We start from the raw sequence: 48,480 nt of genomic DNA on the forward strand, positions 1-48,480 counted from the left end.
CCCCTGCTTTTTTTTGTGGTGCGCCGCGGCTCCCCCCCCCCCCCCCCCCCGAAACACAAAAAATGAGCTCAAACAAATGCTTCGATCAGGGCTAAGAAAAGGCAAAATCAACATTCTCATAAACTTATCTCCTGAATTGTACTGGCGATGCTTCCTTCTTAATTTTGAATTATAAATATTTCGATAAATTAAAGCAAATGGAATAATATTTAATTCTTAATCCTTGATTTAAAATTTTATTCTCAGCAAAATAATTATATTTTTGTCATATCATGGAAATGAAATCCCCATTTTTAGACACTTTATTTCTGCTTCGGAAAGAAGAATGCATTACTATTTTTGAAGAAGTAAAAAAGATTTCTCCCAAAGAGGAGCAGGAAGCGGCAGCATATTTTGAAACCGAATTTGAAAAAGAAAGACTTGAGTTTTTATCTGATCAGATTCCTTTTGACAGAGATTCCGCAGTTTGGGCGGCAAAGGTTTTGTACTACAGCGTACAGCTTTATCTTGTTCGTGAAAATACAGAAAAAGATCTTGCTCGGTTGATTCCTCCATTTAAAGGAAAACTTACGCTTTCATCAAAATTGTCTGCGGATTTGTCACTGAGATTTTTGCCGCATATTGTCATAGCTCTGAAAAATTTGGATGCTGATGATCCGCTGATTCCACTTCTCGAAAATATTTTACAACAGTTTCATTATTCTGGGATTGAGGCAGATTTAGATTTAGAAAAACTTAATTGGGAACAAGAGCTTCAAGATAAAGCATACAGGAAACTCTATCTCGAAAGAATTGTAGAAAATAAAGTCTACAGACTGGCTGAAATTCCTTATATCAACGCTTTGCTGACTGCAGAATTCGGATGGTATAAAGATGTCTTTTGGAGAGAGTTAAAAATAATAGAAAACTAATTTCTGTATTTCTTAGCTGAGTAGAACGTCCTTGCGAACGAAATAAAAAAAATCTTGCGCTCTTTGCGTTAAAAATTAATTAAAAACAATGACTCAAAATATTGAAAAACTAAACAAAGTTCTTAACTACGTAAAAGAGACTTTCGTTGGTAAAAACGATGTCGTAGATCTACTTGGAATCTGCTTGCTGGCAAGGGAAAATGCATTTTTATACGGACCTCCTGGAACAGCAAAATCCGCTTTGGTAAGAACTTTAGCAAAAACCTTAAAAGATGGCAAAAACTTCGAATATCTTTTAACACGTTTCACAGAACCGAACGAAATTTTCGGACCTTTCGATATCAGGAAGCTGAAAGAGGGAGAACTTTTCACCAATACAGACGGGATGATGCCGGAAGCTTCGCTGGTTTTTCTTGATGAAATTTTCAATGCAAACTCGGCGATTCTGAATTCCCTTTTGATGGCTTTGAACGAAAAGATTTTCAAAAGAGGAAAAGAAACGAAACATTTACCTGCATTAATGTTTGTGGGCGCAAGCAATGTTCTTCCCGAAGATGAAGCATTGAATGCATTATTCGATCGTTTTCTGGTGAGAATCAATGTAGATTATGTGCATCCTGACCTTCTTCAACAGGTTCTTTTGGCAGGAAGAAAACTTGAAAACAATATAGATTCAGACATTCCTGAAATTTTGGCTCATGAGATAAAAGAACTTCAGGGATTATGCAAAACTGTAGATTTAAAGCCAATTTATGAAGCATATCTTAATGCCATTATCAGCCTTCGCAATACGGGGATTACCATTTCGGATCGTAGAGCAGTGAAAATACAGAATTTAATCGCCGCAAGTGCATTAATTTGTGGAAGAAACGAGGCGACTCTTTCAGATTTATGGGTGTTGAAACATATTTGGGATACCGAAGAACAGATTGAAATTCTGGAAGGAATCATCAACAGAGTTATTGAAAAGGACGACAATCCGAAATCTCATCCGCAGGCATTGCAGAACAAAACTCCGAATCCTGAAGAAGTGATGAAAGATGTAAAAATATTATCTGATCAATGGGAAAACGGAAGTTTAAGCTTCGAAGAGCAAAATGTGATTAAAGACAAATTGAGATATCTTCAAACCCGCTGCGATTGGATTGCTAACGGAGAACAAAAACAGTATATTCAAAAAGAAATTGAAAGCTTATGGCAGAAGATTCTTCAGAGCGCCTAAAAGAATTTTGGGCTGAAATTTTCCGTAAAGATGAATATTCTTTAGGGGCAATCCGCGATTGGAAAAATATTCAGATAGCAGGAGACGATGATGTGATCTGGCTGAAAGGCTTTACCGCTGAACAAGCTGTTTCTTCGGAATTGAGGCAGCTTCCCAATTTTATATTGTATGAATTAAAGAACGGACTTTTATTCAGAAAAAATGCGTTGGTTCCAACTAAAAGAGTGAGAACAGGCTTACTTTGGTCACCGATCGATAAGGCATTAAAGCTGACTTTTCCTGTTTCAAATAATAATTTTTTCGGAATTGATGAAAAGATTGAAGTTCATCTCAAAAAAGGAGAAAATGAATATCCTGCAGCTTCACTTTTATGTTCAATTGATGATGTTAAAGATAAAATTATTGAACTTCCAAAATTTAAGCTCGAAAAACTGCAATGGATGCTTATCGATGACACAGTGTTATTTTTAGGAACGCCGTTACTAGGTTTTCCGGGGAAGACTTTTTGGATGAAAGACAACCATCTTTTACCAAGCGGATTTGATTTTGAATTTAAAAATCTGAGCTCACTTTTACATAAAAAATACAATAAAGATTCCGATAAACTTATGGTCTGGAGCGAAAATGGAAGCTATTTGGCTATCAATAAAAATGATTTCCGAAAACTCTCCGTAAGCTCGTTTCGTTTGACTCAAAAAGCCAGAGAATGGATGTAAAAGATTATTTCCAATCATACGAAGATTATTTCTGGGAGTGGATCACAGATAAAGATGCCCGTGACCCGTCGGGATATCTTGAGAATAATCTGATTTCTGTTCCTCATGGAGGAGGTGCGATTGCTTACAGACCGTACATTATTGAAGTTTTAAAAGAACTGCAGCCGCAGGGTTTTCCGCATTTTGGGGCTTTTCTTCTGACAATGTATGCAACCCAGGACGGCTATCTGAATCTGGATGGAATTTTTTATTTTTTGAGAAAATATAGAACTGAGGAAAGGAGTACCTTTAATCTTGATATTCAAAACGCCTGTCAATTGCTGGAAAATCTCAGCAAAATAGGAAGTTCGATGAAGAAAGGGCAAAACAGGATCAATCTTTTTCAGACTATTTTTAAAGATTCTGGTTACTCGGTTTCTGCTAAAGACTCAGAATACATTTTGACCTCTTATTACAGAGGACCTCAAAAGATTGCTGATGCTGCGCACAAGTTTCCGCTGACAAAAGATGTTTACCATAAAGATATTGAGACGTTATCATTTATTCATAAAAAATTTCCGACGACAGAATCAATTATTAAAGCCATGCGTGGTTTAGTTGACGAACCGGAAATTAAAGAAGAAATAGGAGAACAACAAACCACAACTGAATCTGAAAAAGACTTTATTCAGGAACTTATTGAAGAACCAAAAACTTTTCAGATCGGAAGTTTAATTAAAAGAATCTGGAGCGGTCTGAAAATCCCGATGCGGCATCTTTCTCCCGGCGAACAGCCGATTGGAGGCGTTTCAGATATAACCAACAAAGGAGATCTTCACAGAATGCTGTTGTCAGAATTTGCCAATGAAGATGAGGTTTTTATGAATCGTGTGGCGAATAATGAAGCATTATATATTCAACGTGAAATTCCACCTGAAGAAAATGTTTTTGAAAGAATTATTTTAATCGATACTTCCCTGAAAAACTGGGGAACTCCGAAAGTTTTGTCTTTCGCTTCAGCTCTTGCCGTTATCAAACATCCGAAAGCACATTCGGAGTGTAAGGTGTATGCTTTGGGGCAATCCAGCATTGCTATGACACTAGACTGTGTGGAAGAGGTTATTGAAAACCTGAATTTGGTAAGCGGAACATTAGATGTTTCGGAAGCATTAGATTTATTCTTCAAAAAAGAACGTACAGAAAAAGATCTGGAAGTTTTCTTTATTACTAATCATGAAAATTTAGCGAATGAAAATCTGCAAAAAGTTATTCATGAAAACAGAAACCGACTGAAGTTTTTGGTAACCACGTCTGCAGATGGCGAACTGAATTTTTATAAACACCATTTAGGAGCAAGAAAGCACATTCAAAAGATTATACTTCCGCTGAAGGAACTGTGGGCAGATCCGCCGTACCGAAAAAGTAAAAGATCAGTGAGCCAAAATATTAAAGGTGAAAAAACAGATGTTCCTCTGAATTATCCATTGCTTTTCCCTCTTCCTCAGCAACAGATTGCAAAGTTTATGTATGAAGGAGAATTTTTTATTTTAAGCAGTAAAAAGCAATTGCTGAGAACATACCTTTCAGATAATTATTACAATAGAGATTATTATGAAATTTATAAAATTCTCCGTGGCTGCAAGGTTTTGTTTGAAAATATATCTGTGAAAGACAGAGGAATATTTGCTTTGGCTAAAAATAAACAGCAACAGTTTATTTTATGCCAATATCAGCAGGATAAAAAATTCATTTCAAAACTGAATATTGAAACTAAAGAATATTCCGAGCTTAATGTTTCCGGTTTTAATGTTCCGTTAAATATGGAATTGGTCTATTTTGACAGATATTTTTATTTGCATCAAAATAATTTACCGACTATTTTTATGATTAATCTTGAAGGTGATGTATCTGTAGATTTGGTGAAAAATGATCCTGAAATTCATAAAAATATAGAAAAAGTAAAGATTGAAGTCGATAAATTAAAGCAGAACAATTATAAATTTACCAGCAACTTTACCACGATTGGAATTAATGAAAATAATAATTTGGTGATTTCTAAATATGAATTAAAGTTTTGGGGAAGTTCAATGGCGCAGTATAAAAACCAATCTCCCATTGTGATGGTTGCCAATCAGAATAAAAATAAGTTCACTTTTTCAGATGGAAGCGAAATTATTGCAGACTCTCGCGGAATGCTTACTTTCAGAAGTATTAATGCCAATGTTCCCGAATTTTATATGCCGACTTCAACGCATACCGGGATGGCTTTGGCTTCTGAGACGGAGTTTGGAGGCTATGAATATTACCTGCCAGATCATACTCTGCTGAAAGTAAAAACGATTGCAGAAATGTATGAAGCTTACTTACAACCTTTTATAGATCAAGTATTGGAATATGGAGTTGAAGATTAAACCTTTTCCGAAAAACAGTTATCCCAAAAGAGGCCTTCTCATCAGAAGTGCTTCGCCTTTGGTATGGTTTCGTGAAATAGAATCATTGGGAATTGATCTTAACGTTGTACAGACTTTTGCTATTCCTTCTCTTGAACCTAATATTTTGTATGGCTGCTTTCTTGTTTTTGGAGGTCAAGCTCCGGAAGAAATTGGGAAGAATTCTTATTTTCAATGTTTTGATAATCAATTGTTCATTCCTGAAAATACAGATTTTTATCCCAAGATAAATTCAGAAGACTGGAAAAATATTGATGCTCAATACATCATCATGCATCCTGATTTTGGATTGGTTAAATTAAATAAAACAATAGATTGGGTCACATTATTACAAGAATCGCCAATAACAGAAGCAAAATTAAAAAAGCCATCGAATAGTGTTTTCATTCCACAAAAAATCAGAAGTTTTAAAGTGGATATGAATGATGATGAGTTGCTGGAGCAGCTTCTCAATCCCACAACAGATGAAGATTGGATGAAAAATCTGCCATTCGATTTGGAAAAGCTAAAAGCTGGAGATCAGGCTGAGATTCTGAAATATATAGAATACATTACAAAATATCCTGAGCGGGCGGTTTATTTAGGGATTCCATTAGATATTCATTCTACATTGCGAGATTGGGGAATGTTTGGCAGTGCCGGAGGTGAAAAAGGTGATGGAGCGCAAAATGAAAGATCACCCTTGAAAATGACAGGGTCACAAAAGATGTTTGCCATTTTCTTAGCACTTATTGTGATCATTATTTTCGCTTTTGAATTTGGTAAAGAGCAGGCATCAAAACAGGTTTCTACAGATTTGTATAACGAGAGCACTGTTGAAACGGCTCCAGAGACAGAAAATAACGAAGGGCTGATTTTTCAATCAGGTTTTACCTCTATCGATATGAAGGTTGATTCTGTATTTGGAAATGAAAGACGTTGGCTGGTTAATGATTATAAACAAACCTTCAATACTAGAGAAGGAAAAGCAGCAATGATTTGGAAAATTGAAGAATATAGAGCCAAAGAAAAGAAATTCAGAGATTCATTAAAAAAAATGTACCTGAAAAAAATTGAATATGCAGTAGATCTTAAAACAAGAAATTACCATAAAAAAATTCTGGATTCTATTCAGAAAGATCCATCAAACAAAATGTCTAAAATATCTAAAGAACTTCTAGCTGATGATATTCTGGAAATGAGAAAAACAATGATCAGTGATTCTCTTGCAAGGATTTATGGTACAAACCATGAAACAGATCCTCAAATTGTAGTCAATGATAATGTGCAAAACGATGCTTTAAAAGCAGCAGAGGATGCTCATGTTAAAAAAGAGATTTCCTTTTCCGAAATTGTATGGTTGTTGCTTGCCGTTGTAGGTCTTGTGGGCGTGTATTCTTATTTTATCAGGAAAAAGCCATTTGATATGGGAGGAAATTATGTTTCGGAAAGCATTAAACTGATTCTGATTGCCATATTGGGAAGTACCTTGCTGTACATTTTCTATCCTTTGATTGCCGCTTTCGGATATAATTGGCTGGTTTGGATATTAATTATTGGGGTGGTGGTTCTTCTTTACCGTTTATTCAGTGAAGATATGGATATTTTAAAATCAGGAAAGAAATGAAAAAGCAAAAGTTTATAGAAAAGTTTCTGACGGCCTTTTTTGTTCTTGTAATTTTTAAGGTGATTGCGATTTTTGCACAATTATCTCAAACAGATCTCGCAACTGTTATAGTAAGTTTGTTCAAATTTATATTTTTTGCCGCTGCTGCCATTGTGCTTATCGTTCTTCTGCAAAATCAAGAGAAAGATCCTCAGCCTCCAGCTAAAAAAAATTATGGAGGTGATGGTTTGTCTATAGATACTTCATTGTTTGACAAACTGCGAAGTATATATGAAGATATAGCCAGAAAACACATTGATGATAACGAATACAAAAAAGCGGCTATCGTTTACATGAATCTTTTAAAAGATAATTATCGTGCTGCCGCAACATTAGAGGAAGGTGGTTTTTATAACGAAGCAGCTGTTGTTTTTTTGAAAAAAGTACTAAGTAAAGCGGATGCGGCAAATTGTTATGTAAAAGCAAAACAATATGATAAAGCGATTATTTTATACAAAGAGCTTCAGCAAAAAGAAAGAGTGGGTGATTTATACAAAGAGATTAATGATTCTGAAAATGCATTAATTTTTTATCAAATGGTAGTAGATGATTATCTGCAGAGTCATCAGATGGTAAAAGCCTCTTTGGTATATCGCAATAAAATGGATAAACCGAACGAAGCCCAGGAAGTACTTTTACAGGGCTGGAAGGAAAATAAAGAATCTTTCAATTGTCTTCAAAATTATTTCGCAAATATTCCTGAAATCGGTCAACTGGAAAAAGAAATTCAGTATTTATATGAAAATACATCTCCCGATAAAAAATTGGTATATCTGGAAGCCATGAAAATTGAGTTTAAAAAAGACCAGCGATTACAAAAATCTACAAGAAATATTGCCTACAATATTATCGCAGAAAATATCAACAGCCGTTCCGAAATCGTCAATGAATTAAAACATTTTAATCCTGATGATGAAGTGATTTTAAAAGATATTTCTAGGTATAAAACGGCTAGGAATAAAATGTTTAGGAATTAGAAGTAAAAAAAATACGCTTCTGTCATTGCGAACCGAAGGTGAAGCAATCTAAATTAAATAAACCCATTTTATGCTCAATATTGCTTCCTAGCTTTGCTTCTCGCAATGACAAAATTAACAACTATTAAGAAAAACATTTATCTTTGCACCAATAAAATTATGACAATACAAAGAGCACATATCAGTTTAAATCTATGCGATCGCCCTGTACTAAAGGGATCGTTTGGATATGAATGGATGATATTAGATGAGGCGAAATGTGCTTGCTTTGAAAATTATTTACTGTAAACTCGTAAAAATTTAATCAAAATACTGCAGAAACGCCTCGATGATCGGGGCGTTTTTTGTGTTTTTAGGGCAGAAATTATTTAGAATGAAAAAAAATAACCATAAATGTGAAAATTATTTAATCAACAATGAACAATTAATAAGAAAATAAAGCGTGATCAATAACCCGATGAGAGACAGTCATTTAGGTAATTAAGATATCTGTAAAGTATTACGGACAGAAATTCTCTACTCTAAATTTAAACTATAATTAATTGATTTTCAGATATTTAATTGAAAAATAAATTTGTGAGTTAAAAAATTTCATACTTACTTTGCAACCGAAAATTAAAAGCAACACGTTTTTAATCTTTCAATCAAACAATTTTAAACAACAAGAATATAATGAAACAATTACATAACATATCTAATCAGTATTCAAGAAGACACGGACAAGAGCCGATGGGACTTGCGTGTATTCTTGATAGTGAATTTGTGGATAAAAGGTGCTTATATAAATGGGTCAGCTAATGTAGCGACACGTCAAAATATATAAAGCGCCTCCCAAAAAGAGGCGCTTTTTTTATGGTTTCTTTAGCTTATTTGGTAAAGCGCCGGTCTGTGGAACCGGAGAACAGGGTTCGATCCCCGGAGATACCCAAAGTGAAAATCTCATAGCTCAATAGGTTGGAGCATCGGTCTGATACGCCGAAGGTTGAAGGTTCGAGTCCTTCTGGGATTACAATAAAATCTCATAGCTCAAATGGTTAGAGCACCGGTCTTTTAAACCGGGGGTTGAAAGTTCAAATCTTTCTGGGATTACAAAGATTTCGTAGCTCAATTGGATAGAGCATCGGTTTTCTAAACCGAGGGTTACAGGTTCGAACCTTGTCGAGGTCACAAAAGGAGAGTAGGCAAATATTGGTTTGTTGCGGCTTACTGCTAATGAGTTCTACGACAGTAGTGAAGGTTCAATTCCTTTGCTCTCCGCAAAAAAGGTCTATTGAGGTAATGGTAACCTGCCTGACTGTCGCTCAGGCACTGCGAGTTCGATTCTCGCATAGACCGCAAAGGTTCACGGAAAATCTCCGATCCGACTGTCTCTCGGAAAAGATTTTTGAAGTGAATCTGCAAAACTGGAAAGATAACGGTGGTTGTTTACCCGCCTTGGACGCGGGAGGTCGCAAGTTCGAATCTTGCTTTCCAGACAATTTGCTCCATTCGTCTAATGGTTTAGGACGGCTGCCTTTCGAGCAGTAAACAAGGGTTCTATTCCCTTATGGAGTACAAACGATTTCGTAGCTCAATAGGTTAGAGTATCGGTTTCATAAGCCGAAGGTTGAAGGTTCGAGTCCTTCCGAAATTACAAAAAATGATTCTGTAGCTCAATGGTAGAGCGCCGGTCTGTTAAACCGGATGTTGAAAGTTCGAGCCTTTCCAGAATCGCAAATAACTAAATGTTAATTGTTTCAAAAGAGAAGAGAAAAGGTTTGTCAAGCGCAGAAGATCTTTACGCCAAAAACACAATATAGACAGGCTTTTTCTTAACTCAAAAAATGAAAATTTAAAGGATAAAAGATGGATGAAGGATGATAATTAAACATAATATAAATTTTTAGGTAAAATAAAGTTTGTCAAAGCGCAGAAGTTCTTATATCAAACAAAAAATTAAGACAGGCTTTATTTTTTAATTAAAATTTAAATAAAAAAAGAATAATCAATATGGTGAAAATTACTCATTACCCATTATTGATTACTCATAAAATCTGATGGTTCGCCGAAGTGGAAGAGTCGGGGCGGTCTGCAAAACCGTTGTGAAAACTGAGTGGGTTTGAATCCCATAACCATCTCAAATAACTAAAATGAGATTAGTTCCGAAGAAAAAATAAAAGTTTGTCGAGCGTAGAAGTTCTTATATCAAACTAAAAAAATAATGACAAGCTTTGTTTTTCTTCACAAAATTTAGAGTTAAAAGTTAATTGGAAAAATTACTCATTACCAATTATTTATTACCCCTAAAAAAGGGAAGTACGCCGAAGTTGGAGAGTCGGGGCAGACTGTAAATCTGTTGCTTCATTGCTGAGTAGGTTCGAATCCTACTACTTCCACCAACACCGCTGATAATGTAATGGCAGCATGCAGGAAATATACTCTTGTTGTTTAGGTTCGATTCCTGATCAGTTGGTTATTGCTCTATTCGTCTAACGGTTCAGGACGCCTGCCTTTCGAGCAGAAAACAAGGGTTCGATTCCCTTATAGAGTACAAAATATAAATAATGAGTAATGTGCAATAAGTAATAGTTGAAGATTTTTAATATTACTAATTACCTATTACTCATTACTAATAAACTTGGAAGAGTGGTGTAGCAGGTCTGCACGTTAGTCTGAAAAACTAAAGGTACAGGTTCGATTCCTGTCTGTTCCACAAAACTGATTCATAGTGTAATTGGTCAGCACACAAGACTTTGACTCTTGTTGTTCAGGTTCGAGTCCTGATGAATCAACAAAAAAATAGAAACTAGAGGTTAGAAATTAGAAAAATAACCGCATGTAAAAATTATTTATCAATGATCATTTATGAATTATAAAAAGTATAAAACTTAAATATGTAGAAAAAATGGAAACGCAACAACAAACATGGCAAAATATGACTGGAAAAATTTTCCAACACTCTATCACACAGTTGGTAGAAGAAGCCATCATCCGCGAACAGGCAAATGGGCACCGACTAAAAGTGTGTGTGGGTTCAGACTCCCACGTTTATGGTGACGCCATTAATTATGCTACGGCAGTAGTGTTTATTCGTGAGGGAAAAGGAGCGTTTACCTTTATCAGAAAAGAACGAGAAATACAGAAGATCAGTATCAAAGAGCGAATGTTGAACGAGGTCAACAAATCCGTAGAAATCGCCTATGCAATTTGCTCTATTCTGGAAAATTATGATGTGGAAATGGAGGTACACGCAGACATTAACACCGACCCCGATTTTAAATCTAACGTCGCTTTGAAAGACGCAATGGGATATATTCTGGGAATGGGATATGTGTTTAAAGCAAAGCCTCACGCATTCGCCAGTTCCAATTGTGCTGATATGATGGTGTGATAAAAGAGGGAAGCGGGATGTGAGAAGCTTGAAGTCTTTAACAGTATGATATTGACTTCCAGCATCCAGCTTCCAACTTCTATCCAAAAAATAAATATAGCAATGGAACTCACAAAAAGATTACTATTCCTGGATGATTTAAGATATCCGATTGAGGCATATCAATATACAAAACAGGATATTTTCCTCAGAAAAGATTTGCATATCGTTCGAAATTACGAGCAGTTTGTCAACAGGATTTTGGAAAAAGGACTTCCGGAAATGATTTCTTTTGACCACGACCTTGCTGATGAACATTATTTAGAATCAGATTCTCAGGAATTTGTTGAAAAGACAGGTTACGATTGTGCAAAATGGTTGGTAGAATATTGCATGGATAACTATTTGGACTTACCAAAATTCTACTGCCACTCAATGAATCCTGTTGGAAAAGCAAATATTGAAGGCCTTTTGAACAACTTTAAAAAATTGTAATGGATATTTTTAGATTAATTCAAGATATAAAAACGCATTTGAAACTCAGTTTTGATGAGGTTGATAAATGGTTTGAAAAAGATAAAGTAACGTTGAATTATCAGCCTTCAAATGGAGGTTGGACGGTTCAGCAGATTTTAGAACATATTTATTTAACGAACTTTTATTTGTTGATTCTCATTGAAAAAGGTTCAAAAAAAGCACTGCGAAATTATCAAAATCTTGATTTAAATCTTGAAATAAAAAACTATAGTTTCAATAAAGATAAATTTGATAAAATAGGCGAATATGGTGCTTTTGAATGGATAAGACCAGAACACATGGAGCCGAAAGGAGAATTAAATTTAAATGAAATTAGAAGTTTAATTTCTCAACAATATGATCAATGCTTAAATTATTTAGACTTGATGAAAAATGGTGAAGGTCTCCTCTGCAAAACAACCATGACAGTGAATAAGCTAGGAAAAATCAATGTGTATGAATACATCTATTTCCTTTCACTTCATGCCCAAAGACACGTTACTCAGATGAAGAATAACCAATTAGAAACTATTAAAAATTTAAAAAAATGATTTTCAAAACATATAACTCTATAGAAAATGCTTTCCAAGTCCGCGTGATCGATCAGATCAGATTGCAGGGTTTTTGGGATGAGGTTTTCATAGTGCAGGAAAAGGTTCACGGCGCTAATTTCTCTTTCTTTACCGATGGAAAGCAAATTAAGATTGCCAAAAGAACTGCTTTCATCGAGAAAGATGAAAAATTCTATAATGCACATCAGGTTTTAGAACGTTACAGAAAAAATGTAATTGATGTTTTCCAAAAAGTGAAAACTATTTACCAGGATTTGGAAACTGTAGTGATTCACGGTGAATTGTTCGGTGGAGGTTACAAACATAAAGAAGTAGAAGCTGCAAAGGATGCTGTGAAAGTGCAAAAAGGTATTGATTATGCACCTCACAATGAATTTTATGGATTCGATATTAAGTTGAATGGCACTACTTATTTGGATACAGATTTGGTCAACAAAATTTTCGAAGAAACCGGATTTTTCTATGCGAAAATCTTATTTCAGGGGACTTTGGAAGAGGCTTTGAAGTTCCCTAATGTTTTCGATTCTAAAATTCCGGCTTGGTTGGGATTACCTGAAATCGAGAATAATATGTGTGAAGGAACTATTGTTAAAACTTTAAAAACCAGATATTTTGGAAACGGTTCAAGAATCATTTTAAAAAATAAAAATGAGAAATGGATCGAAAAATCTAAGATGGTTAAAAAAGATAGACCTATTCAAAAGGAAGTTCATTTTAGCGAAAATGCTCAGAATATTTGGGAAGAAATCCAAAAATATGCAACTGCAAATAGGTTGAATAATGTGATAAGCAAAATTGGTGAATTTGAACCCAAGATGATTGGCAAAGTGATCGGTCTTTTTGCACAGGATATTTTAGAAGATTTTGAAAAAGATTTCCCGAAAGTTTTCACAACCATAGAAAAAGATGAACAAAAAAGAATCAATAAAAAGTTGAATTCTTTAGTCATTGACGTTGTAAAAGGAGAGTTGATGACTCTGAAAGTATAGTTTCGGTAATTTATTATCGAAACTTTTTATGTAAATATTAAAACAAATTAAAAAAATGAAACCCAATATATTTTTTACAGCTGACCATCATTTTGGTCACGAAAATATTATAAAATTTTCCGAAAGACCTTTTGAGTCTTTGGAGCACATGAATGAAGAGCTCATCAAAAGATGGAATGAGAAAATAGGAGAGAATGATATTGTCTACCATTTGGGAGATATGAGTTTGGGAAAACCAGATTTTACAAAGGATATTTTAGACAGATTAAATGGAAATATCCATTTAATAAAAGGCAATCATGAAGGTGCCGCTTTAACTTATCCTAAACGATTTGCTTCCATAAGAGACTATCACGAATTAAGAATTGATGAACCAGAAAACGACAATGGTAAACAAAAAATCATTCTTTTTCATTACGCCATGCGCACTTGGAACGGCTCACACCGCGGAGTCTGGCAACTCTACGGACATTCCCACGGAACTTTGCCGGATGACGAAATGGCTTTAAGCATAGACGTCGGAGTAGATTGTCACAATTTTTGCCCAATCTCTTATGAGGAAGTCAAGGAATTGATGAGGAAGAAAAAATGGACACCGCCCTTTGCGCCGAGAAGCTAATATGAGTAATAAATAATTGGTAATGAGTAATGTGAAAATCATTTACCACTTATCATTTATTAAATTAATTATGAAAACAACAAATCAAATATTAATCATCGACTTGGAAGCTACGTGTTGGGAAAACGACAGAATTCCTGCCGGACAAAAAGTCGATATTATAGAAATAGGAATTTGCGAATTAAACAGAACAACAAAAGCAATTTCCAAGAAACAAAGCATTTACGTCATTCCTGAAAGGTCTAAAATCAGTAAATTTTGTACTGAACTTACAGGAATTACGCCGCAAATGATAAAAGAAAAAGGAATTCATTTCGAAGAAGCCTGTGAGAAAATCAGAGATAACAATGATTCCACTCAGCTTACCTGGGCAGGTTTTGGAAATTTTGATAAAGAGCAGATCATGGAACAGTGTGATTATCTCGGAATCGAAAATCCTTTCTCTGAAAATTATCTGAATGTGATGAATCAATTCAAAGGGTATAATGGACTTCATAAAATGATGGGTTTAAAAAGAGCCCTGAAGTTCCTGAACATGGATTTTGAAGGGAATCATCACAGTGGAGCAGACGATGCTTATAATGCAGCCAGAATTTTGAGAGAAATTTTGGAATAATAATTTTGGTAAGGAAGATGGGAGCGGGAAGCAGGAAGTTTTTGCATTGTCATTCACTTCCAGCCTCGAACTTCAAACCTTCAACCTTTTAAAACATTTAAAAAGTGAAAACAACAGACAACATATTAATTATAGACCTCGAAGCCACGTGTTGGGATGAGCACCCGCCGAGAGGTCAGGAAAGTGAAATCATAGAAATCGGCGTGTGTATCATGGATGCAAAAACTGGTAAGATTTCGCAAAATGAGGGAATCTTGGTGAAACCTCAATATTCAAAAGTAAGTCCGTTTTGTACGGAACTGACTTCCATTACCCAGAAAATGCTGGATGAAGAAGGTATTTTACTCGAAGATGCATTAGATATTTTACGAGCAGAATACGATTCTGAAGACCTGACTTGGGCGAGTTATGGAAACTATGACTTGAATATGCTTCAAAATCTGACAAGAAAATTCAATGTCAATTATCCTTTGAGTGAAGACCATATCAATGTAAAAACATTATTCGGAGAACTACATCCGACTGTCAGGAAAAGTGTCGGAATGGCAAGAGCTTTAGGTGAACTGAATTTTAAGCTTGAAGGCACCCATCACAGAGGTGTTGACGATGCGAAAAATATTGCGAAGATTTTGCATTGGTGTTTGCAACAATAATGTAACAATTTAGCAATATAGAAATATAACAATGGCTTCCTTTGATAGAGGGAGCTTTTTTATTTTCAAATTATTTCGTCATTGCGAGGAGCGAAGCGACGAAGCAATCTCAATAAATAACAATAGACTGCTTCACTTTCAATTTGCAATGACAAAAAAAAATCAATTAAAATATTCTACGCAAAAACATTGCGCAACAACACCCTTACTTTGCATCATCAAAATAAAACAACACTAAAATTTTGAAAAACAAATTTTAGTCAAAATATCAAGCAAGTCTTGTTGAGTGTTTCTGTATAGCACCATTGCAGGAGATTTTGTTGAGAAACATTATTTTTTTCTGTTCAACTTGACTTGAAGGTTTCAGAAGTTTGCCAAAAAACTTCTACCATGCGCTATGGGTCGAAGGTTCGAATCCTTCTATTTCCGTAAGGGAATATAACTCAGTTCGGTTAGAGTAATAGCTTTTTTTGGATGCGAGGGTTCGACTCCCTCCCTCATTTCGGATGAGGTAGCTCAGTTGGTTAGAGCACTACACTATTAATGTAGGTTGAAAATAGACTCAAAATCTATTTTTTTTATTAGAGTTTGAATATCTCGTTAAAAATATTCACCATGGGAAAATTTGAGTTTTTTTCAGTTGTTGAATCAACATTTTGAAAAAGCCTGTAAGTAAAGATGTTTTCTGGAAATGAAATTCAGTTGATGAATAGTCAATAATTGGACTGAATTTTCTAAGAAGGACGATTTTCCGCGTGAGCGATGGTAACGGATACCCCGCAGTGAAGAGCCGAAAGGCGATGAACGAGGAGTAGAAGTGAACGTAGCGACCCGAGTTGTTGCTTTCAGCGATGGCAAGGGACACGCCCAGGATCTGATTCATTAGAAAATAAGTTTAAGAATACTATTCTGAAATGAATGGAATTTTATGAAAAACTTTCCTTCCGCCATTTTTGGAAGAGAGAATCTCGAATTTTCCTTTTTTAATTAAAATTAATAACACTTAAAATAAAATATGATGTTTAAAAATGTACAAATTAAAGCGTATCAAATTGGTTTGGTTTTCAAAAACCGAAACTTAATTGAGATCTTAAAAGAAGGTAATCATTGGATTTTCGGAAATAAATCTGTGGAAGTTCATGAAATGAAAAACCAGTTCACAACAACTGAAGACTTGAATCTTTTATTGAAAAATGAAGGTTTGAATTCAATGTTGGAAGTTGTTGACGTAAAAGATGGTGAAATCGTTTTGGTACAGGAAAACGGAATCTTCAAAGAAGTTTTGAATGTTGGTCAATATGCTTTCTGGAAAGGAATTTTGAACAGAGAGTTTCAGAAAATTGACTTAACGAAAGTTGAGATTCCACAAGAAATTTCCAAGACAGTTTTGGAAAATATAAAATTAAAAAGTCTGGTAAGAAAGTTTGTTGTGCCTTCTCACTATAAAGGTCTGCTATTAATTGACGGAAAATTGAGTCAGGTTTTGGAAAGTGGTATTTACTCTTTCTGGAATAATGAATCTTCTATTGAAGTTAAAATAGTAGATCCAAACTATGAAATAAAATCACAGTTCGGATCCCATGAAAATGCAAATGTCTTAATAAAATCAGAACCGCTTAAAGATTTTTTGAAAATTATAGAGGTAAAAGACGGAGAAATCATTTTGCTATATGAAAACGGAAGTTTAAAAGATGTATTAAACGTAGGTCAATATGCATTTTGGATAGATATTGCAGACAGAGAATTTCAAAAAGTGAATTTGATGAAAGTTGAAATTACAGAAGATATTTCGAAGACTATCTTGGAAAATGTAAGAATGAGAAATTATGTAAGAAAATTTATTGTATCCAATCAATATAAAGGATTACTGTTAATTGACGGAAAATTAACCAAAATTCTGGAAGCCGGAACCTACTACTTCTGGAATAACGAAATTTCTGTTGAGGTAAAAGCCATTGATATGCGTATGCAGCAGATGGAAATTGCAGGTCAGGAACTTTTGACGAAAGATAAAGCGATGCTTCGTATCAATTTCTATGTGCGTTTTCAAGTAGAAAATATTGAAAAAGCGTTGATGGAAAATAAAGAATATGATAAGCAATTATATATTTTGATGCAGTTGGCTTTGCGTGAGTTCGTTGGAGCTTTGACATTGGATGAATTGCTGGTGAAAAAAGATTCTGTAGGAAAAGAGATCCTTGAAAATCTTGGCAATAAAGCCGAAGATCTAGGTCTGAAAGCTTCTGATGCAGGAATCCGTGACGTAATCTTGACCGGAGAAATGAAAGAAATCATGAATCAGGTTTTGATTGCCGAGAAAAAAGCTCAGGCCAACAGCATCATGCGTCGTGAAGAAACGGCTTCCACAAGAAGTTTGCTGAACACCGCAAAACTGATGGAAGAAAACGAAGTCCTATGGAAGCTGAAAGAAATGGAATATATGGAGAAAATCGCTGACAAAATTGGAGATATCACCGTTTCCGGAAACAGTAATATTCTTTCTCAGCTGAAAGAAATCTTTGCAAAATAAAACTAATAATCATTACTATAGAAGTGGGCTTCTGTAAAAAGAAGCCTGCTTTACAAACAACCTTGTAGCTTAAAAGGAAAAGCCTACGGCAAAATATTGCTTACCGTAGAGTTTGCGGATATTCCGGTTAGACCTGCGCGGACTAATGGGTAGAGTTTACAGAAGCACCGAAAATCTTAGGAGAAGTAGGGAAGCGTATTTACAGCCGCAATGCCAATATGGAATGTGAGTTCGAATCTCATCAAGGTTACAAAAAATGACAGATCTAAATTTTAGATTTGTCTTTTTTTATTTGTTTTCCAACCATTTTTCATAGGAAATGACTCCCAACTCAGGTTTCCCTTCACCTTCCAAAATAGAAATAAATTCCAATTGATTTCCATCGGGATCATTAAAATAAATCGCCAACGCAGGCATCCAAGCAAAAACCATTGGTTCATCAATTCCGTCTTTTAAAAAATTGTAAGGCTTTAAATTTTTGTTTTTCAAAAACTCAACGGAATAATTCAGAATATCTTCTTTATCAGCAGAAAAAGCAAAATGCCTTGTCTGTAAATTTTCCTTTTGTTCCCACAAACCCAACATGGCTTCTTTATTTTTTCCAATCCATAAAAATGCAATCGGACGGGTTTCGTCATGATGAGCAAACTCTAAACCTAAGACTTCAGTGTAAAATTTTATTGAATCGTCTAAATTGCTAACCTGAACATGAGTTTCATATAATCCTTTTATCATAGCTTACATTTTAATGTACACAAAGCTAGACAACGGATTTCCAAAAATCCAGAACTGTTGATTCCTTTATTTGAAATGAATGATAGATTTTTTCTAAACACGAATGACACTAATATTTTCACAAATATCACAATCAACCTTTAGTGTTTTTAGTGCAAAAATTCGTGTCATTAGTGTTTAAAAACGAAAAATTTAAAAAATATTCACAAAAACATTCACTACGCAAAAACACTGCGCAATACTACCATTACTTTGCATAAGAAATCAGAGAGGAATTGATAATTCTCCAAATGTTTAACAAAAAAACAGTAACCATGAAATTTAATTTTTTAAGAAAAGAAAATAGAGTAGTGACCAACTACGAAGGTGCAAAAGCGTATACAATGACACCTGCAGAAGAACTATACAGTGCTGTTGTTACCACAGGATTATCAAACACTTCCTATGAAAAAGGTAATGACAGATTGACGAGAATTCAATCTCTGATTCTGAAAAACGATCCTGAATTCGTTGCAAAATTGGCAGTTTATGCAAGAAAAGATATGTACTTACGTTCAATTCCATTGGTTTTGACAACCGAATTGGCGAAACAAACTTCAGGTACAAACTTGGTAAGCAGAACTGTCGATGGAGTTATTCAAAGAGCAGACGAAATCACCGAATTGCTGGCGTATTACCAATTGGCAAATGAAAGAACAGAAACAAAAAAGTTGAACAAACTTTCAAAACAAATTCAAAAAGGTTTGGTAAAATCTTTCAATAAATTTGATGAATATCAGTTCGCAAAATACAACAGAAAAGCTGAAGTAACTTTAAAAGATGCCTTGTTTTTGGTTCATCCAAAAGCAAAAGATGAAAATCAACAGGCAATTTTCAACAAAATCGTCAACGATGCGCTGGAAACTCCATACACTTGGGAAGTTGAACTTTCGGTTTTGGGTCAGACAAAATTTGCGGACGAAGCAGAAAGAAAATCAGCTTTCAAAAACAAATGGGAAGAATTGATTTTCAGCAACAAACTTGGTTATATGGCAACGTTGAGAAACTTGCGAAATATCCTGGAAGCCAATGTTTCTTCAGATGTGATGTACAAAGTGTGCAACTATTTGTCGGATGAAAAAGCGGTGAGAAACTCAAAGCAATTGCCATTCAGATTTTTGGCGGCGTACAGAGAATTGAAAACAATCGATTCACCTTATTTGTCATCAATCTTGGAAGCATTGGAAGATGCGGTAATGGTGAGTGCAAAAAACATCAAAGGTTTTGGTTTCGATACTTCGATGGTGATTGCGGCAGACGTTTCCGGATCGATGCAGCAACCGGTTTCTCCGAAATCGAAGGTTTTGTTGTACGATATCGGTCTGTTGATGTCGATGATATTGCAGTCGCAGTGCAAAAATGTGATCTCAGGGATGTTTGGTGACCGTTGGAAAAGAGTTCCGATGCCTAAAAACGGTATCCTGAGAAATGTAGATGCATTTTACAAGCGGGAAGGTGAAGTGGGTTACGCCACAAACGGTCATCTGGTGCTTGAAGATTTGATCAGCAAAAAAGAAAAAGTAGATAAGATCATGTTGTTTACCGATACTCAAATGTGGGATATTGGTGGATTTTCAAATGCTTTCGGAAACTCATGGGGGCGATACAAAAAGATCAATCCAAATGCAAAATTGTATATATTTGATTTGGCAGGTTACGGAAAACCACCGTTGGATGTCAGAAAAAATGATGTCTATCTTATCGCAGGTTGGTCCGACAAAATTTTCGATGTATTGAATGCATTGGAAGACCGAAAATCTGCAGTAGAAATGATTAAAAAAGTAGTGCTGTAAAAGGCACTGCTTTTAAAAATAAAAACGAATTACCAATTTTTTTTAGGAGCTATTTCCCGCTTTCCACTATATCTTTTTCGCCAACGCTTTTTTTAAAGCCATTTCAGAAAAAGGATGTCGTTTCAATCGGGGCTAATTTAAAATAAACTGAATATAATGATACAGCTTTTTAATGTTATTGAAATTGATCCTTTCAGATACTCGAAAGAAGAATATGAAATACCGGAACTTTCAGATTTATCAAACTCTGAAGATTTGCATGAAAGATGGCAAAAAGCTATTGCAACATTAAATTTGGACTTGAATCCAATTAAAAAGGGTTCTTATCTTGTAGATATTAAAAATGTGAATGATGAAAATTTAAAAATTATTTTAAATGTAATTTTTGAAGATGCTGAAGCAGATGGAAGTGATTTTTTAGCATCATTTAATGGTGGTATTATTTTAAAGGAGAACGATGAAATTTTAATTGAGCCTACCTGTTGTGGTGATCTTGAAAATTTAAAAGGTTGGCAATATATTTTTGAAAATAATTCATCAGAATGGTCACAGTTATGGATTGGTCATCCGTGGGTTTTCTATAAAAAAGAAAATGGAAAAATTCAATTTTCAGATTATACCGAGTATATGTTGAGTGAATTTAAAAATATACAACCTGTTTTCGAAGTTTATGAATTAGATTTAGAAATTGAAATTAATAAAATGAAAGAACAACAAATAAATTTCAATAATAGAGTTATGAAAATTTTAAAAGAAATGTAATAAGGTGAAGAATATATTTTGAGATTGCTTTGTCACTACGTTCCTCGCAATGACCTAAAAAATAACCGATGCCGTAAGAAAAGAAATCCTTCGACTTCCAATTGAAAAATGAGTCTTTTCGCCAGATTGCTCGGGTTTAACTAACCAATGTCGTTATCATAAGAGATCCATCGTCATACTTAAAATTTGATTTGATATCAAAAACTCTTATAACTTGTTACTTGGTTTTTAAATTTAAAATAAATTCAACTGCGTAAAAAGAATACGTACTAAAGCAATAATTTTGCTACAACAAAACACAATAACCATAAAAACTTAAAAAAGTAAGTGTCGTAAAACAGAATTTCTTCGTTTAAGGGACAGCAATACAGGTTCGAGTCCTGTTCTCGGAAATCCGAGATGGCGTAATTGGTATCGCTCTGTCAGTAAGTCTCTGTTTGATTTTTTACCTTACTTTAAAAATAATCGATGTCGTAAAAAAGAGTTCCTTCAACTTTCATTGAACTAAAAATTCTTTTTATCAGTTACTCGATTTTAAAATTATTCTACAAGTGCCGTGTATAAAAGTTACTTCGATTTTTTACAAAGGTTCGAAATCGAAGATTCGACGGAGTCAATCCTTTCGCCGAAAGGTGTGGTCGAGTGGATAGACAAGTTTTAAGACAGCTTTTATCAATATTTGCCTTGTGTTTTTTCAAAAAAGTATATAAACATAAAAATCAAGTGTCGTTTTAGAATCATACTTCGGTTATTAATCATTGGGACGCAGGTTCAAAATACGAAGTATTCGTGAATTCATAAAAAACAATAAAATATTTATGAACAATCCTGCCTTTTCCCAAAAGGAAAAGTAGCTCAGCGGGTAGAGCAAATGCACAGAAGATTCTATAATTTTTCACCTTGATTTAACAATAAAGAGTGTCGTAGAAAAGACTTACTTCTTGGTATAATTTTGGTTCGAGTCCAAACGATCTTGAAAAAGATTGGGAAGTCTTTCAATGAGTTACCTCTTTTTAATTCAGTTTAAATAAAGAGTGCCGTAAAGAAAACTTACTTCGGTAAATCTTATGATATTGGTTCAAATCCAGAAAATAAGTGTTAAAACTTATTCGTGGTTTTCTTGCCTTTTGCCTCTTTTTTAATTAATAAAATAAAAACAAGTGCCGTAGAATAGTGTTACTTCGCTTAGGACGACGGGGTCGCGGGTTCAAGTCTCGTCTCTTCCACAAAAAACACAATGTCTATTGGGAGAGTAGCTCAGATGGTTAGAGCACGATTACGCTTTTTGCCTGTTGCCTTGTTTAAAAATATAAAGTGTCGTAGAGAAAAGATACTTCGTCTCACCTTTGGGGAGGAATAATGAAGCAGATAATACCTGCAAGATTATCCGGTTCGACTCCGGCTAAAGACAATGCCCCGCTTTTCTTTTCTTGATTTTTACCTTTATTTTTTTTCTAAAATTGCAATCCTTTCCAAAATTTCGGAAAGGATATTTTTTTGCTCAGATGATAAATAGCCTGCGATTTTGTACACCTCTTTTTCAGATTGGTTTTGCTCTGAAGCTGAACTTAGATACCGCAGATTTCCTTTTTCAACATATAATAAAGTTTCAGGATTTTCTTCCATCATATTTGACTTCATTAAAAACAAAAAGTCACCAATTTTATAATTTGACAAAACCGATGTGTTTTCTGTGAATTCATAGATTAAATCAATATTTGCTAATGCTTTTTGCAGTGAATTATATTGAATATTATTTTCAAATTTATTCTCCTGATACGGTAAATCTGAATTAAATGACAATTGAAACTTTTCGAAATTTTCGGGTTTGTTGAGATCATCAATCGTTAATGGAACGGTCAGAAATTTATCCAAGTCGAGATTAAAGTAATGAACTACAGTTAGTAAGGTTGCGATTTTAGGCTCTGAACGCCCTTCCTCATAAGCGCCGATAACGCCTCTGTTTAAATCAAATAAATCTGCGAATGCTTGCTGGCTCAAACCTTTTGCTTGTCTTACTGTCTTAATATTAGCTCCAAAAAAACTCATGATTCCTAATCTTTTTTGCAAATGTAAGATTAAATTTAATTAAATTGCTAATATTATTTGCAATTTGAGATATTTTTATTATATTTGTGAACAACCGATCTAAATGGAGTGTGTGGATGAGGTTTTAAGGTCGGTTTGTTTTAAATATTTAAACAAAATTAAATATTTATTATAAAAATAATAATCTATTAAAAACGAATTATGATTGATCAGGAATTTTTAAACATTGCTTTTTCTCCGGTCAACACGGTTTTGACAGTGTTGCTGATTTTGTCAGTCATTTATTGGCTTTTCACCATCATTACGGGATTGGATATTGATGTCGGATTGGATGTTGATGTCAACAGTCCTGATGGTCATGTTCATATTCCGGATGATGCGTCAGGATGGCTTCAGTTTTTAAAATTTCTAAATCTCGATATTGTACCAATCACATATTTTCTCACGCTCTCGCTTTTGTTAACCTGGCTGGGTTCATTTTATCTCGAATCTTTTTTCTCTTTCGAGATTTGGGTTTCGGCTTTGTTAGTCCTGCCGGTATTTTTCATCAGTATTTTATTGACTAAATTAATTTTAAAGCCATTAAATCCATTCTTCAGAGAAATCAATCATAAAGGAGAAGTATCACATGATTTTCTAGGCCGACAGGGAAGAATGAAATCAACAATCTATGGAGCCAAAACCGGAATGCTGGAAGTTTTCGTCGGGAAAGATCCTATGATTCTCATGGTTAGAAGCAAAGATGGCGAAGTGATCGACCACGGAAAGACGGTTTATATTGTAGATGAAGATCGTGAAAAAAGAATTTATTACGTCGCTGAAGAAATTAGATTTTAAAAATGATATGATGACCACTTTATGATACTCCTCACTTATATTTTAGAATTGTTTCTTTCGTTAAAAATCGGTTGAAAACTGAAATAACTTAGCGAACTTTTATAAGTGAAACGGCTTTGTGATACTTAAAAAACAGATAGTAGTCAAAAAAAATCTGTGCACTTTGTGTTAAAATTAATAATACACATTTGCAAGAAATAATTTAAATCAAACTAAAAAACACATTAAAATAAATAAACTATAAAAATATGAATACACCTTTGATTGTTGGGATTGTTGTCACAGTGGTAGCATCTCTCGGATTGATTTTCTGGATTTTATCAATGTATAAAAAAACCGTTCAGGGAATCGTTATGTTAAGAACCGGTTACGGAGGAACGAAAGTTTTCTTCAATGCAGGAATCGTTATTCCTGTTATACACAGAATGGAATCTATGGATATTTCTGTTAAAAAACTGGAAATTGCAAGGGAAGGAAAAGCAGGACTAATCTGTAAAGATAATATGAGAGCCGATATTCAGGTAGCTTTCTTTATCAGAGTAAATAAATCAGCCGACGATATTGTGAATGTCGGTCAAACGATTGGCTGTCAAAGAGCTTCCGATATCAATACGTTGAGAGAGTTATTTGAAGCTAAATTTTCAGAAGCTTTGAAAACAGTAGGTAAAAAGTTTGAGTTCATTGAACTTTACGAAGCGAGAAGTGAATTCCGTCAGGAAATTTTAGATATTATCGGAACTGATTTAAACGGCTATGTTTTGGATGACTGTGCGATTGATTTCTTAGAACAAACCAAAATTGAAAATTTAGATAAAGACAATATTTTAGATTCAGAAGGTATTAAGAAAATTACAGAACTGACGGCTAATCAGAATATTAAAGCCAATCAGGTTCGTAGAGACGAGGAAAAAACCATCACGAAGCAGAATGTTGAAGCTCGTGAAGCGATCTTAGAACTGGAAAAACAGTTGGCTGAAAAAGAAGAATCTCAGAAAAGAGAAGTAGCGAATATCAAAGCTCGTGAAAATGCTGAGATTTTGAAAGTGGATGAAGAAGAGCGTCTGAAATATGAAACCGTAAGAATTGCTACCGAAGAAAAACTTCAGATTGCAGAAGAAAATAAACAGAGACAGGTAGTTATTGCAGCTAAAAATAAAGAGCGTGCCGATTTGGTGGAAACCGAAAGAGTTCAAAAGGATCAAATGTTGGAAGCAACAGAAAGGGAGAGAATTGTTTCTTTGGCTCAGATTGAAAAGGAAAAAGCAATCGAATTAGAAAAGAAAAATATTCAGGACGCCATTCGTGAGCGATTAACAATGGAAAAAACGGTGGTGGAAGAGCAGCAGGGAATTAAAGATCTTGAAGCTTTCAAAACAGCCGACAGAAATAAGCAGGTAGAAATTACCTTGGCAACTCAGGAAGCTGAAAAGAAATTAATTCAGGAAACAAGAGCAGCGGAATCCAGAAAACTAGCTGCAGAAAAAGATGCTCAGAAATATGTGATCGAAGCTCAGGCAAAACGTGACGGAGCTGAAAAAGAAGCAGAAGCCCGCAAGATTATCGCTGATGCAAAAGCGAAAGAAGAAGCAACTGTTGGTTTATCTGAAGCTCAGGTTCTCCACGCAAAAGCGGATGCAGCAGAAAGACAAGGAATTGTAGAGTCAATCGTTATCGAGAAAAAAGCGGAAGCTGAAAGAAAAGAAGGTATTGCACAAGCCGAAGTTATCAAGGAGAAAGCTTTCGCGGAAGCAGCCGGAATTACAGAAAAAGCTGAAGCGATGAAAAAACTGAATGATGCAGGAAAAGATCACGAAGAGTTCAGATTGACTTTAGCAAAAGAAAAAGAAGTGGAATTGGCTCAAATCTCAATTCAAAAAGATATCGCACAGGCTCAGGCCGGAGTTCTAGCGGAAGCGTTCAAATCCGCAAAAATTGATATCGTTGGCGGAGATAATACGTTCTTTGATAATGTTGTTCGCCAGGTTTCTGCCGGTAAAGGATTGGATAAATTCATCAGTCACAGCGAAAATGCTACGTTGGTCAAAGAAAATCTTTTGGGTGACGGCGAAAACATCATCGGAAAAGTAATGGGAATGGTTGACAAATACAATATTTCTTCCGAAGACATCAAAAACATGAGCATCGCAAGCCTGATTTTCAAACTAAACGGAGTTGCTGATCAGCAGGAAAAAGGTCTTCTATCCAGAGCAATGGATATGGCGAAACATTTAGGTGTTGACCAAAAACCAATCAAATAAAACACTAACTATATTGTAAAACTCTCATTGTATGATTATTCAATTATACTTTGAGGGTTTTTAAAACATTAAGAAATTTAAAACATTAAGAATAATTAAGGAAATATCGAAGATATTTGTAAGCGTTCTGCTTAAAATTTGACTTTGTCAATTTTCTTAACTAACCTTTTATCGAATGATTTCTAAATTTCTTAATGTTAAAAAAACATTGCTTTCTTAAAAGCATTTTTAAACAGAATGATGATAGTCTAAAACCTAGCATCCAACATCTAATATCTCAAAAATATGTCAGAAAAATTAAATTCAGGGACATACGAAATTATTCAGAACCGTCTGAACGAGCAGAAAAGTGATCTCATTCAAAGGCTTCAGAAGCTGAACGAAAACCGTAAAGAAATTTTCGGTGGTGTAGATTTTTCTCTCATTGCTAACGAAAGAATTTCTACAGAACATAATTGTATTGCCAAAGATATTTTTTCGTTAAAAAATACATTAATATTTGGTTCAAATGCTCATTTGGGCTTACAGACAGAGATCAGTATTACCGATGTTTTTTCGGTTTATAAAATAAATAGCAAGCGTTTTGAGCCTCAAGATGCTTCTTTGATTGAAGATGAAATTTTCATTGAAGAGTTCAAAAATTTATATAAATATTACAGAAATACTTTTTTCGCACGCTTTCATTTTACAGAAAACTATCTGTACATGGTTTTCCAGTTGTCTGAAAGTACATCTGATATCAAGGCTTTCAAATGGTTGATCAAAGAAGATCAGCTGGTTTATGTAGATTCCAGAAGTGCTTCGGAGGTTACATATCCGGCACAGCATGGTTTTGCGTGGACGAAAGCGACAAGAGATATGCAGCGCAGCGGAAAATTTCCGCACGTTTCTTTGGCCGATAAAGTTTTTGTGGAGTCGATTGGCGGCGATATTACCATTAAAATCGAAGACAATACCGACACTGGAAAAGGAATTTATTCTGAAGATGTCATTCATAAAGATCAGAATCTCGATGATGCTGAAATTCACTTCTGCGACCTTGATAACTTGGTTTTATTTAAAATCAAACCCTATCAGGAAACTGAAAGATATTTCATTTACAATCATAAAGAAAAAATAGTTTCCCGTGTCGATACTTTGAAGCATTCAGCGGTTTTACTTCCGGAAAATCAGGGCGTTTTGTTCTCGAATGGTTATGCTTTGCAGACTGGAGGTCTGAAAGTAATTTCTCAGGATTCAAACCGTCTTCATTATCTGAAAACGATTTCTGAACCGAATGGTGAAAACTTCATGTGTGTTTTCTATGATGATAAAACCAATAATTATCAACTGATTTCATATAATATCATCACGCAATCCATTGAAACACCGATTCGTTGCAGTGGCTATTCTATTTTGAATGATGGGAAACTTATTTATTTAAGAGAGAGTGTAGAAACAACGAAACATCACTTAGCTCAAATCTGGCAGACTCCGTATTCCAGAGAATTACAGCCAAATACAGAAAAATCGGATACGCTTCTTTATAAAATTGGAAATAAAGATATTGTGAGGGTGATGGCAGAAAGTCAAGAGCTGATTACTTTGTTGAACAAGGAAGATTCTTACAGCGGTTTGTATGATGATATTGTCAAGCTTTCAACCACGATTTTAGATGCGTATTATTTTCTGGGTGATAATGAGGTTCAAAATTTAGATAAACCTTTAAAAGAAATCCGGAAAATAGCTCATTCTGCCATTAATGAATACGAAAAAGTAATTGAGCAGAAAAAAAGCACGGGTGAAGCGGTTGAAAAAATCAAAGTTTCTTGCGGAAAAATTTTAGATGATACTAAAAGGATCAATTATTCTCAATTGACAGAATATATTGATATGCTTTCGCAGATCAGAGCTTTGCGTGGCGAAATTACCGGAGCAAGAGATTTAAAATATGTCGATGCGAAAATTCTCGACACCTTAGATGAGTCATTGTCTGTAAGATCGGGAGAACTTTCCAGTGCCTGTGTAAATTTCCTACTTCAGGAAAATTCTCTGTCGCCTTACGAAACCCGAGCGCAATCAATTTCTGAAAATATCATCAATTTGCAGAAAGCGATTGATGCCAAAACTATTGAAGAAGATATCAATAATTTGTCTGGGCAATTGGAGCTTTTGGTGAATATTGTCAATAATTTGAAAATTGAAGATACTTCGCAGTCAACGCAGATTATTGAGAATATTTCGGTGATTTTTGCAAGGTTAAATCAGGAGCGTTTAGAATTGTCAAAAAGGAAAAGAGAGATTTCAGGAAAAGAATTGTCAGCTGATTTTCAGGCGCAAATGACTTTGTTTGATCAGTCGGTGATTAATTTTCTAGAACTTTCCCAAACTCCGGAAAAATGTGATGAATATCTGACCAAACTTTCCATTCAGTTAGAAGAAATGGAAACTAAATTCATTGATTTTGATGAGTTTATCCAAAAAATTGGCGAAAAAAGAGAAGAAGCATACGGTCATTTTCAAAACAAACGAGTTCAGCTTACGGAATCCCGCAATAAAAGAACACAGAATTTATATGATTCTGCAAAAAGAATTTTACAGTCTGCCAAAACAAAGACGGAATCTTTCGATGCTGAAAACGAAATCAACGGCTATTTTGCGACCGATTTAATGGTTGAAAAAGTTCGTGATATTTCTCGACAGCTCATGGAAATGGAAGATTCTGCCAAGGCAGAAGAAATTCAGACTTTGTTGAAAACCTCGCAGCAGGAAGCCGTTCGAAAGTTTAAAGATAAAAAAGAAATTTACGCAGACGGCGACAATGTGATTGCTTTGGGTGATTATAAATTTGCCGTTAACCGTCAGAAATTAGACTTGACTTTGGTGCTTCGGAATGCGCAATATTATTATCATTTAACGGGAACGGGATTTTATGAACCTCTGAATTTTGAAACAATTTCAGATTACAAAGAGGTCTGGAATCAAGAATATATTTCAGAAAATTCTAATGTTAAACGTTTTGAATATTTAGCATGGAATATTTTTTCACAAAATAGAAATATCAATACTGAACAGCAAAACCGAAATGCGATTCAGCAGTTTATGACTGAGCATTTTGGTGAAGGTTTGGTGAAAGGAATTCATGACGAAGATGCGTTGACGATTGTTTCGAAACTTCAGCAGATGCACAATGAGTTGGGATTGATGCAGTTTACGCCATCCGAAAGAGCGCTGGCGCAATTGTTCTGGTGTTTTTTGAATCAGGAAAGAAAAGAATATTATCAGAAGCAATTTGAAGCAGCTAATTTAATTTCAAAATCATTTGTAACTGATGAAGGTTTTCAATATCTCAATGAAGAACTTTCAAATGAAATAAAATCTTTTACTCAAAACAATCATCTTTTTGCTGAGGTCAATGATTTCAATGCTGCGATTTATCTGAAAAGAGAAAATAAATCAGCATTTGTGGTTTCTGAGAAGGCGGCTTTGCTGTATGATTCATTTTTAAAAAATTTAAAGGAAAAAGGAAAGGACCTTGAGTTCATTGATCAGCTGAATTCGTTGAAAAATTATCCTTCAGCATGCTTTTCGATCGCGGAAAGTGCTTTGAATGCGTTTTTATTTAATTCAGAACTAAATTTTGAGGATGATATTAAAAAAGAAACCGCTGTGTTTTTTGTGACCCAACAATTCAACGCAGAAAATATTCTGCATGTCACGTATGAAGCAGTTTTGAAAGGTTTAAAATCATTAGAAAAAGACCTTGATTATCGTTTGGATTATTATGAATTCAATTACCGTTTATCCAATTTCAATGAAGTGGTTGTTCCGAAATACAAGCAGCTGCAGGAATTAAAGGCGAAATGGGTTAACGATAAAAAGAAAAGTCTGAAAATCGATACGTTCAAATCTCAGGTTTTGAGCTCGTTTGTAAGGAATAAATTGATCAGTGATGTTTATTTTCCTTTAATCGGAGCAAATTTGGCAAAACAATTAGGAACCGTCGGAAACGACAAACGTACCGACAGAATGGGAATGTTGCTTCTTGTTTCACCGCCGGGTTATGGGAAAACCACTTTGATGGAATATATGGCAGATAGAATGGGATTGGTTTTTATGAAAATCAACGGCCCTTCCATCGGTCACGATATTGTTTCCACAGATCCGAATGAAGCTAAAAATGCCGGCGCAAAACAGGAACTTGAAAAGTTGAATTTAGCTTTAGAAATGGGTGATAATGTGATGTTATATCTCGATGACATACAGCATTGCAACTCTGAATTTTTGCAGAAATTCATCTCTCTGGCCGATGGGCAAAGAAAAATTGAAGGAATTTATAATGGTGAAAGTAAAACGTATGATTTAAGATCAAAACGCTTCTGTCTCGTCATGGCTGGAAATCCGTACACGGAAAGTGGTGAGAAATTTAAAATTCCGGATATGCTGGCGAACCGTTCCGATACCTATAATTTAGGTGAAATTTCCGGAAGTAAAACGGAATTGTTTGATTTAAGTATAATTGAAAACGCTTTGATGTCCAACGATTACCTCACACGACTGACTAATCAGGGAATGGAAAATCTGTATAGTCTATACAATAGCATTCAAACCAATTCGCCAAATGTAGATTTAACCGGAAATTTTAGTTCAAATGAGATTTCAGATTTCAGAAAGGTTTTAGAAAACACATTGAAAGTAAGAGATGTTGTTTTGAAAGTTAACAAACAATATATTGCTTCCGCAGCAATGTCTGATGATTACAGAAACGAACCGTCTTTCAAACTTCAGGGTTCTTACCGAAACATGAATAAGCTGATTTCACAGATTCAGCCTATTTTAAAAGAAGAAGAAGTCACGCAGATTGTTTTAAATCATTATCAAAACGAATCTCAAACATTGACAACCGGAGCAGAATCGAATATGCTGAAATTAAAAGAGCTGATGAATTTGATTTCTGATGATGAAAAGAATCGCTGGGACGAAATCAAGAAAACTTTTGTCAAAAATAAAATGATCAAAGGTTTGGGTGAAAATGATAGAATGACGCAGATTGTGGCTTTGCTGGCACGGTTCAGCGAAGGTTTAGATGGAATAAAAGATGTTTTGAAGAAAGATTAACTTCGAAATTTTGCAAAAAAAATGCTGCGGTAATCGCAGCATTTCTTGTTTTAATTATTGAATATCATCTTCGCAGATTTTCTTCCATTTTGCAATGGTCGTTCTGCTGATTTTATATTTTTTCGAAATATAATTGCTCGAGAATCCGTGTTGTTTTTGATAAGTTAATATCTTCAGCATCGTTTCTCTGTCGTATGTTCTTAGCTTCTGGTTATTTTCTAAACTTTCTTTCGATTGCTTGAAAAGTTTTTCATTAAACTTAATCACCTCGTCGCTGGTGTTAAGATTCTGAAGAAGCTCCGTAACTTTTACGTCTTTCAATTTCTCAGGATGTTCCGCAAGAAGAAGATCGTGATAAATCTTGCTGTAATTAGGTCTCATTTTCATAATAAATAAATTTGGTGATTTATGGTTGGTTTTTTTGCAGCCATCTGTGAAGTGTACTCTTTGGTATTGAGTATTCTTTGATTACGTCTGCCTGTGTCATTTCTCCGGAAATAATTTGTTTAAGAATAAAATCCTTAATTTCCTGAGTGTAAATATTTTTTCTGAATTGTGGTGTTTTGTTAGATTTTTCTTTGCTTTTGTTTACTGCTGATGGCGGTGCATACAAAATCAAATGGGAACTGTAAAGTCTGAAAAAGTCATACTCCAGCAGCTTAGACCATCTCAAAAGGACTTCTGTATCGATAGAATTGCTCTCGTAAACAGTCTTTACAAACTCTTCATCTTTATTCAGGAAATTACAAATTCTCTCTATTGTAATCCCTTTCTGGTCTACAAGTTCTTTGATTGATTGGCCTATATGTATTACTTTGTATAACATTTATAAATAATGATTTATTTTTAAATATTTTCCATTAATCAGTAACTGATAAGCATTTGTGTTTTTTAATTAAGCTTTTTAATAACTTTTTGTGGAATCTATAATCTGTAGATTGAAGATGTGGTATATTTTCAAAATTTTTATTGATTTAACTAATTTGTAGTCAGTTAATTGTGAGCAATCAAATTTAAATTTTATACATTTTTTAAATATTAATAAAACTATTCAAAGTCAAAGGGAGTTTTTTGATTAGCGATGACAAATTAAGGCTCGTTAATATTAGTTTTTCTTTAAATTTTCCCGTAACGATGAATAATTGCACCGATGTTTTGATTAGGGGGATTTAAATCTTATCTCAATATTTGACTAAAAATTAACTTATCAATACCCCAAATTTAAAAAAAAATAATCAATAAATCACTAAAATCATATTTAATAATTATTAATAATAATTAATTTATGTTGTTGAATGAAAGTTAATACAGGTAATTGTATTTGTTATTTTCTAATTATTTTGTTGCTTACTTTAAGTTATTCAATAAGATACGATGCTTTGCTTAATGAAAATTCTTTCCTTTCAAAGATTGTATAGTTTGTTGATAGTATTTAACTTTGCCAAAGTAAAAAATAAAATTGATTTAGTGAATTAATTAATTTTAAAATCATCTCAATCATTCAAATAAGTCATTATTTTATTTTAAATAAATATTAGCCTGTTTTATTGTAAGATATATAATCGTTTAAGGCGAAGCTCTCCAAATGAAAAATACCCTTGCTCTTTTTGATTTTTCACAAAAAATTAATTATAAAAATGAATTATTAGCTGGTTTTACAGTTGCCATGACGATGATTCCGGAGTCACTTTCATTTGCGATTTTGGCTGGTCTTTCACCGTTGACAGGGCTTTATGCAGCTTTTATGATGGGATTGGTTACTGCGATTTTAGGAGGGCGTCCTGGGATGGTTTCTGGTGGAGCAGGAGCTACGATTGTAGTTTTGATCGCTTTAATAAAAACTCATGGTATAGAATATCTCTTTGCAACTGTGGTGCTTGCTGGAATTTTTCAGATGCTGGTCGGGATTTTTAAATTAGGAAAATTTGTAAGGCTTATTCCACAACCTGTAATGTATGGTTTCCTGAATGGTTTAGCGGTCATTATTTTTATGGCGCAAATAGAACAGTTTAAAGTTATTGAGGGAAATGGAGTTGTCGGTTGGCTTCAAGGTTCTTCCTTATATATTATGGGAGGTTTGACTGCATTGACAATTGCAATCGTTTATTTCTTTCCTAAATTGACAAAAGTTGTTCCTGCATCGCTCGTTGCAATCATCGTTGTTTTTGGAATTGTTTTAGGATTTAATATAGATACTAAAACTGTTGCTGATATTGCGAATATCAGTGGAGGCTTACCTGATTTTCATATTCCTCAAATTCCATTTTCTTTGGAAACTTTACAAATTATTTTTCCTTACGCGATGATTATGGCGGGAGTTGGTTTGATAGAATCATTGTTGACATTATCAATGGTCGATGAAATCACCAATTCAAAAGGAAGTGCCAACAAAGAATCTGTCGCACAGGGAATTGCTAATATTACCAACGGTTTTTTCGGTGGAATGGGAGGTTGTGCGATGGTTGCGCAGACTTTGGTGAATCTAAATGCAGGTTCAAGAGCGAGGCTATCAGGAGTAATTGCATCAATCACAATTTTAGTAATTATTTTGGTGGGAGCACCTTTTATTGAAAAGATTCCAATGGCGGCTTTGGTTGGAGTAATGATGATGGTTGCGATCAGTACTTTTCAGTGGGTTTCGATTAGAATTGTTAACAAAATGCCAAAATCTGATATTTTTGTCGGAATGACGGTGGCTTTGATTACCATTGTTTTACATAATTTGGCTTTGGCAGTTTTGGTAGGTGTTATTATTGCAGCTTTAGTTTTTGCTTGGGATAATGCGAAAAGAATTCGTGCAAGAAAGCATATTGACGAAAACGGAATTAAATATTACGAAATTTTCGGTCCATTATTTTTCGGGTCTGTAATGAATTTTACAGAGAAATTTGATCCTGCAAACGATCCTGAACAAGTTGTAATTGATTTTAAAGAAAGCAGAGTTGTCGATATGAGTGCTATCGATGCGTTGGATAAATTGTCAAAAAAATATAATGAGTTGAATAAAAAACTACATTTAAAACATTTAAGTGAAGATTCTATAAAATTATTGAAAAACGCAGAAGCTGTCATTGAAGTCAATATTCATGAGGATCCTACTTATAAAGTGATGCCAGAAAAGTAGTGTTAGAATGTCATTGCGAGGAGCGAAGCGACGAAGCAATCTCAAACATCTGTGTAAATCCGTGAAATCTGAGTTAAAAGATCTGCGTAATCCGCAAAATCGGCGAGAGAAGAAACGTACAATTTACTTTATAACCCAAACAAGGACTGCAAAATAAATTCACAGCCCTCGTTTTTTAGGTCATTAATGTATTCGCAATGAAATCAGGCACTAAAGCATAGTGCGACAATTTCATGCTGATGGAAGCTCTTCCGCTTGTCAACGTTCTCAGATCAGAAATATATCCGAAAGTAGAAGCCAAAGGAACTTCTGCTGCGAAGATTTTTCTTCCTGATTTTTCATCAATCGAAGTGATCATTCCTCTTCGTTTGTTGATATCGGCAGTCACAGCTCCGGTATATTCCTCGATACTTTGAATCTCAATCTGCATGATAGGTTCCAATAATTTCGGTTTGCATTGTTTTGCAACTGCTCTGAAACCATCTCTTGCTGCCATTTCAAAATCCTGAGCATGGGAATCATTACTGTGAGTTGAGCCGTCCAGAAGTGTAATTTTCATACTTTCTAAAGGGTTTCCGCTTAAAGCTCCGTTTTCCATTGCCTCTCTAAAACCTTTTTCAATAGAAGGAATGAACTCACCAGGGATTACACCGCCTTTAATTTGGTTGATGAATTCCAAACCGATTTCATTATTTTCACGAGGTCCAATTTCAAAAGTGATGTCTGCGAATTGTCCGCTTCCACCAGTTTGTTTAACCAATTTTTCTCTATGCTTTTTAGTTTCGGTTAAAATTTCCTTGTATGAAACTTTAGGCTTCCCCTGATTGATTTCAATTCCGTGATTCAATCGGATTTTTTCTAAAGTAACTTCGAGATGTAATTCACCTAAACCGCTCAACAAAGTTTCGCCCGTTTGTTTGTCTCTTTCGACAACTAAAGAAGGATCTTCTTCCTGAATTTTAGCTAAAACCAGTCCGAAAGATTTCTCATCGGCATTCGTTTTCGGCTCAATAGAAACTCGAATAACCGGCGCCGGAATTGTGATGGATTCAAGCAAGACAGGTTTTTCAATGGATGATAAAGAATCTCCTGTCTTCGCATCTTTTATTCCGGTTAAAGCTACGATATCACCTGCTTTTCCTTCTTCAATCGTTAACGTTTTGTCCGACTGCATCTGTAAAATCCTCGAAATTCTGAAATTTTCATTCGTTCTCACATTTAAAATCGTGTCTCCGGATTTTATATTTCCTGAATAAATTCTCAGCATTGCCAGTTTACCCATGTGTTTATCAATCACAACTTTGAAAACCAGTCCTGAAAAAGTTTCTTCTTCATTTCTTTGAAGTTCGATTGTTTCTTCCGTTTTCACATCTTTTCCTTTGATAGAAGGCAATTGATTTGGAGCAGGAAAATAACTTACAATCGAATCAAGCAACGGCTGAACTCCTTTGTTTTTAAAAGCAGAACCACATAAAACGGGAACTACAGCTCTTGACTGACAGGTTCTTTTTATGGCTTCAACAATTATTTCTTCAGAAATTTCAGTTTCAAAATCCATGAATTTTTCAAAGAAAGTTTCATCAAATTCTGCTAATGTTTCCATTAATTTTAATCTGAATTCATCAGCTTCTGCTTTATAATTTTCAGGAATTTCCTTTTCAATAATCGTTTCGCCATTTTCATCGATCCAATACAAAGCTTTTTGTTTGATTAGGTCAATAACTCCTTCAAAATTATCTTCAGAACCCATCGGAATTTGTAAAGCCAAAGGAACTGCGCTCAATTTAGTCTTGATTTCATTTAAAACAGCAAAGAAATCAGCCCCGATTCTATCCATTTTATTGATAAAACAGATCTTTGAAATTCCATGTTTCTCCGCTTGGAACCAAACGTTTTCAGTTTGTGGCTGAACTCCCGAAGAAGCGCAGAAAACTGCAACAACGCTGTCTAAAACTCGTAAAGAACGCTCAACTTCCACTGCAAAGTCGATGTGACCGGGAGTGTCAATAATATTGATGTTAAAAACATTCTGATCTTTTTTCCATTGTGTGGAAATTGCTGCAGATGAAATGGTTATTCCCCGGTTTTTCTCCTGAATGTCTTTGTCCATCGTGGTATTTCCTTCGTCTACGTTTCCGATTTTGTGGATCATTCCGGTGTAATAAAGCAATCTTTCCGTGAGGGTTGTTTTTCCTGCGTCGACGTGTGCTATAATCCCTATATTTCGTGTGTTGTATTTCATTTTGTTAAATTTAAATTTTTGATTTTTAAGGTTGTAAATAAATTTTAAGTACAAGATTGTAATGATTCTTATATTTATTTCAGTAAGAAATTTTCTTAACGTTAAAATTTCAGACAACCAACTTGAATTTTTCGAAAGCTGGAAATAGGGTAGCAAAAAAGACCTATCTGAATCGATAGGCCTTTGTTATATTTTTGATTTATAAAGGTCGATCGTTATTCAGATAAATATTTAGTGCTACCAAAGTACACAGCTCTGATAGGATTGTTTAAAGTGATTATATTTATCATTTTTGTTGACATTGTTGATTGTTAATCGGTTGCGAAATTATAAAAATTATTTAACTGACAAAATTTTTTTTATATTTTTTTTGAAAAGCGACAATTGATTTGAGTTTCAACTTCTGCCGAAACTCTTAAATAATCTTAAAAAAAATACAGATTGAAAGAAAAATTTTATCTTTGGGTAGAATTGAAATTCAAACACAATTGATTTAAAAAAAAGATATGAATCATTTAAAAATCTTTTTCAATAGAAAGCTAAATAATTTAACTTAAAAACATTTTGAAAACAGATATCGACATTCAAAACCACGCTCATTTTTCCTTTGATCTGTGGCTTACTTTAATAAAATCTCATCCCGAATTTAAAACAAAAAGAGTTGAGTTGTTTTCTTCGTTTTTTGAAGTGAATAAGCCAATTGATGAAGTTGCAAAAGTTGTAAAATATTACGATGATCTTTGCAATTCTATCAATGAAGTAATTGGCGGGAATGTAGACACTTTTGAGATTTATTTATTGATCTTAAATGCTTTAGAAGTTGATTTGAAACAATTAAATAAAGAGAAATTAAACGAGTTTTACCAAAAAAGCGAAGACTTATTTTTACATTATAAACCTGTTGTGATTTTCGAAAATTTACATCAGTTTTTTGACGAAATTAAAAATCAAGGGAAAACAATTAATATTCTAAGTAATACCGGATTTATCAAAGGAACTACAATGAGAAAATTTTTGATTGAGGAAAATCTTGATCAATATATTGATTTTCATATTTATTCTGATGAATTAAAGATCTCTAAACCCAATCCGCTCGTTTTTCAGGAAGTTAAAAATTTAATTAAAAACCAGGATTTACAAATGAACCAGATTTTGCATATTGGTGATAATCCGATTGCAGATTACAAAGGAGCAAAAGATTTTGGTTTCAACGCACATTTACTAAAACACACAATATAATATGAATAAAAGGTACAGCTTGCACCATATTCATTCGGCGGACGAATTTACGTTTTCGCCTGCTGAATACAGCTATTTCAAGTATGGCGATAAGTCGTACGCAGAGAAATTTGCGAAAGAATTATTTGAAGGATTTATTGCTCAGCACGAAGAAATCTTAAATACAGATAAAGAAATTCTTGTATTGCCTAGCCCTTACATGGCGATTCCGACGGCTTCTAATTTTTTATGTTTTTATTTTAAAAAACAACTTGATTTTTATCTTTTCCAAAAAGGAAAAAAGTCAAGTATTTTATCAAAAATAAACAGGAATCATACTTATACGACAGATTACGGAAATTTAAGTTTTGAAGACCGTAAAAATCTGATTGCTAATGATACTTATTATCTCGATAAAGATTTTCTTAGAGGAAAACTTTGTATTTTTATAGACGATATAAAAATTACTGGAAGTCATGAATTTACAGTGAATAAAATCTTGAATGAATTTAATGTGCAGGCAGATTTTCTATTCATGTATTACGCTGAATTAATGAATTTTGAATTAGACCCTAAAATTGAAAACTATTTCAACTATTACGCTGTGAAAAACGTTGAACACGTTGCGGAAGTAATGCTGAAGCCAAGCTTCCAGTTTAATACAAGGATTGTAAAATATATTTTGGGCTTAGAATCAAGTAATTTTGATTATCTTACGTCTAAAATAAAAAAAGAGCAGATGGATCATCTTCTTGAGCTGGCAATAAGCAACAATTATCACTTATTAAAAGAATACGAAACTAATATAAACACTTTAACACAAACAGAACTTAATTATGGCTATTAACTTACAAAAAGGACAAAGAGAAAATATAAACGCACCTAAATTCACTATCGGTTTAGGATGGGATATCAATAATACATCTACCGGAGGTGCTTTTGATCTGGATGCCTCTTTATTTTTGTTGAATGACGGCAAAAAACTGGTTTCAGAAAACCATTTTATTTTTTACAATAACCTTGAATCTCCGGATAAAGCAGTGATTCACTCTGGTGATAACTTAACGGGTGACGGCGATGGTGATGATGAGCAAATCAAAATAGATTTAACTAAAATTGATGATGCTGTAAAAGAAATTACCGTTGTAGTAACCATTCACGATGCTGATGCAAGAAGACAGAACTTCGGACAGGTAAGAAATTCTTTCATCAGAATTTTCAATACCGAAACCAACGAAGAGATTTTAAAATATGAATTAGACGAAGATTTCTCTATCGAAACTGCCGTAGAATTCGGAAGAATCTACAATAGAAACGGAGAATGGAAATTCGAAGCGGTAGGAAGCGGTCAGAGAGACGGTCTTGAGAAATTTGTATCAATGTATCAATAATCAATTATGGATAATCAAGAAAATCAAAATATAGATCCGCTACAGTCGATCGAGCCTTTGAAGACGTTTGAGCCAACGCCAATACCACCGGTGCAACCTGCTCAGCCAACGCAAAGTTCAGCTCCGGCAGTTCTTGTGGATAGAGACGGAAACGTGAATTTAAGCCAGATTCAGGATGCAGAGCGTCATAAATTTGAATTATTGGCCAATGCAATTGATGAATCGAATCCTGGTTCTATTGTGAATTTCGGTTCTGATTTGCAGAAAACATTAGCGAATCAAAGTGATAGTTTCTTAGGAAATGTAAGAAGGTCAAATTCGGGTGAAGTAGGAGAGTTGATCAATAATTTATTGATTGAACTTAACTATGTAGACGTCGATGAGATCAATAATGGCGGGGTAAAAGGTTTCCTTAGCAGACTTCCTTTCATGAAAAAGATGTTGACTCAGGTTGATAATCTTTTTGCTAAATATGACAAAATCACGAGCAATATCGATCAGATTTCTCATAAAGTAAATGCAGGAATCATTACTTCTACGAAAGACAATGCAGTTTTGCAGACCATTTTCGACAGCAATGTCAATTCAATCAAAGCGATTGAAGAATTGGTCATCGCCGGAAATCTGAGAATGGAAAAAGCAGCTGGAGAATTGGCAAATATGGAAACCAATGTTCAGAATTTTGCTGATTATCAGATTGCTGATAAGAGAGATTTCATCAACAGATTAGACAGAAGATTGGCTGATTTGAAAGTGGTGCGTCTGATTATGATGCAGTCACTTCCGCAGATCAGATTGGTGCAAAATAATAACGTTTCGATTGCTGAAAAAGCACAGACGATTTTAACCACGACTTTACCGGTTTGGAAAAATCAGCTTTCGTTAGCAGTTGCGATGCACAGACAGCAGCAGAATATTGAAGTTCAGCAGAAAGTATCTTCTACAACAGAAGAAATTCTGAGAAAAAATGCAGAGCGTCTGGGTCAAAATTCAATCAACGTAGCAAAAGCAAACGAGCAGACAATTGTTTCTGCTGAAACTTTAAAAGAGACTACTGCGATGTTAATCAATACCTTGAACGAAGTGAAGCAGATTCAAAAACAAGGTACAGAAAGTAGAAGAAAACTAGATCAGGATCTGCAGACTTTAGAATCAGAATTGAAAGCAAATATCAGAGGATAAAATAGGGCAAAAAGCGTGAATGATGAGGTTGTAAACATAATGTCCCAAAGCAGAAGAAGATTAACAAAGCTTAAACTTCTCTCTAATTTCTTTGAAAATATTGACGTAATATCGGTTTACATAAAAACAGATATTATTCATAAATTATTCGAAGAAAACAAGACTTTAGATTACAATAAACTCGAATTGTTCCACTTGCAATATACTGATAGTCTGATAGAACTGCTCACGAAGATCAAAAAGAAAAAAGAAAATGATCTTTTGGCAGTGATTAACGAAATCAATATCAACAACCAATATATTGATGCTTTTGAGGAAAAAAAAATAGATAATTTTGAAACAGACCGAAAATTCTACAGCGGAGTTTTTTCAGAACATTTAAGAAAGCTATATAAAGATCTTACTGAAGATAAATTTACCCTGAATTGGAATGATGTTTTATATTTTCACAAAAAATATGCAGTAGAATTCTACAGAACGGAAGCTGACGAAAATAAACTGAAATTAGGCAACTTTCCGTCTTACCAATATCAGGATTATTTGATAGAAAGAAAATTATTGGGTAAGCTCAATATTCAGAATTTTAAAGTTCGTTTCGTGTGTGGCTACAGAATCGGAAGGGACGAATATGAATTGTTTAAGATTTTTCAGTCGGATGAGCATTTTATTTTTAATGTTGAAGAAAGAAAATTGTACCTAATTGATGATGAATTATCTTATTTAGATACTTCCGAAAATGAATCAAACCAGGCTTCGGTTATGAATCAGCTCAAAAGAAGAAACGAAGAGCTTGAAGAAACTATTCACGAAAAGAAAAGAATTTTGCCTGAAGGAGTTGACAATGTTTTAAAAGATTATCTCAAAAATATCGAAAGTGTAGATATCATGAGCAAAATATTTGACGTGAACGAAGAAACCAATATTCTTAGGGCAATGTTGAATTTAAACTTAAATAACTAAATTTAAATAATAAATAAACAATATAAAATGGCTATTAACTTACAAAAAGGTCAGAGAATAAACCTTACAAAAGAAAATGGAACAGCGCTTACACAAGCTTGTGTCGGAATAAACTGGGGCGCAATTGAGAAGAAAAGTTTCTTCGGTGGCGTTTCAAAAGAAGCAGTAGATTTAGATGGAAGCTGTATTTTATATGATACAAACAAAAATGCTACTGAAGTAATCTATTTCGGTAATCTGAAATCTAAAAACGGTTCTGTAAAGCATAGTGGCGATGATTTGACAGGTGATGTTAGCGGTGATGACGGATTAGATAATGAAGTGATCACAGTTGATTTTGCAAATTTGGATCCAGCAGTAGAGCACGTTGCTTTAGTTTTGAACAGTTACAAAGGTCAGGATTTTGGCACCATTCCTTTTGCTTCAATCCGTATCTATGAAGGAACTCCTACGAACGTGAGAGAAGTTTTTGCTAAATATGATATTGCCAATGATAAATCTTTCAGTGGTCACGTAGCAATGGTAATGGGAGTTTTCTACAAGAGAAACAACGAATGGAAATTCAATGCTATCGGAGATCCTACAGCTGACAGAAAATTGGAGCAGACGATTGAAACCGTTAAGCAGAAATATTTGTAAAATAGTAAACAATCTGTCTGAAATTGTATAGTTTTAGGCTCATAAATAGTAAGCAATACCTGTATCTTTACAGCTATTGCTTTTATCATATAATAACACATATTAATTTAAAGTGGAACAACATAATATTTTAGATTTACACCCTGGCTTAGTTTGGGGATTTGCGATAACGGTTGTTATCATGCTGCTCTTGGACTTAGGGGTTTTTAACAAAAAAAGTCACGAGGTATCTTCAAAAGAAGCGACCATTTGGTCAGTCGTTTGGATTTCTCTTTCAATGGTTTTTTCTGGAGTTGTATATTGGGTTTTCAATACCGACGGAACGGCTGGAAGTCATGCGGTAGCTGTAGAAAAATTCACACAATATCAGGCAGCGTACTGGATTGAGAAAGCGCTTTCTGTAGATAATTTATTTGTATTTATCTTGGTGTTTGGGTTCTTTAAAGTTCCTAAATTTCTTCACCACAAAGTTTTATTCTGGGGAATTATCGGAGCTTTAATCTTCAGAGCCATCTTTATTTTTGCCGGAGTTGAATTGATTGACCTGACTTATTTACCTGAAATGAATGTTTTCGGTCATGCAGTAAGAATCAACGTGGTAATGACCCTTTTCGGATTGTTCTTGATCTATGCTGGAATCAAATCTTGGGGCGACGGCGGTGATGACGATGACGAAGATTACAGCGATACAGCAGGAGCAAAACTAATCAAAAGTTTCTGGAAAGTTTCTGATAATTACGATGGTGATAAGTTCTTCACTATACAAAATGGAATCAAAATGGCAACACCGCTTTTGGTAGTGGTTGCTGTAATTGAGTTTACCGACGTATTGTTTGCGGTAGATTCAATCCCGGCAATTTTTGCAATTTCAAATGATCCTTTTATCCTTTATACATCCAATATTTTTGCGATTTTAGGATTGAGATCGTTGTATTTCTTGCTGGCGAATTTCATTCACATGTTCAGCAAATTACCTTATGGTTTGGCGATTATTTTAGCCTTTATCGGTGTTAAAATGTTGATTGCGCCGTGGTATCATATCTCATCACCGGTTTCATTAGGAATTGTAGGTGGAGTATTGGTCATCTCGGTTCTGCTATCCATCATTTTCCCTGATAAAAAGGAAGATGAAAAAGAAACAATAGAATAATAAATATTGAAAGGCTTTACAATTTTGTAGAGCCCTTTTATTTAAACTTACTAAGTTTTTTTTAAGAATAAATTCACCCAGTCACTTGCGAAGCAAAATTCACCTTACTTATATTTCAAAAGCTTATTAATCTTCTTTCTCGTCTGCAGTGAAACCTTATACGCTTCATCCCTTAATTTTTGAATTTTCCCTACTGGCTGAAAGATTTCTGCGCTTTCGAAAGGATTGAAAGACAGCAATTCATTATCACAGGTATTAGGTGTAAGAAAAGAATTTTTCTCAATTTTCACTTCACCGATTTTAATAAAAGGTGAATTCTTCCATTCGCGATTGAGAATATTGATGGGTTGATCTTTTAAATCATAACAAAACTGAATCATCACATCAGCCTCATAATTTTCCTGAAGACAAAAATTTTCAATTGCTTTTTTTTGAGTTAAATCTTTACCAAATTTTCTTTGCGGATTTTTCGGGCTCAATTTTATCTTCATCATGTGTTCTCCCAAACGGTAAACACCGACAGAATGATAGTCAAAAGACAACATAAAGTCATTCTTTTTAAATAAAAATTCTAAACTTTTCTTTAAAAATGAACCCGTGAAAATGCTTGGCGTCACTTGATAAACCTGCGATAGTAGATGAGTGACATTCCCCCATTTTTTAATAAAAAACCGATTGACTGCGGTAAATAATTTTAAAAAAACAGAAACAGAATTAATAGGAAATAGAGGAAAGTTGACCAAAGGATAATTGGCAATCGTGCGATCTGCATCATCCTTAATCTTTATTGCAAAACCATAAGCAGGAATATCTTTTCTATTATTTTTTATCTTTAAATGGGCATTAGAAAGCCTTACCACAATATTGTATTTTTCCTTATCAAATAAATAGAGTAAATCAGACCGCATTTCAGGGTTGATGATAAATTCTCCTTTCAGAACTGCGTATGTTTTTGCATGAGCGTTTCTTGTTGCATAATTAACGTCGCTGAGAGTCGCTGAGTGCTCTACAAAGTCTGCAATACTTTTTTTATTTTCCTCAAGAAGCTGTTTTTCTTCGTATGAAAGCTTGTCAAAATTCTTATTATATTTTAGTGGATTTGGCATATAGTTTTTAAAACTCAATTATAACGCCAAGTTTCTGATTCTAGGTTAAGAGAATATTAAACTTGTTTGAATTTTGAGATGCAGATTAATAGAACAAAATTTACAACTCTAAAACTTCAATTACCCAGCTTCTGGCTTCCAGCTATAAACACTATCTTTGTAAAAAAAATTATGGGAGTAGCAGATATGTTATTTAAACGCAAAAAAGAGCAGGCAGAGAAAAACCTGAAAGACGGTCAGGAATATATGATGGAGTACGGTAAAAGAGAAAGCGTGGTAGAATTGCCAAGCGGTTTGCAGTACGAGATCATGGTTGAAGGTGACGGACCAAAACCGGGCCCGAAATCAATGGTAAAATGCCATTACCATGGGACGACAATTGGTGGGAAAGTTTTCGACAGTTCTGTAAAAAGAGGAACTCCGGCATCATTTCCTTTAAATAAAGTAATCAAAGGTTGGACGGAAGCTCTTCAGTTAATGCCTGTAGGCAGCAAATGGAGATTGATTATTCCGCCTCATTTGGCTTACGGAGATCAACAGATCAGCAAGGAAATCGGACCAAACAGTACCCTTGTTTTTCAGGTTGAATTGTTAGATATTAAATAAATTCAACGCATATATTTAAATTAAATTACCTGTTTTTCGGGTAATTTTTTTATTTTAGAACATCGTATTTTAAAGTCTGATGAGAATGAAGAAGTTTTTCTGTTTTTTTGTGATTTCAATTTTGCTTACCTCGTGTGTTTCCAAAAAGAATCAAACGATAAAGCAGAATATCCTGACTCTGAGAGACAGTTATTGCAAAGCACCTTTTCAATATAATTACAACAACAAATTACCTTCTTATAATTCAGATTCTATACTTTTGGCAAATCAAGAGCTGAAAAATGTGTTTTCTGACCAAAGTATTTTAGTTTTAAATGCTTTAGACAACCTTGATGAGGTGAATGAAATTATGGAACTGAAAAAAGATTCTTCTCTTGGTTCACAGGTGAAAGTTCTTCAGCTTAAAATGAAAATCAACAGCAAAATTACCATTGCACTGACAGAGTTAGATGCCGTTGCTGCCGAGTTTGACTGTGAAGGTGAGCGTGTCGCACAGATAGGAAGTTATGTCGATAATCTGAATGACTCACGAAACAACCGATTGATTTTATATTCAATCGTTGCAGGTGCAGCCGCTTCCGTAGCGGGTGGAATCGTAAAGAATGACAGTTGGAGCAGTGCCATCGACATTGCCGGTGGTGGTTTGGGAGCAGGTTTTGGTTTGGCAACTTTAAATCCGAAAGGTAAAAAAGTAGAGTTCATTCATCAACGAAACTTGCTGAGAGATGTTTGGAACGAAAAACTGGAATCTCCGAATTTCCCGCCTTTTATTTGGTATATGTATACTGAAAAGAAGTTTTCGAACAGACAAGAGCATTCGATTGTAAAAAATATGAAACAAAGATGGCTTCATTATCAGTTTGATGACCAGCAGACAGCAGCCGATCAATCTGTAATTTTCAGCGATGGAGGATTTTATCGTGCAGGAGATCTACAAAATCGTGCGGCAATGCTCAACCAGATGCAGTCGGCAACGAGAACGATTAACCAGACCATCAATTATTTGCTTTTAGATTTAGATAAATTGATTTTGTAATCTTGAATCTTTAAATTTGTTTCTGCAATGTCGGAATTAAAAAAAATAAGGGAAGAAAAGAATCTAACTCAGGAAGAATTGGCTGAGAAGTCGGGTCTTTCTGTGAGGACAATTCAAAGGATTGAAGCTGGAACAGAACCGAAAGGATATACTTTAAAGACATTAGCTTCAAGTCTCGAAATTTCAGAAAAAGATTTATTGGTTTCAGAAATTTTAAATGAAGAAATCAAAGTTGAAGATCCAATTTTGATGACAGAAAAAGAAGAGGTCTTCAATTCTACTTTAATCAAAATGATTAATCTTTCCTCGCTTCCTTTTGCATGGTTTCCGATTGCTAATTTTTTGCTGCCGTTATTGATTATGCTTTTTACAAAAGAGAAATCTCAAATCGTTAAACAAATCATTTCTCTCCAAATATTTTTAGCCATCATTTCGCCGATTATCTTTATGCTGATTGCCCTTTTGAAATTAGGTTCAGAATCTGTGATGATGACTATGGTTTTTTTAGCACTAGCAAATATTTACATTATCCTTAGAAATGCCTATGAAATTGATAAAAAGAAAAAATTACGTTATCAATTGAATTTCAATATCATATAGATGTGACTGGCAATTGTCGGGTTTTTGTCGGGTTTATTTTTTGAGTTGAAATGAATTTATTCTGAATCTTTGTCAAAAATAATTCAATGACAAAAAAACTCAGCATCAGTATCTTTATTCTCTTCCTTTTCATCGGAAATGTACAAGCCCAAATTGAGAAAAATTCCCCATTATTTTTAGAATTAAAAAAAGAAGACAGTGTCTTTTTCGAACGTGGATTTAATGGTTGTGATATGGCATTTTTAGAAAAAAAAGTCGATGTTAATTTGAAATTCTATCATGACAAAGGAGGTTTTCAGAACAAAAAATTGTTTTTGCAAAGAACGAAAGAAAATATCTGTTCAAACCCAAAGCAAAAACCGATTCGTAAAGTAATTGAAAGCAGCTTGGAAGTTTTTCCTTTATACAACAACGGTGTTTTGTATGGAGCGATACAAACGGGAGAACATCAGTTTTATATTCGTGAAAAGAATAAAGAGGATGTTTTGGGTGGTCAGGCAAAATTCACAAGTGTCTGGATTAAAAAAGAAGGAACTTGGATGATGAGTGATGTTCTCAGTTATGATCATCAATAGCAAATGATATAAATAAACTTTAAAATTCAAGCTCACTTGTTCTCAGAAAATTAATTACAATTAGATACTTTTAATTGTAATTAATTTTGTTACAATTAAAAATTGTGTATCTTTGTCACATAATTTATGAGCAATACAAGATTTGCTACGGCAATACACATCATGACCTTATTGGCAAAAGTTCCACAGGAGTGGCTCACTTCTGATTGGTTAGCTGGAAGCATCAATGTAAATCCTGTAATCGTCCGTAAAGAATTGCGTGAATTGCGTGAAGCCGGATTAATCACAAGCCGATTGGGAAAGGAAGGTGGAACCAAGCTAGCGAAAAGTGCTGAAGAAATTAAAATTTCTGAAATCTATGCAGCGGTAAAAAACAAAGAAGTTTTAGGAAAGAAAAATCAGAAACCCAATCCTGCATGTCCGGTAGGGAAGGAGATTAACAATCATCTTTCAATGCTTTTTGAGCAGACAGATCTTTTGGTGAAAGGTTTTTTAGGAAATAAATCGTTGCAAGAATTTACCAATCAATTTGATTAAATTTTTTTTGCTTTAAAATGTAACAAATAGTATTACAATTAATTTAAAAATAAATAAAAAGCATGAACAAAAAAGTAGCAGTAATCGGAGCCACAGGATTTGTGGGAACACAGGTTGTAAAAGAATTGGAAATAAGAGGGTATTCTGTAGATGCCATTTTAAGAGATGCTTCAAAAGTTGAACAAAAAGAAAATATAGTCGCAAAAAGTATTGATGTCAATAACATCGATGATCTAGCTGAAGCTTTAAAAGGAAATGATGCGGTAATCAACACATTCAATGCAGGCTGGACGAACCCTAATCTTTACAATGATTTTTTAAACGGAAGTAAAAACATCGAAAAAGCAGTTGAAAAGTCTGGTGTAAAGAGATTTATTACGGTTGGCGGGGCAGGAAGCTTGTTCATCGACGGAAATCAATTGGTTGACGGTCCGGATTTCCCTGCGGACATCAAACCGGGAGCGACTGCTGCAAGAGATTATTTAAATGAAATCAAGAAAAACGAAATCTTAGATTGGACGTTTTTCAGCCCTGCCATCGAGATGCACCCAGGAACAGCAGGAATCAGAACCGGAAAATACAGAACTTCTTTAGAATCACCTGTATTTGACGAAAACGGAAGAAGTATTTTGTCTGTGGAAGATGTAGCGGTTGCTTTGGTTGATGAATTAGAGCAGAATAACCACATCCGTGAACGTTTTACGGCGGCTTATTAATTTGATTTACTTATCAAGCCCCAACGGGGGCGGCCTAATAAAGAATCGGATAAAATCTGATGAATAATCATTATAACAGACTCG

General features: G+C 34.4%; 39 protein-coding genes and 15 tRNA genes. 48 read left to right on the top strand and 6 right to left on the bottom strand.

The window, feature by feature from the left end; all coding sequences use genetic code 11:
• The first annotated feature begins 272 nt into the window (after window positions 1–272).
• The 29 genes from MQX03_RS17585 to MQX03_RS17725 all read left to right on the top strand — a co-directional run bounded on the left by MQX03_RS17585 (window position 273) and on the right by MQX03_RS17725 (window position 17,744).
• Window positions 273–911, top strand: coding sequence for a hypothetical protein (locus MQX03_RS17585; protein WP_242804586.1), 639 nt, complete (start codon window positions 273–275; stop codon window positions 909–911).
• An 88-nt stretch (window positions 912–999) separates the two neighbouring features.
• A complete protein-coding gene (locus MQX03_RS17590) occupies window positions 1,000–2,133 on the top strand; it encodes an AAA family ATPase (RefSeq protein ID WP_242804588.1) in 1,134 nt (377 codons plus the stop codon).
• Window positions 2,106–2,849, top strand: a complete 744-nt coding sequence (locus MQX03_RS17595) for a hypothetical protein (protein WP_242804590.1) — start codon at window positions 2,106–2,108, stop codon at window positions 2,847–2,849. The genes MQX03_RS17590 and MQX03_RS17595 overlap by 28 nt, the downstream gene beginning before the upstream one ends.
• The gene (locus tag MQX03_RS17600) at window positions 2,840–5,239 is read left to right on the top strand and encodes a hypothetical protein (protein ID WP_242804591.1); all 2,400 of its coding nucleotides are present in this window, start codon (window positions 2,840–2,842) and stop codon (window positions 5,237–5,239) included. The genes MQX03_RS17595 and MQX03_RS17600 overlap by 10 nt, the downstream gene beginning before the upstream one ends.
• Entirely contained in the window at window positions 5,223–6,884 is a 1,662-nt protein-coding gene (locus MQX03_RS17605; protein WP_242804593.1) for an APC family permease, read from the top strand. Before MQX03_RS17600 ends, MQX03_RS17605 begins: the two co-directional genes overlap by 17 nt.
• Window positions 6,881–7,900: a tetratricopeptide repeat protein gene (locus tag MQX03_RS17610; protein ID WP_242804594.1), complete on the top strand. Its 1,020-nt coding sequence runs from the start codon at window positions 6,881–6,883 to the stop codon at window positions 7,898–7,900. Before MQX03_RS17605 ends, MQX03_RS17610 begins: the two co-directional genes overlap by 4 nt.
• 860 nt (window positions 7,901–8,760) lie before the next feature.
• Window positions 8,761–8,828 (top strand) — tRNA-His (locus MQX03_RS17615).
• Window positions 8,829–8,835: 7 nt separating this feature from the next.
• A tRNA-Ile gene (locus tag MQX03_RS17620) sits at window positions 8,836–8,909 on the top strand.
• A 6-nt stretch (window positions 8,910–8,915) separates the two neighbouring features.
• A tRNA-Lys gene (locus MQX03_RS17625) sits at window positions 8,916–8,989 on the top strand.
• A 4-nt stretch (window positions 8,990–8,993) separates the two neighbouring features.
• Window positions 8,994–9,067: transfer RNA gene (locus MQX03_RS17630), tRNA-Arg, on the top strand.
• A 5-nt stretch (window positions 9,068–9,072) separates the two neighbouring features.
• Window positions 9,073–9,157 (top strand) — tRNA-Ser (locus tag MQX03_RS17635).
• 7 nt (window positions 9,158–9,164) lie between these two features.
• Window positions 9,165–9,235, top strand: a tRNA-Asp gene (locus tag MQX03_RS17640).
• A gap of 68 nt (window positions 9,236–9,303) precedes the next feature.
• Window positions 9,304–9,375: transfer RNA gene (locus MQX03_RS17645), tRNA-Pro, on the top strand.
• A gap of 6 nt (window positions 9,376–9,381) precedes the next feature.
• A tRNA-Glu gene (locus tag MQX03_RS17650) sits at window positions 9,382–9,454 on the top strand.
• 5 nt (window positions 9,455–9,459) lie between these two features.
• Window positions 9,460–9,533 (top strand) — tRNA-Met (locus tag MQX03_RS17655).
• An 8-nt stretch (window positions 9,534–9,541) separates the two neighbouring features.
• Window positions 9,542–9,613, top strand: a tRNA-Asn gene (locus MQX03_RS17660).
• 322 nt (window positions 9,614–9,935) lie between these two features.
• Window positions 9,936–10,017, top strand: a tRNA-Cys gene (locus MQX03_RS17665).
• Between the two features lie 174 nt (window positions 10,018–10,191).
• A tRNA-Tyr gene (locus tag MQX03_RS17670) sits at window positions 10,192–10,278 on the top strand.
• A gap of 79 nt (window positions 10,279–10,357) precedes the next feature.
• Window positions 10,358–10,430 (top strand) — tRNA-Glu (locus MQX03_RS17675).
• An 89-nt stretch (window positions 10,431–10,519) separates the two neighbouring features.
• Window positions 10,520–10,592, top strand: a tRNA-Phe gene (locus tag MQX03_RS17680).
• Between the two features lie 6 nt (window positions 10,593–10,598).
• Window positions 10,599–10,671 (top strand) — tRNA-Gln (locus MQX03_RS17685).
• Between the two features lie 143 nt (window positions 10,672–10,814).
• Window positions 10,815–11,270, top strand: coding sequence for a ribonuclease H-like YkuK family protein (locus MQX03_RS17690; protein ID WP_262916950.1), 456 nt, complete (start codon window positions 10,815–10,817; stop codon window positions 11,268–11,270).
• Window positions 11,271–11,315: 45 nt separating this feature from the next.
• On the top strand, window positions 11,316–11,744 hold the full coding sequence (locus tag MQX03_RS17695) for a cyclic-phosphate processing receiver domain-containing protein (protein ID WP_317224984.1): 429 nt from the start codon (window positions 11,316–11,318) through the stop codon (window positions 11,742–11,744).
• A complete protein-coding gene (locus tag MQX03_RS17700; protein WP_242804596.1) occupies window positions 11,744–12,316 on the top strand; it encodes a DinB family protein in 573 nt (190 codons plus the stop codon). Before MQX03_RS17695 ends, MQX03_RS17700 begins: the two co-directional genes overlap by 1 nt.
• Window positions 12,313–13,326, top strand: coding sequence for an RNA ligase, Rnl2 family (locus MQX03_RS17705; protein ID WP_242804597.1), 1,014 nt, complete (start codon window positions 12,313–12,315; stop codon window positions 13,324–13,326). The genes MQX03_RS17700 and MQX03_RS17705 overlap by 4 nt, the downstream gene beginning before the upstream one ends.
• A 55-nt stretch (window positions 13,327–13,381) precedes the next feature.
• Window positions 13,382–13,945 (top strand): metallophosphoesterase family protein, encoded by a 564-nt coding sequence (locus MQX03_RS17710; RefSeq protein WP_242804598.1) that lies wholly within the window; start codon window positions 13,382–13,384, stop codon window positions 13,943–13,945.
• A gap of 70 nt (window positions 13,946–14,015) precedes the next feature.
• A complete protein-coding gene (locus MQX03_RS17715; RefSeq protein ID WP_242804599.1) occupies window positions 14,016–14,561 on the top strand; it encodes a 3'-5' exonuclease in 546 nt (181 codons plus the stop codon).
• Window positions 14,562–14,665: 104 nt separating this feature from the next.
• Entirely contained in the window at window positions 14,666–15,214 is a 549-nt protein-coding gene (locus MQX03_RS17720; RefSeq protein ID WP_242804600.1) for an exonuclease domain-containing protein, read from the top strand.
• A 1,015-nt stretch (window positions 15,215–16,229) separates the two neighbouring features.
• Window positions 16,230–17,744 (top strand): slipin family protein, encoded by a 1,515-nt coding sequence (locus MQX03_RS17725; protein WP_242804601.1) that lies wholly within the window; start codon window positions 16,230–16,232, stop codon window positions 17,742–17,744.
• 288 nt (window positions 17,745–18,032) lie between these two features.
• On the opposite strand, the gene MQX03_RS17730 is transcribed toward MQX03_RS17725, so the two are convergent.
• Entirely contained in the window at window positions 18,033–18,479 is a 447-nt protein-coding gene (locus MQX03_RS17730) for a VOC family protein (RefSeq protein WP_242804602.1), read from the bottom strand.
• A gap of 314 nt (window positions 18,480–18,793) precedes the next feature.
• On the opposite strand from MQX03_RS17730, the gene MQX03_RS17735 reads away from it, so the two are divergent.
• Together MQX03_RS17735 and MQX03_RS17740 are read left to right on the top strand one after the other, a co-directional pair.
• Window positions 18,794–20,311: a TROVE domain-containing protein gene (locus MQX03_RS17735; RefSeq protein ID WP_242804603.1), complete on the top strand. Its 1,518-nt coding sequence runs from the start codon at window positions 18,794–18,796 to the stop codon at window positions 20,309–20,311.
• Between the two features lie 156 nt (window positions 20,312–20,467).
• A complete protein-coding gene (locus MQX03_RS17740; protein WP_242804604.1) occupies window positions 20,468–21,073 on the top strand; it encodes a hypothetical protein in 606 nt (201 codons plus the stop codon).
• 1,443 nt (window positions 21,074–22,516) lie between these two features.
• Here MQX03_RS17740 and MQX03_RS17745 read toward each other — a convergent pair.
• Window positions 22,517–23,122: a helix-turn-helix domain-containing protein gene (locus MQX03_RS17745; protein WP_242804605.1), complete on the bottom strand. Its 606-nt coding sequence runs from the start codon at window positions 23,120–23,122 to the stop codon at window positions 22,517–22,519.
• Between the two features lie 201 nt (window positions 23,123–23,323).
• Between MQX03_RS17745 and MQX03_RS17750 the strand changes: the two genes are divergently transcribed.
• From MQX03_RS17750 to MQX03_RS17760, 3 genes are all read left to right on the top strand, one after another.
• Entirely contained in the window at window positions 23,324–23,959 is a 636-nt protein-coding gene (locus MQX03_RS17750) for a hypothetical protein (RefSeq protein WP_242804606.1), read from the top strand.
• A 248-nt stretch (window positions 23,960–24,207) separates the two neighbouring features.
• A complete protein-coding gene (locus MQX03_RS17755; protein ID WP_129534724.1) occupies window positions 24,208–26,217 on the top strand; it encodes a flotillin family protein in 2,010 nt (669 codons plus the stop codon).
• Window positions 26,218–26,502: 285 nt separating this feature from the next.
• Window positions 26,503–31,314, top strand: a complete 4,812-nt coding sequence (locus MQX03_RS17760; RefSeq protein ID WP_242804607.1) for a DNA repair ATPase — start codon at window positions 26,503–26,505, stop codon at window positions 31,312–31,314.
• 54 nt (window positions 31,315–31,368) lie between these two features.
• Here MQX03_RS17760 and MQX03_RS17765 read toward each other — a convergent pair whose 3' ends face one another.
• Both MQX03_RS17765 and MQX03_RS17770 read right to left on the bottom strand, forming a co-directional pair.
• Window positions 31,369–31,701, bottom strand: coding sequence for a helix-turn-helix domain-containing protein (locus MQX03_RS17765; RefSeq protein WP_228446798.1), 333 nt, complete (start codon window positions 31,699–31,701; stop codon window positions 31,369–31,371).
• Between the two features lie 19 nt (window positions 31,702–31,720).
• On the bottom strand, window positions 31,721–32,140 hold the full coding sequence (locus MQX03_RS17770) for a transposase (RefSeq protein WP_242804609.1): 420 nt from the start codon (window positions 32,138–32,140) through the stop codon (window positions 31,721–31,723).
• A gap of 759 nt (window positions 32,141–32,899) precedes the next feature.
• Between MQX03_RS17770 and MQX03_RS17775 the strand changes: the two genes are divergently transcribed.
• The gene (locus tag MQX03_RS17775) at window positions 32,900–34,438 is read left to right on the top strand and encodes a SulP family inorganic anion transporter (protein WP_242804610.1); all 1,539 of its coding nucleotides are present in this window, start codon (window positions 32,900–32,902) and stop codon (window positions 34,436–34,438) included.
• 175 nt (window positions 34,439–34,613) lie between these two features.
• Here MQX03_RS17775 and fusA read toward each other — a convergent pair whose 3' ends face one another.
• Complete coding sequence (fusA, locus tag MQX03_RS17780) at window positions 34,614–36,680, bottom strand: elongation factor G (protein ID WP_242804612.1); 2,067 nt, start codon at window positions 36,678–36,680, stop codon at window positions 34,614–34,616.
• Window positions 36,681–37,244: 564 nt separating this feature from the next.
• Here fusA and MQX03_RS17785 point away from each other — a divergent pair.
• From MQX03_RS17785 to MQX03_RS17815, 7 genes are all read left to right on the top strand, one after another.
• Entirely contained in the window at window positions 37,245–37,919 is a 675-nt protein-coding gene (locus tag MQX03_RS17785) for an HAD family hydrolase (RefSeq protein ID WP_242804614.1), read from the top strand.
• 1 nt (window position 37,920) lies between these two features.
• On the top strand, window positions 37,921–38,745 hold the full coding sequence (locus MQX03_RS17790; RefSeq protein WP_229985757.1) for a phosphoribosyltransferase family protein: 825 nt from the start codon (window positions 37,921–37,923) through the stop codon (window positions 38,743–38,745).
• Window positions 38,735–39,289 carry a TerD family protein gene (locus MQX03_RS17795; protein ID WP_129534719.1) on the top strand — a complete coding sequence of 185 codons (555 nt, stop codon included), beginning with the start codon at window positions 38,735–38,737 and terminating at the stop codon, window positions 39,287–39,289. The genes MQX03_RS17790 and MQX03_RS17795 overlap by 11 nt, the downstream gene beginning before the upstream one ends.
• Before the next feature lie 6 nt (window positions 39,290–39,295).
• Entirely contained in the window at window positions 39,296–40,471 is a 1,176-nt protein-coding gene (locus tag MQX03_RS17800) for a toxic anion resistance protein (RefSeq protein WP_242804616.1), read from the top strand.
• 39 nt (window positions 40,472–40,510) lie between these two features.
• Window positions 40,511–41,431, top strand: coding sequence for a hypothetical protein (locus MQX03_RS17805; protein ID WP_129534718.1), 921 nt, complete (start codon window positions 40,511–40,513; stop codon window positions 41,429–41,431).
• A 27-nt stretch (window positions 41,432–41,458) separates the two neighbouring features.
• Window positions 41,459–42,070: a TerD family protein gene (locus tag MQX03_RS17810; RefSeq protein ID WP_129534717.1), complete on the top strand. Its 612-nt coding sequence runs from the start codon at window positions 41,459–41,461 to the stop codon at window positions 42,068–42,070.
• A 112-nt stretch (window positions 42,071–42,182) separates the two neighbouring features.
• A complete protein-coding gene (locus MQX03_RS17815) occupies window positions 42,183–43,220 on the top strand; it encodes a TerC/Alx family metal homeostasis membrane protein (RefSeq protein ID WP_129534716.1) in 1,038 nt (345 codons plus the stop codon).
• 104 nt (window positions 43,221–43,324) lie between these two features.
• Here the strand turns inward: MQX03_RS17815 and MQX03_RS17820 are convergent, their stop codons facing one another.
• Window positions 43,325–44,326: a catalase family protein gene (locus MQX03_RS17820; RefSeq protein WP_242804618.1), complete on the bottom strand. Its 1,002-nt coding sequence runs from the start codon at window positions 44,324–44,326 to the stop codon at window positions 43,325–43,327.
• Window positions 44,327–44,497: 171 nt separating this feature from the next.
• On the opposite strand from MQX03_RS17820, the gene MQX03_RS17825 reads away from it, so the two are divergent.
• The 6 genes from MQX03_RS17825 to MQX03_RS17850 all read left to right on the top strand — a co-directional run bounded on the left by MQX03_RS17825 (window position 44,498) and on the right by MQX03_RS17850 (window position 48,396).
• Window positions 44,498–44,932, top strand: coding sequence for an FKBP-type peptidyl-prolyl cis-trans isomerase (locus MQX03_RS17825; RefSeq protein ID WP_242804620.1), 435 nt, complete (start codon window positions 44,498–44,500; stop codon window positions 44,930–44,932).
• Window positions 44,933–45,017: 85 nt separating this feature from the next.
• Window positions 45,018–45,968 carry a hypothetical protein gene (locus tag MQX03_RS17830; protein WP_242804622.1) on the top strand — a complete coding sequence of 317 codons (951 nt, stop codon included), beginning with the start codon at window positions 45,018–45,020 and terminating at the stop codon, window positions 45,966–45,968.
• A 27-nt stretch (window positions 45,969–45,995) separates the two neighbouring features.
• On the top strand, window positions 45,996–46,568 hold the full coding sequence (locus tag MQX03_RS17835; RefSeq protein ID WP_242804624.1) for a helix-turn-helix domain-containing protein: 573 nt from the start codon (window positions 45,996–45,998) through the stop codon (window positions 46,566–46,568).
• Window positions 46,569–46,654: 86 nt separating this feature from the next.
• Window positions 46,655–47,143 (top strand): nuclear transport factor 2 family protein, encoded by a 489-nt coding sequence (locus MQX03_RS17840; RefSeq protein ID WP_242804626.1) that lies wholly within the window; start codon window positions 46,655–46,657, stop codon window positions 47,141–47,143.
• A 126-nt stretch (window positions 47,144–47,269) separates the two neighbouring features.
• The gene (locus MQX03_RS17845) at window positions 47,270–47,680 is read left to right on the top strand and encodes an Rrf2 family transcriptional regulator (protein WP_242804628.1); all 411 of its coding nucleotides are present in this window, start codon (window positions 47,270–47,272) and stop codon (window positions 47,678–47,680) included.
• Between the two features lie 62 nt (window positions 47,681–47,742).
• A complete protein-coding gene (locus MQX03_RS17850) occupies window positions 47,743–48,396 on the top strand; it encodes an NAD(P)-dependent oxidoreductase (protein ID WP_242804630.1) in 654 nt (217 codons plus the stop codon).
• Window positions 48,397–48,480: the final 84 nt, after the last annotated feature.

This window comes from Chryseobacterium aahli (assembly GCF_022699665.1).
Classification (GTDB): Bacteria; Bacteroidota; Bacteroidia; order Flavobacteriales; family Weeksellaceae; genus Chryseobacterium; species Chryseobacterium aahli.

Bases quoted from the DNA above. Each gene is read 5' to 3' on its own strand.
- MQX03_RS17795 (WP_129534719.1), top strand. From the start codon at position 38,735: ATGGCTATTAACTTACAAAAAGGACAAAGAGAAAATATAAACGCACCT.
- MQX03_RS17800 (WP_242804616.1), top strand. From the start codon at position 39,296: ATGGATAATCAAGAAAATCAAAATATAGATCCGCTACAGTCGATCGAG.
- MQX03_RS17750 (WP_242804606.1), top strand. From the start codon at position 23,324: ATGATTGATCAGGAATTTTTAAACATTGCTTTTTCTCCGGTCAACACG.
- MQX03_RS17725 (WP_242804601.1), top strand. From the start codon at position 16,230: ATGATGTTTAAAAATGTACAAATTAAAGCGTATCAAATTGGTTTGGTT.
- MQX03_RS17585 (WP_242804586.1), top strand. From the start codon at position 273: ATGGAAATGAAATCCCCATTTTTAGACACTTTATTTCTGCTTCGGAAA.
- MQX03_RS17590 (WP_242804588.1), top strand. From the start codon at position 1,000: ATGACTCAAAATATTGAAAAACTAAACAAAGTTCTTAACTACGTAAAA.
- MQX03_RS17690 (WP_262916950.1), top strand. From the start codon at position 10,815: ATGACTGGAAAAATTTTCCAACACTCTATCACACAGTTGGTAGAAGAA.
- MQX03_RS17850 (WP_242804630.1), top strand. From the start codon at position 47,743: ATGAACAAAAAAGTAGCAGTAATCGGAGCCACAGGATTTGTGGGAACA.
- MQX03_RS17715 (WP_242804599.1), top strand. From the start codon at position 14,016: ATGAAAACAACAAATCAAATATTAATCATCGACTTGGAAGCTACGTGT.
- MQX03_RS17810 (WP_129534717.1), top strand. From the start codon at position 41,459: ATGGCTATTAACTTACAAAAAGGTCAGAGAATAAACCTTACAAAAGAA.
- MQX03_RS17760 (WP_242804607.1), top strand. From the start codon at position 26,503: ATGTCAGAAAAATTAAATTCAGGGACATACGAAATTATTCAGAACCGT.
- MQX03_RS17610 (WP_242804594.1), top strand. From the start codon at position 6,881: ATGAAAAAGCAAAAGTTTATAGAAAAGTTTCTGACGGCCTTTTTTGTT.
- MQX03_RS17755 (WP_129534724.1), top strand. From the start codon at position 24,208: ATGAATACACCTTTGATTGTTGGGATTGTTGTCACAGTGGTAGCATCT.
- MQX03_RS17770 (WP_242804609.1), bottom strand. From the start codon at position 32,140: ATGTTATACAAAGTAATACATATAGGCCAATCAATCAAAGAACTTGTA.
- MQX03_RS17790 (WP_229985757.1), top strand. From the start codon at position 37,921: ATGAATAAAAGGTACAGCTTGCACCATATTCATTCGGCGGACGAATTT.
- MQX03_RS17835 (WP_242804624.1), top strand. From the start codon at position 45,996: ATGTCGGAATTAAAAAAAATAAGGGAAGAAAAGAATCTAACTCAGGAA.
- MQX03_RS17605 (WP_242804593.1), top strand. From the start codon at position 5,223: ATGGAGTTGAAGATTAAACCTTTTCCGAAAAACAGTTATCCCAAAAGA.
- MQX03_RS17845 (WP_242804628.1), top strand. From the start codon at position 47,270: ATGAGCAATACAAGATTTGCTACGGCAATACACATCATGACCTTATTG.
- MQX03_RS17830 (WP_242804622.1), top strand. From the start codon at position 45,018: ATGAAGAAGTTTTTCTGTTTTTTTGTGATTTCAATTTTGCTTACCTCG.
- fusA (WP_242804612.1), bottom strand. From the start codon at position 36,680: ATGAAATACAACACACGAAATATAGGGATTATAGCACACGTCGACGCA.
- MQX03_RS17775 (WP_242804610.1), top strand. From the start codon at position 32,900: ATGAAAAATACCCTTGCTCTTTTTGATTTTTCACAAAAAATTAATTAT.
- MQX03_RS17710 (WP_242804598.1), top strand. From the start codon at position 13,382: ATGAAACCCAATATATTTTTTACAGCTGACCATCATTTTGGTCACGAA.
- MQX03_RS17595 (WP_242804590.1), top strand. From the start codon at position 2,106: ATGGCAGAAGATTCTTCAGAGCGCCTAAAAGAATTTTGGGCTGAAATT.
- MQX03_RS17805 (WP_129534718.1), top strand. From the start codon at position 40,511: ATGTCCCAAAGCAGAAGAAGATTAACAAAGCTTAAACTTCTCTCTAAT.
- MQX03_RS17765 (WP_228446798.1), bottom strand. From the start codon at position 31,701: ATGAAAATGAGACCTAATTACAGCAAGATTTATCACGATCTTCTTCTT.
- MQX03_RS17825 (WP_242804620.1), top strand. From the start codon at position 44,498: ATGGGAGTAGCAGATATGTTATTTAAACGCAAAAAAGAGCAGGCAGAG.
- MQX03_RS17730 (WP_242804602.1), bottom strand. From the start codon at position 18,479: ATGATAAAAGGATTATATGAAACTCATGTTCAGGTTAGCAATTTAGAC.
- MQX03_RS17700 (WP_242804596.1), top strand. From the start codon at position 11,744: ATGGATATTTTTAGATTAATTCAAGATATAAAAACGCATTTGAAACTC.
- MQX03_RS17840 (WP_242804626.1), top strand. From the start codon at position 46,655: ATGACAAAAAAACTCAGCATCAGTATCTTTATTCTCTTCCTTTTCATC.
- MQX03_RS17740 (WP_242804604.1), top strand. From the start codon at position 20,468: ATGATACAGCTTTTTAATGTTATTGAAATTGATCCTTTCAGATACTCG.
- MQX03_RS17695 (WP_317224984.1), top strand. From the start codon at position 11,316: ATGATATTGACTTCCAGCATCCAGCTTCCAACTTCTATCCAAAAAATA.
- MQX03_RS17820 (WP_242804618.1), bottom strand. From the start codon at position 44,326: ATGCCAAATCCACTAAAATATAATAAGAATTTTGACAAGCTTTCATAC.
- MQX03_RS17705 (WP_242804597.1), top strand. From the start codon at position 12,313: ATGATTTTCAAAACATATAACTCTATAGAAAATGCTTTCCAAGTCCGC.
- MQX03_RS17600 (WP_242804591.1), top strand. From the start codon at position 2,840: ATGGATGTAAAAGATTATTTCCAATCATACGAAGATTATTTCTGGGAG.
- MQX03_RS17735 (WP_242804603.1), top strand. From the start codon at position 18,794: ATGAAATTTAATTTTTTAAGAAAAGAAAATAGAGTAGTGACCAACTAC.
- MQX03_RS17745 (WP_242804605.1), bottom strand. From the start codon at position 23,122: ATGAGTTTTTTTGGAGCTAATATTAAGACAGTAAGACAAGCAAAAGGT.